Origin of the sequence: Thermocrispum agreste DSM 44070 (assembly GCF_000427905.1) — a bacterium.
GTDB classification, from domain to species: Bacteria; Actinomycetota; Actinomycetes; order Mycobacteriales; family Pseudonocardiaceae; genus Thermocrispum; species Thermocrispum agreste.
In genome coordinates, this window is the sequence record NZ_ATYX01000007.1 from 230,300 (window position 1) to 286,638 (window position 56,339).

Here is a 56,339-nt window from a genome sequence, read left to right on the forward strand (position 1 = left end):
CTCGCCCCGCTCGCGCGGCGGGTACTTGGCCCACGACGGCTGCGCGGCGACCGCGGCATCCAGCGCCGCCATGCCGTCCTCCGGAGCAGCATCCGCGACTTCGCACAAGACCTTGCCGGTGGACGGGTCGTGCACCGGCATCGTCCTGCCACCGGTGGCCTTGCGCCACTGTCCACCGATGAACAGGTCCTTCGCGACGTTGTCGACGACAGCGGACTCGGTGGGTGCTGCGGTCATGACTACTCCTGCCAGGACGGCCGGGTTCACCGGCTGGTGTTCCACTGCCCCGTGCCTCCGATCGGGCCACTTGCTTCCGGGGCGCGCGACAGTCATGCTAGGGACATTGTCGACAATCGACAAGAGCCGGAAGACCTGTCGACGGGCGATCCCCACAACGAACCAGGAGCACCTCCGTGTCCGAGCTTTCACCGCTGCTCAAGCAGGCAACACCGGTCGTCGTGGACCACGGCGAAGGTGTGTACCTGTACGACACCGACGGCACTCGTCATCTGGACTTCACGTCCGGCATCGGCGTCACCAGCACGGGCCACTGCCACCCGAAAGTCGTGGCCGCGGCCCAGGAACAGATCGGCAAGATCATCCACGCGCAGTACACCACCGTGATGCACCGGCCGTTGATGGAACTCGCCGAGCGCCTCGGGGAGGTGCTGCCCAGCGGCCTGGACACGCTGTTCTTCGTCAACTCGGGATCCGAGGCGGTGGAAGCCGCGCTGCGCCTGGCCCGCCAGGCGACCGGCCGGCCGAACGTGATCGCCTTCCACGGCGGCTTCCACGGCCGCACCGTCGCCGCGGCCTCGATGACGACCAGCGGCACGAAGTTCCGCTCCGGCTTCGCCCCGCTGATGGCGGGCGTGCACTTCGCACCGTTCCCCTACGCCTTCCACTACGGCTGGGACGAGGCCACCGCCACCAGGTTCGCCCTGCGCGAGCTGGACTACGTGCTGCAGAGCATGTCCTCCCCCGCCGACACAGCGGCGATGATCGTCGAGCCGGTTCTCGGCGAGGGCGGCTACGTCCCGGCCAACGCCGAGTTCATGGCCGGCCTGCGGCAGCGCTGCGACGACCACGGCATCCTGCTGATCGTCGACGAGGTACAGACCGGCTTCGGCCGGACCGGGAAGTTCTGGGGACACGAGCACTTCGGCGTCCGCCCGGACATCGTCATCACCGCCAAGGGCCTGGCGAGCGGCTTCCCGCTGTCGGCCATCGCCGCGTCCCGCGAGCTGATGAGCAAGGCATGGCCCGGCTCCCAGGGCGGCACTTACGGCGGCAACGCCGTCGCCTGCGCCGCCGCGCTCGCCACGCTGGATGTCATCCACGAGGAAGACCTCGTCGCCAACGCGGCCGAGCAGGGCAGGCGCTTGCTGGACGGCGCCCGCGCCGTTGCCGACAAGACGCCCGCGATCGGCGACGTGCGCGGCCTCGGCCTGATGGTCGGCTCGGAATTCGTCACGCCCGACGGCGAGCCGGACGGCAAGACCTCAGCCGCCGCGCAGCAGCTCGCCGCCAAGAAGGGCCTGCTGCTGCTCACCTGCGGGGCATGGGGCCAGGTGGTCCGGATGATCCCCGCACTGGTGGTGAACGGCGAGCAGATCGACGAGGCGCTGAGCATCTGGCAGGACGTCGTCGCCGAGGTGACGGCGTGACCAGGTACATCACCATCAGCCTGGACAAACGCGGCGTCAACTGCCGCGCGGCGTTGCTGGACCACGAAGCCCCGCGGACTTGCGAGGCGGTGTGGAACGCGCTGCCGCAAAGCGGGCAGGCCTACCACGCCAAGTACGCCCGCAACGAGGTCTACACGCTGGTCAAGCCGTTCGCCGATCCACCGCCCGGCCGGGAGAACCCGACCGTCACCCCCATCCCAGGGGACGTGGTGTATTTCGGGTTCGAGCCGTGGGAGATCGGCAACCCGGCCTACGGCTACGACGCCGGCAGTGCGGCGCACAACGCCGAAGGAGCCACCGACCTGGCGATCTTCTACGGCCGCAACAACCTGCTGCTCAACGGCGACGTCGGCTGGGTTCCCGGCAATGTTTTCGCCACCATCGTCGAAGGACTGGACGAGATGGCCGCGGCCGCCCAGGACCTCTGGCTGCGCGGCGTGGAAGGAGAAACCCTGTCGTTCCGGCGCGCCGAGTGATCACCAGGCGGGCCGTCTTGTACAAGTGAACAAGTTTCATCTTCCGCGGGATGCCCCCGGCCGCTAGGGTCGGGGGCATCCCGCGCTCACAGCCTGCGAGAAGGACGAGGTGGTTCGTGGTGTCCAGCACGATCGAGACCGACGCCAAGGCCCGGCTGGCGGAGGTCGTGGGGGCAGACAACTTGCTGACCGGCGACGACGTCGGCGAGGACTACGGGCACGACGAGACGCTGCAGGTCGAGCCGGCCAAGCCGGCCTACGTGGCCAAGCCCGGCACGGCGGAGGAAGTCGCCAAGCTGCTGGCCACGGCCACGGAACTGCGCATCCCCGTGACCGCACGTGGGTCGGCCACCGGGCTGAGTGCGGCCGCCCGGCCGGTGGACGGCGGTTTGGTGATCTCGTTCGAGCGCATGAACCGGGTGCTGGAGGTGGATCCGGTCAATCACGTGGCCGTGGTGCAGCCCGGGGTCACGCTGGACGAGCTGGACAAGGCCACCGCCGATCACGGCCTGGCCTACATGGTCTACCCCGGCGAGCAGTCCGCATCGGTCGGCGGCAACGTGGGCACCAACGCCGGCGGCATGCGCGCGGTGAAGTACGGCGTGGCCAGGCACAACATCCTCGGCCTGCAGGCGGCGCTGCCGACCGGCGAGCTGATCCGCACCGGCGGCCGGATCGCCAAGGTCTCCACCGGTTACGACCTGACGCAGCTCATCGTCGGCTCGGAAGGCAGCCTGGCGCTGGCCACCGAGGTGATCGTGAAGCTGGTGCCGCGCCTGCCGCACAGCGCGACCGTGCTGGCGCCGTTCACCGAGTTCACCGAGGTGGTCGCTGCCGTGCCGAAGGTGATCGGCAGTGGCTTGGCGCCGTACATCCTGGAGTACATCGACAACCTGACGATGGCGGCGATCACGCACACCTCGCAGCTGGAGCTCGGCATCCCGGACGACGTGCGGGACAAGGCCCAGGCCTATCTGGTGGTGGCGCTGGAGAACCGCGAGCAGGAGCGGCTGGACGGCGACGTGCAGGCGGTCGCCGAACTGCTGACCGGGCTCGGCGCGATGGATTGCTACGTGCTCGACGGATCCTCCGCGCGCAAGCTGATCCAGGCGCGCGAACACGCGTTCTGGACGGCCAAGGCCGCGGGCGCCCACGACGTGATCGATGTCGTGGTGCCGCGCTCGGCGATGCCGGAATTCCTCACCCGCGCCAGGGAGCTGGCCGCGCAGAACCAGTCCGGGGTGGTGGGCTGCGGTCACGCCGGGGACGGCAACGTGCACCTGGCGGTGTTCCAGGCCGACCCGATCAAGCGGGCCGAGCTGCTGTCGGCGATCTTCGCCGAGGGCGTGCGGCTCGGCGGGGCGATCTCCGGCGAGCACGGCATCGGCCGCGCCAAGCGTGGCTACTTCCAAGCGCTGGAGGACCCGGCCAAGATCGAGCTCATGCGGCGGATCAAGCAAGCGTTCGACCCGGCAGGGATCCTCAACCCCGGCGTGCTGTTCGACCCGATCGCACCGTCCGCCGACCAGTGAGCGACACCGACCAGCACCACCAGCACTGAGCACTGAAGGAGCAGCGAGTGAGCGAGCTCAATGGCGCGCAAGCCCTCATCCGCACCCTGGCCGGCGCGGGCGTGGAGGTGTGTTTCGGCAACCCGGGAACGTCGGAGATGCATTTCGTTGCGGCGCTGGACTCGGTGCCGGAGATGCGCGGCGTGCTCGGCCTGTTCGAAGGCGTGGTGACCGGCGCGGCCGACGGTTACGCACGGATCGCGGGCAAGCCGGCAGCGACGTTGCTGCACCTCGGCCCCGGCATGGTCAACGGCCTGGCGAACATGCACAACGCCCGGCGGGCGTTCACCCCGGTGGTCAACGTCATCGGTGATCACGCGACCTACCACAAGCAGTACGACGCACCGCTGGAGTCGGAGATCGAGCCGCTGGCCGAATGGCTGCACGGGTGGACCCGCAGGGTGAAGCACCCGTCGGACATCGGCGCGGACGCCGCCACCGCCGTCGCCGCGGCGCAGGATCCGCCTGGCAGGCACGCGAACCTCATCCTGCCCGCGGACGTCTCGTGGGGTGAGGGCGGCCAGGTCGCGGATCCCGTTCCGCCACGCAGTCGCAAACCGGTCGACGACGACGTCGTCGCGCAGATCGCCGGCGTTCTCGCCTCCGGGGAACCGGCCGCCCTGCTCATCGGTGGCCCGGCCTGCGACCCCGACGGCCTGCGGGCCACGAGCCGGATCGCGGCCGGCACCGGCGCGAAGGCGTTCGTGGAGACCTTCCCCGCGCGCCTGGAGCGCGGCGCGGGCCTGCCGACCATCGAACGGCTCGGCTACCTGGCCGAACAGGTGCAGTACCAGCTGACCGGGATCAAGCATCTGATCGTCGCGGGAACCCAGGCACCGGTGTCCTTCTTCGCCTACCCCGGCAAACCGAGCGACCTGGTGCCCGAGGACGCGACGGTGCACGTGCTGGCCACCCGCGAGCAGGACGTGGTCGGCGCGTTGGCGGCGCTGGCCGACCGGGCGGCGCCGGACGCCGAGCCGCAGCCGGCCGAGGCCAGGCGGCCCGAGCTGCCCAGCGGCGAGCTCACCCCGCAGAACTGGGTCGACGTCGTCGGCGCGCTGCTGCCGGAAGGCGCGATCATCTCCGACGAGGCGAACACCTCCGGCGTGCTGTTGCCGATGGCCACGGCAGGTGCACCGCAGCACACCGTGCTGACGCTGACCGGCGGCGCGATCGGCCAGGGCATGCCGGTGGCCACCGGTGCGGCCATCGCGGCGCCCGATCGGCCGGTGCTCAACCTGGAGGCCGACGGCAGCGCCATGTACACGATCTCCGCGCTGTGGACGCAGGCCCGCGAGAGCCTGAACGTCACCACCGTGGTGCTGAACAACGCCGCCTACGCGATCCTGCGCATGGAGATGCAGCGGACCGGGGCGGACTTGTCCGGCCCGGCGGCCAAGGCGCTGCTGGATCTGTCCCGGCCGACGATGGATTTCGCCAAGATCGCCGAAGGCATGGGGGTTCCGGCCACCCGCGCAACCACATGCGAGGAATTGGCCGACGCGCTGCGCCGGGCGTTCGACGAGCCCGGCCCGCACCTCATCGACGCGGTCGTCCCGCCGTTGCTGTGACGCGCCAGCTGCCCCCGATGGTGGCCGGACCGACGGCTCGGTTGGCGCCCGGGCTCCGGCCTGACTGACTTGCGGCTGCATTGCGGCCCGGCTTGAGCTGGAGCTTCACTGCGGCCCGGCTTGAGCCGGAACTTCACTGCGGCCCGGGACTGCGCCTGACCGGACTGCTGCTGTTCACCACGGCCCGGATCGGCCGCGGTCCTGACCGCGGCTCGGCCGTGCCCCGGGCGCACGGCTCGGCCGACGTCACCGCGGTCAGGAGAAGCGGAAGGGCGGCCGTGCCCGGGCACACGGCTCAGCTGACGCTGTCGCCGGACTCATGGCCCCGGCTACCACGAGAGCGGCCACGAGGGTGTGTCCATCCAAACCGTGCGCGTCCATCCGAAACGTCGCCCGTGTTCCGGCCATTGCCGGACGAGCGCGTTCGCTTGCCGGCGTGCCGCACCTGCGGGCACGCCGGCACCCCATGAGGTGGTTGGCGCGTGAGACGATCTCGTATCCAACCTGACCGACTGATCATTGAAACGCTCATGGTCTTGCCGCAGACGTCGCCCCGGAGGCCAATCGCTGCTCTCTCGGCTGGCCCCGACCATGGTCCGTCGACACCCGGTCTGACGGGCGGGCTGGACAAGCCACGGCACATGCGGGGCCACGGGCCGGCGTGCGGCACCGGGGCATTGGCCGCACGGCTTGACGACACCCGGCACCGCCGGTCGACCCGACCACACCGGCACAGTCAGCCGATCAGCCCCGACCACACCGGCAGGTCACCCGGCCCGGCTCCGACCACACCGCCAGGTCACCCGGCCCGGCTCCCGGCTACGCCGCCACCGGCAGCTCGGTCAGGCCGCGCAGGTTGATGCGGCCGTTCCACTTCACCTCGCCTGCCAGCTTCAGGCCGGGGAACCGCTGCACCAGCCGGGAGATGGCCACCTGGCCCTCCAGCCTGGCCAGTGCCGCACCGAGGCAGTGGTGCGACCCCGCCCCGAATCCCAGGTGCTGGTGCGCCCCCGGGCGATCGAGACGCAGCTCGTTGGCGTCCGGCCCCCACTTCGCCGGATCCCGGTTGGCCGCCATCAGTCCGGCCTGCACGAACGCCCCGGCCGGGATTTCGTGCTCGCCGATGCGATACGCCCGCAGCGTGATCCGCCTGCTCTGCTGCACCGGACCGTCGTAGCGCAGCAGCTCCTCGATCGCATTGGGCGTCAGATCCGGGTTCTCCCGCAGCAGGCGCAGCTGCTCGGGGTGACGCAGCAACGCCAGCGTCCCGTTGCCGATCAGGTTGACCGTGGTCTCGTGGCCGGCGACGTAGAGCAGGCCAACCTGCGCGACGAGCTCTTCGTCGGTCAGCACGTCACCGTCGTCTTCGGCCGCGATCAGTGCCGTCAGCAGGTCGTCGGCCGGGTTCCTGCGCTTCCACTCGACGGCTTCGGCGACCAGCTCGACCAGCTCCTGGCCCGCGGCACTGATCTGCTTCATCAGCTCGACGTCGGCGGGCGGCTCCAGTGACCGCACCACCATGCCGGTGAGCGATCGCAGCCGGCCGACGTCGATCCAGTCCGGCATGCCCATCATCTCGGTGATGACGGCAAAGGGCAGCGGGAAAGCCAACGCCTCGATGAGATTGCCTCCGCCGGCTTTCGCGACGTCGTCCAGCATCCCGTCGACCAGTCGCTCGATGTGCGGACGCCGCTCTTCGACGGCTTTCCGGGTGAACGCCTTCGACACCAGCCTGCGCAGCCTGGTGTGGTCCGGCGGGTCGCGATCCAGCATGGACATCGCATTGAAGACCGGCTTCCCGTCGCCGTAGACGGATTGCTGCAGGTCTCGCATGGGGCTCGGCGCCATGTTGCGCGGCTCCACGGAGTGTCCGCCCCGCAGCAACGCCGCCACGTCGTCGTACCGGGTGAGAATCCAGAAGCCGAGTGGATGCTGGTACACCGGCGCCTGCTCCCGAAGCCTGTCGTAATGCGGGTACGGATTCTCGGTGAATCCCGGGGCGAACGGGTTGAACAGCGGCTCGGTGGCGGTCATCCACTCCTCCTTCAGGCCGGTTGGGCGTATGCGAGCCGATCGTCGGCGAGCACCGGGTGCTCGGCGAAGGCGTCGAGCAGCGCACGCAGCTCCTTGTTCCGCCGGGCCGCCTCCGCCGCAGGTGCCGCGGAGTAGTCGCTGTAGGCCGCAACGGCAGTCAGCCATCGGCGCCGGGCATCCAGCAGGAAATCGCCGACTCCGCCGTACTCCGCATCGATGGCGCGGCGCCACTTCGTGAGCGCCGCGGCGCCGTGTCGCGCGACGTCCGAGGCCACGTCATAGACCAGCTGGTACCTGCGGTGTGTCCGCTGCCAACCCGACATGGCGCTCACCTACTTGCTGAATCTCACATACTCGGTGTATGTGACTATACTCGACGTATGGCACCGGTCAAGTCGCGTCGTGACATGTACGCGGAAGCGACGCGCGCCGCGCTCATCGAGGAGGCCACCAAGCAGTTCGTCGAGCGCGGCTACGCCAACACGTCACTGGATGACGTGGCCAAGGCGGCGAACGTCACGCGCGGCGCGGTGTATCACCACTTCGCGGGCAAGCAGGCTCTGTTCATCGCGGTGTTCAACGAGCAGGAACAGCAGGTCATCAAGCGCGTGGAAGCCGTGATGCAGCGCCACGACGACCTGTGGGAAGCTTCGCTGGCCGGCGTCGAGGAGTTCCTCGACGCGTGCCTGGAACCGGTGTACAGCGCGATCGTCTGGCGCGAAGCCATCGGCGCCATCGGCTATGCCACCTGGATGGCATATGCGGAGAAGTACTCGCTCGGCCTGATCCGGCGCGGTGTCGACGCCCTCGTCGCGGCCGGTTACTTCGATTCGAACAATCCCGAGATCACCGCACGCCTGGTCTTCCACATGCTCGGTGGCGCGGGGATGACCTTGGCCAACGCCGACGACCCTGCCGCGCTGCGCCCCGCGGTCGGCGCGACCGTCCGGCGCATGGTGTTCGGCCTGCGCGTCGGCGAGTGATCGAAGCCACCGGTCGACAGCGGCCGGTGCGGCGGGAAGGTCACCGGCACCGGCTCGCCGTGGACAGTCCGTCGGCCGTCGTCGCCGCATCGAGCGCTCCGGGCGGAATCCGGCTCCCGCCCGGCCACGGCTGATCGCGGCGGCCGGGGCACCGGACGAACTGATCGCCCTGCGCGACCTCAAGGGGATCTGGGTGCCGTTCACCGACCCGAGCTGATGCGCCTCGGCAGATCGGTGGCACGGACGAGGCGGAAGGCGGCCGAACAGGCAAAGGCCCGGGAGCCGTGCGGGCTCCCGGGCCGATGCGCGCAGGGGAACTACTCGAAGATCTCGCCCTTGGCCGCTTTGTCGACCAGCGACTGCGGCGGCTCGAAGTGCGGACCGTACTTGGCGGCCAGCTCACGCGCCCGGTCGACGAAGCCCTGCAGCCCGCCCGGGTACTGGTTCATGAACTGCACGACACCACCGGTCCACGCCGGGAAGCCGATGCCGAAGATCGAGCCGATGTTGGCGTCCGCGACGGTGTTGATCACACCCTCGTCGAAGCACCGCACGGTCTCCACGGCCTGGGAGAACAGGAACCGGTCCTTCAGGTCCTCGAACGGCACCTCGCCGGACCCGGAGTCGAACGCCTCCCGCAGCCCCGGCCACAGGCCGACGCGCTTGCCGTCCCGGTACTCGTAGAAGCCGGCACCACCAGCCCGGCCCGGCCGCTTCAGCTCGTCGACCATCTTGTCCACCACCGCGGCGGAGCCGTGCGGCGGCGGCAGCGTGCCGCCCTCGGCCTTGATGCCCTCCTCGGTCGCCTTGCGGATCTTCTGCATCAGCGTCAGCGACAGCTCGTCGGACAGCTGCAGCGGCGAAGCCGGGAACCCGGCCTGCGCACCGGCCTGCTCGATGGTGGCGGGCTCGACACCCTCGCCGACCGCAGCCAGCGCCTCGTTGATGAACATGCTGATCACCCGGCTGGTGAAGAACCCGCGGCTGTCGTTGACCACGATCGGCGTCTTGCGGATCGCCTGGACGTAGTCGAAGACCTTGGCCAGCACCGCGTCCGACGTCTTCTCGCCGCGGATGATCTCCACCAGCGGCATCTTGTCCACCGGCGAGAAGAAGTGGATGCCGATGAAGTCCTCCTGTCGCTGCACGGCCTTGGCCAGGCCGGTGATCGGCAGCGTCGAGGTGTTGGAACCGAGCACGGCGTCCGGGGTCACGATGTTCTCGATCTCCTGGAACACCTTGTGCTTGAGCGCCTGGTCCTCGAACACCGCCTCGATGACGAAGTCGACGCCCTCGAAGTCCGCCACGTCGGCGGTCGGCTTGATCCTGGCCAGCAGCTCGTCGGCCTTCTCCCGGGTGGTCTTGCCCCGCGAGACGGCCTTCTCCTCGAGCTTGACCGAGTAGCCCTTGCCCTTCTCGGCCGCTTCCAGCGTGACGTCCTTGAGCACCACCTCGAAACCGGCCTTGGCCGACACGTAGGCGATGCCCGCGCCCATCATGCCCGCGCCGAGCACACCGATCTTGCGCGGACGGTGGGTGTCGTAGCCCTCCGGCCGGGAGCCACCGTTCTTGATGGCCTGCAGGTCGAAGAAGAACGCCTTGGTCATGTTCTTCGCGATCTGCCCGGTGGCCAGGCTGACGAAGTAGCGGGTCTCGATGTCCATGGCGGACTCGAAGTCCACCTGGGCGCCCTCGACCGCAGCGGCCATGATCGCCCGCGGCGCCGGCATCGGCGCGCCCTTGAGCTGCTTGCGCAGGTTGGCCGGGAACGCAGGCAGGTTCGCCGCGAACTTCGGGTTCGACGGCGTGCCGCCCGGCATCTTGTAGCCGTCCCGGTCGTAGGGCTGGACGGCCGCCTCCGGGTTGTCCGCGTTGTCCTTGATCCACTTCTTGGCCGCCGGGATCAGCTCGTCGACGCTGTCCACCAGCTCGTGGATCAGGCCCAGCTCCTTGGCCTTCTCCGGCTTGTGCCGCTGGCCCTGCAGCAGCCAGTTGAGCAGCGCGGCCTGGATGCCGAGCAGCCGGGTGGTGCGGACGACACCACCGGCGCCGGGCAGCAGGCCGAGGGTGACCTCGGGGAAGCCGATCTGCACGCCCTTGACGTTGGCGGCGATACGGCGGTGCGCACACAGCGCGAGCTCGAGCCCGCCGCCGAGCGCGGCGCCGTTGATGGCGGCGACCACCGGCTTGCCGAACGTCTCCAGCTTGCGCATCGGCGCCTTGATGATCTCCTTCGACTCACGGGTGAGCCGTTCGGCGTCCTCCGGCTGGATCTTGATCAGGTCGTTCAGGTCGCCACCGGCGAAGAAGGTCTTCTTGGCCGAGGTGATGACCACACCGGTGATCTGGTCCTTCTCCGCCTCGAGGCGCTCGACGGTGGCCTTCAGCGACTGCAGGTAGTCGCTGTTCATGGTGTTCGCCGACTGGTTCGGGTCGTCCAGCGTCAGTACGACGATGCCGTCGGCGTCCGACTCCCAGCGGATCGTGTTGGTGTACGTCATGCTCAGACCCTCTCGATGATGGTGGCTTCACCCATGCCGCCGCCGATGCACAGCGTGATCAGCGCGTAGCGCGCGTTGCGCCGCTCCAGCTCGTCGACCATGGTTCCGGTGATCATCGCGCCGGTGGCACCGAGCGGGTGCCCCATCGCGATCGCGCCGCCGTTGACGTTGAGCTTCTCGTCCGGGATCTTCAGATCCTTCTGGTACTTCAGCACCACGGACGCGAACGCCTCGTTCAGCTCGAAAAGGTCGATGTCGTCCACCGTCAAGCCGGCCTTGGCCAGCACTTTCTCGGTGGCGGGCGTCGGACCGGTGAGCATGATCGTCGGGTCGGCGCCGGTCACCGCGGTGGCCACCACGCGGGCCCGCGGGGTGAGGCCGAGGTCCTTGCCCACCTGCTCGTTGCCGATCAGCACGATGGCCGCGCCGTCCACGATGCCCGAGCTGTTGCCCGGCGTGTGCACGTGGTCGATCTTCTCCACCCAGTGGTACTTCTGCAGCGCCACCGCGTCGAAACCGCCCATCTCGCCGATACCCGCGAACGACGGCTTGAGCTTGGCCAGCGTCTCCATCGTGGTGTCCGGGCGCCGGTGCTCGTCGTGGTCGAGCACGGTCACACCGTTGATGTCCTTGACCGGGACCACGGACTTGCTGAAGTAGCCGCTCGACCAGGCCTTCTCGGCCAGCTGCTGGGAGCGCAGCGCGTAGGCGTCGACGTCCTCCCGGGAGAAGCCCTCCATGGTGGCGATCAGGTCGGCGCTGATCCCCTGCGGGACGATGAACAGGTCGTAGGACGTTGCCGGGTCCATGAACATCGCGCCACCGTCGGACCCCATCGGCACCCGGGACATCGACTCGACGCCTCCGGCGATGATCAGGTTGTCCCAGCCCGCGCGTACCTTCTGGGCCGCGGTGTTGATCGCCTCCAGGCCGGACGCGCAGAAACGGTTGAGCTGGACACCGGCGACCGTCTCCGGCAGGCCGGCCGCCAGCGCGGCGGTCCGGGAGATCACCGCACCCTGGTCACCGATGGGCGTGACCACGCCGAGCACCACGTCGTCGATCACGGCCGGGTCGAGATTCGGATGCCGTGCCTTCAGCTCGTTGATCAGCCCGACCACCAGGTCGACCGGTTTGATCGAATGCAGCGAGCCGTTTTTCTTCTTGCCGCGAGGCGTGCGGATCGCCTCGTAGATGAACGCCTCAGTCACGCCGACGGTCCTTCCTAGACTGCACTGTCATGCACGGATGGCGCTAATGCTCACTAACATAGTGACGCCGAACTGCCTGTTGTCAACCGGTTGTCACACGCACGACTCCCGCTACAGTGGACTCACCTATGACGACGATCGCCGACCGTGGGGGCCGCCCGAGGCGCCCCAAGGACCGCAAGGAGCAGCTGGCCGCCGTCGCGGCCAAGCTGTTCTGCGAGCGCGGGTTCCACGAAGTGGGCATCACCGACATCGCGGCGGCCGCCGGGATCACCGGCCCGGCGTTGTACCGGCACTTCGCGGACAAGCAGGCGATCCTGGCGCACGTCGTGGCGTTGGCGATCGACCACCTGTCGGCGGCCACCACGGCCTTGCCGGACGACACCGCGGTGCCCGCGGTCGAGCAGGTCGAGGCCATCTTGACCAAGCTCGCGCGGGTGTCCGTGGAGCGGCCGGAGATCTCCGCGCTGTGGCGTCGCGAGCGGCGCAACCTCCGCCCGGAGGACCAGCAATCGCTGCGTCGCCGGTGGAGCGAGCTGATCGCCAGCTGGGCGCGCCCGCTGCGCGCGGCACGGCCCGAGGTGTCGGAAGAAGACGCCACGATGCTCTGCTGGGCGGCGTTGAGCGTGTTCGGCAGCGTGGCGGTGCACTCCACACGGCTGAGCCGTCGCCGGTACGTGGAGCTGCTCGTCGAGGCCGCGCGCGCTGTGTTGCATCACACACCGGCGACGGGTGAGACGGACGGCTTCGCCGGTGAGCCCGCCCCGGTCATGCCGGTGATGCAGCCGAGCAGGCGGGAGAAGCTGCTCATCGAAGCCACCAGGCTGTTCGGGGAACGTGGCTTCCACGAGGTCAGCATGGAGGACATCGGCGCCGCCGCGGGGATCAGCGGCCCCAGCGTGTATCGGCATTTCCCGAGCAAGACGGCGCTGTTCATGGCCGCGTCCGCGCGCATCCACGATCGCCTGGCACGGGGCAGGGACCAGGTCGCGGCGACCGCGAAGACCGAGCGGGAGGCACTGGAAGGCCTGGTCCGGTCGTACGTGCAGGTCATGCGCGACTGCGCGGACCTGCTGATGATCGGCAGGGAGATCGGTGCCCTGACCGCGGCGGAACGCAACGAGCTGCGGCGGGTGCAGCGGGAGTACGTGGCGGAGTGGGTGCGGCTGCTGATGGCCATCCGGCCGGATCTGGTCACCCCCGAGGCTCGGGTGGTCGTGCACATGGCGTTGACCATCGCCAACGACCTGGTTCGCACCGGATCGGTGCGGCGTAGGCCGGATCTGGAGTCCGAGCTGCCCGCGCTCATGCTCGCCGCGCTCGGCATCAGGCGCTGAACCGACTGCCTGGGGGCTCGCGAAGCTGATCGGCCGGCTGCGGGCGCGCGACCGGGCCGACCTGCGCATGCCGATCGCTGGTGCCGAGCCGGCCGCTCGAGAGACGGGCGCCACAGTCGGCACCGCTCCCCGGCCCTGACCTTGGCATCGCCGCGCCGCGGGACGGCCCGCGACCGGCGACTTGCCACCCCATGCTGGCGCGGTTCCACAACAAGCGTTATTTTACGCGTCAGTAGGTAAGCGATCCGCCAGCGAACGGCCGATGGCCGATAGGGAGTGGACTGTGGCGAGCACACGCGGTGGGCCAGCGGGTCCTCAGCCGAAGAAACGCGATGCGATGGGCCGGGCGATGGCCGTCCTGACGAAGGTCTCCAGCTCGCCGGTGATCGACCGGCTCGGGCTGCGCAAGCAGTTCGAGAAGGCGCTCACCAGCAGCGTCAAGAACGGGTTCACAGCGGTCGCCGCCGGTGAGCGGGTGTTCACCGCGACCAGGAAGCTCACCCAGCCGCAGCGGCTGGCCAAGCCGAAGGACCCCGAGCTGTTCGATCTGGAACCGACAGAAGAACAGCAGATGATCGTCGAGACGGTGCGGGAGTTCGCCGCCGAGCAGCTGCGCCCGGCCGCCCACGACGCGGACGCCAAGGCGCAGACCCCGGACGGCCTGCTCTCCCGGGCCGCGGAACTGGGCATCGGGGCGTTCGGCATCCCGGAAGAGCTCAGCGGCTTCGGCACCGAGCGGTCCGTGGTGACCAACGTCCTGGTCGCCGAGGCGCTGGCGCACGGGGACATGGGCCTGGCGGTGTCGGTGCTGGCTCCGTCGGCGGTCAGCACGGTGCTGGTGCAGTGGGGTGACGCCGAGCAGCAGTCCACCTACCTGCCCGCGTTCACCGGCGACCAGCCGCCGGTCGCGGCGCTGGCGTTGCACGAGCGCGGGGCCCTGTTCGACCCCCGCAAGCCGAGGACACGCGCCAAGCGGACCCCGTCGGGCTACCAGCTGGACGGTGTGAAGGCGCTCGTGCCCAGGGCGGCCGACGGCGAGCTGTTCGTGGTCTCGGCCGACTTGGAGGGCCGGGGCGGCGCACTGTTCCTCGTCGAGGCTTCCACCCCCGGGGTGACGGTGACGCCGGATCCGGCGATGGGGCTGCGCAGCGCCGAGACCGGGCTGCTGCAGCTGGACAAGGTGAAGTTGCCGCCGAGCGCGCTGCTGGCCGGGGGCGACCCGAAGGTGCTGCAGGAGGTCGTGCGGCTGTCCCGGCTGGGATGGTGCGCGCTGGCCGCGGGCACCGGACGGGCCGTCCTCGACTACGTCATCCCGTACGTCAACGAGCGGAAGGCGTTCGGCGAACCGATCAGCCACCGCCAGGGCGTTGCGTTCATGGTCTCGGACATCGCCATCGAGCTGGAGGGCCTGCGGCTGGTGACGCTGCGGGCGGCCTCTCGTGCCGAGCGCGGCCTGCCGTATGCCCGTGAAGTGGCGCTGGCCCGCAAGCTGGCCGCGGACAAGGGCATGTGGATCGGCAGCGCCGGGGTGCAGCTGCTCGGCGGTCACGGCTACGTGAAGGAGCATCCGGTCGAGCGGTGGTACCGCGACCTGCGGGCGGCCGGCGTGATGGAAGGGGCGGTGCTGGCATGACGATCAACCTCGAGGTGCCGAAGAAGATCGCGCCGCTGGTCAACCAGGCACACCAGGCCGCGGCCGAGGTCTTCCGGCCGATCTCCCGCAAGTACGACCGCGCCGAGCACTCCTACCCCAAGGAGCTGGACACGTTCGCCGCCGTGCTGGACGGGATGAACCAGTCCGGGTTCAGCGGCGGCGCGGGCGCCGCCGGGGTGCGGCGCAAGGACAAGGACGCCAAGAAGCCGGAAGGCAACGTCAACGGCGCGAACCTGCGCACCGTGCTCGGCACGATCGAGATGTGCTGGGGTGACGTGGCGTTGCTGCTGTCCATGCCGCGCCAGGGGCTGGGCAACGCCGCGATCGCGTCGGTCGCCAACGACGAGCAGCTCGAGCGCTTCGGCAACATGTGGGCGGCGATGGCCATCACCGAGCCGTCGTTCGGGTCGGACTCGGCCGCCGTGTCCACCACCGCCGTGCTGGACGGCGACGAGTACGTGCTCAACGGCGAGAAGATCTTCGTCACCGCGGGCGAACGGGCCGACGCCGTCGTGGTGTGGGCGACGCTGGACAAGTCCAAGGGCCGCGCGGCGATCAAGTCGTTCGTGGTGGAGAAGTTCCGGCCCGGCATCACCGTCGAGCGGCTGGAGCACAAGCTCGGTATCAAGGCGTCGGACACCGCGGTCATCCGGCTGGAGAACTGCCGCGTGCCGAAGGAGAACCTGCTCGGCAGCCCGGAGATCGACACCAAAAAGGGCTTCGCCGGGGTCATGGAGACCTTCGACAACACCCGGCCGCTGGTCGCCGCGATGGCCGTCGGGCTGGCCCGTGCCGCGTTGGAGGAAACCGCGCGGATCCTGCACGAGGCCGGGATCGAGATCGACTACGACGCCCCGCCGCACGCCCAGCACGCCGCGGCCGCCGAGTTCTTGCGGCTGGAGGCCGACTTCGAGGCGTCGTACCTGCTGACGTTGCAGGCGGCCTGGATGGCGGACAACCGCAAGCCGAACTCGGTGCAGGCGTCGATGTCCAAAGCGAAGGCCGGGCGCTCGGTCGTGGACATCACGCTCAAGTGCGTCGAGTTGTGCGGGGCCCTGGGATACAGCGAGGACTCGCTGCTGGAGAAATGGAGCCGCGACGCGAAGATCCTGGACATCTTCGAAGGCACCCAGCAAATCCAGCAATTGATCATCGCCCGGCGGCTGCTCGGCAAGAGTTCCGCCCAGCTGAAGTGACCTGACGACCATAGGACGCCAGGAAGGAGCTGACCACCTTGTGGTGCCCGCGCCTCTGCCGAACGACGCCGGCCAGAGCCCTCGACGGCTCGCCTGACTGAGAGGTCGAAGACCTCGCCTGACCGAAAGTCGAAGACCTCGCCTGACCGAGAAGGTGAAGACGTGGGCCGCCGATCTGGGAGCGCCAGATCCCGTGCGGCATGTCCTGTGACACCGGCAAATCCCCGCTGGCCTCGGCGGTCTTCGCCGCAGATTGCGGCTCCGGTTCCGCACGAACGGGCGCTTGGCGGGTCGCTCGGCCCCGGGCTCGGTAACCTGACCACCCGAGGTCGCGAAACCAGAGGACGTGATGTCACGCCACCAGGATCCTTCCGCCGCTGTCGCCGCGTTCGGCTACGAGATGGGCGTCCTGAAGCGGATCCGCCGATCCGGATGGTGGCAAGCCGGGGTCCGCGACCCCGAGTCGGTGGCCGAGCACAGCCTGCGCGTCGCCCAGCTGGCCGCGCTGCTGGCCGCCGAGGAGAACGGCGATCCGGAGCGGGCCGCCTACCTCGCCCTGTGGCACGACAGCCAGGAGACCCGCACCGGCGACCTCCCGCACTCGGCCAGGCCGTACCTGGCGAAGCCCGATCCGCGCGCCATCACCGCCGACCAGACCGCGGAGCTGCCCGAGGCCGCCAAGTCGTCTGTCCGTGCCGCGGTGGAGGAATACGAAGCGCGCGAGACTCTGGAGGCGCGGTGCGCCAAAGACGCCGACAAGCTGGAGATGCTGTTGCAGGCGGTGGAGTACCGCAGTGTCGGCGTACAGCACGTCGACCGGTGGATCGCATCCGCCCGCAAGGATTTGCACACCGCCACGGCCCGGCGGGTCGCCGAAGCCGCCCTGAGGATGTCACCGCTCAGCTGGCACGACCGGTGACCAGCCCCGGCCGGCTCGTGTCCGGCGCGCCCTACCTGGAGAACCCGTCTGGCAGGTTGATGCCGTACTCCGGCCAGGCCTTCATTGCCGCGAGCATCCCGGTCCAGCCCCGACAATTGCCGAATGCCGCCTCCACGCCGCCCGGGTGGCCCGCCACGCCCGTTCGGTGATCGCCACCAGAGTGCGCGCACCGTCGTCGATGGGTTCGAACGTCGTCCTGGTCGTCCCCGACTCCCCCGCCGTGTGCTCACCGTCCCACTCGATCACGATCCGGCACGGCGGCATGGCCTCCACCACCTTCACCGGGAACGCGCCGGGAAGTCGTGGAAGTCCCACGTGGCCTCCTCGCCCGGGGCCAGCCGCCCGCGAGCTCCGCCCGTGGTGAAGTACCTCGACAGCTGCTCCGGCTCGCCTGCCATCGACATCCGGTGCCGGGCTGGCAGGACCATGTGCCTCGGGTGCCGTTCCACGGCTTCCACGTGCTACCGAGTGCCCGCGTCTGGTTGTCAGGGCCACCGCGGTCTGCGGCGTGTCGGCAGCGACCGTCACCGCAACAACCATGAGACAGCCACTGACCGCCCGTAGTACGACGACTGGGCCCACCTGTATCGGAGACCTGATGCTCGCGATGGCCCGTGACCGGCGCATTGGCCGGCAGGTGCCGCGAAGGCCGCCTCCGCACGTCAGGTGGTGAAGAGCTCGTGAGCGCGCCGATCGATCTCCTCCGGGCTGACGTCTTCCACGTGCGACGCGACGTACCAGGCGTGGCCGAACGGATCCCTGATGGCGGCGCCACGATCGCCGTAGAACTCGGTCCGCAGCTCGGCCTCCTGCCGCGCGCCACGCTCCACCGCTCTCCGCACCGTCTCGTCGGCGTCCTCCACGTAGACCATCAGCCGCACCGGCGCGGCGGCGTCCTCTTGGGGAGCATGGCTGTCGAAGACCGGGCTCTCCTCACCGAGCATGATCATCGAGTCGCCGATCCGGATTTCGGCGTGAGCCACCGTGCCGTCCGGCGCCGTCATCGGATCGCTGTGCAGGCGGCCGCCGAAGATCTCGGTGTAGAAGTCGATCGCGTCGGCCGCGCCGCGCACGGTCAGGCTGGCGATGACCCGCGGGTAGTCGTCGGGAATGGGCTTGGGCATGACGCCTCCGATCGGTCGCTGACGACGGTGACCCCTCCCCTGCGGTCACCTGTCTGTCGTCCGCGACGGCGGAACGATTTCAGCCGGTGACCCGACGCAGGAACGGGCCGGCCCCATCGGCAGGCATCCGTGGCGGCCGTCAGCCCTTCAGCCCGAGGCTGCGCGCGATGATCATCTTCTGCACCTCGGACGTGCCCTCGCCGATCTCCAGGATCTTGGCGTCGCGGTAGAACCGGCCCACCGGGTACTCGTTCATGAACCCGTAGCCGCCGAAGATCTGCGTGGCGTCCCGCGCGTTGTCCATCGCCGCGTTCGACGAGACCAGCTTCGCGATCGCCGCCTCGGTCTTGAACGGCTCGCCGCGCAGCATCTTCGCCGCCGCCGCGTAGTAGGCCAGCCGCGCGGTGTGCGCCCGCGCCTGCATCTCGGCGATCTTGAACTGGATCGCCTGGTACGAGCCGATGGTCTTGCCGAACGCCACCCGCTCGCCGGCGTAGCGCACGCACTCGTCCACGCAGCCCTGAGCGAGCCCGGTGCCGATGGCGGCGATGGCCACCCGCCCTTCGTCCAGGATCGACAAGAACTGCGCATACCCTCGGCCGCGCTCGCCGAGCAGGTTCTCCGCGGGCACGCGCACGTCGGTGAACGACAGTCCGTGGGTGTCCGAGCAGGCCCAGCCGACCTTGGAGTACTTCTTCTCCACGGTGAAGCCCGGGGTCCCGGTCGGCACGATGATCGCCGAGATCTCCCGCCGCTTGCTGCCGGGCTCGAAGTCGGTCACCGCCGTCACGGTGACCAGGCGGGTGATGTCGGTGCCCGAGTTGGTGATGAACGCCTTCGAGCCGTTGATCACCCACTCGTCGCCGTCGAGCTTGGCCAGCGTGCGGGTCGCCCCGGCGTCGGACCCGCCGTCCGGTTCGGTGAGCCCGAACGCCCCCAGCGCCTCACCCGCGCACAGCGCGGGCAGCCACTCCTGCTTCTGCTTCTCCGTGCCGAACCGGTAGATCGGCATCGCGCCGAGCGAGACCCCGGCCTCCAGGGTGATCGCCACCGACGAGTCCACCCTGGCCAGCTCCTCCAGTGCCAGGCACAGCGCGAAGTAGTCGCCGCCCATCCCGCCGTACTCCTCCGGGAACGGCAGCCCGAACAAGCCCATCTCGCCCATCTGCGCGACCAGCTTGTACGGGAACTCCTCCCGCTCGTACAGCTCGCCGATCACCGGGGCGACCTCGCGCTGGGCGAAGTCCTCCACGGTCTGCCGCAATGCGGCGTGCTCTTCTTCCAACTGCAGGTCGATGGCCATGTCAGTCCTCCTGCTCGGCATGCGGGGTCACCACGGCAAGGACTTCGTCCAGCGCCACCTTCTGTCCCGGGGTCACCGGCAATTCGGTGACGAAGCCGGCCGTCGGCGCGGTGATCGTGTGCTCCATCTTCATTGCCTCGACGACCAGCAACGGCTGGCCGGCTGCCACCTTCTCGCCCTGCTCGACGCGGACGACCAGCACGGTTCCCGGCATCGGGCTGGTGATCGGCCCGCCGGACGAATCGGTCGTCTCCTCCTGCGCCAGCAGCGAATGCTCACCGACCGCCCACACCCGGCCGTTGGCCGCAAGCCACAGGGTCTCGCCCTGCTGCAGCCGGGCGTAGGTGGTGGCTTCGCCTGCGTAGCGCACGCGCAGGCGGCCGTCGACCCACTCGGCGGATGCGCGCTGCGGCGGCGCGTCGTCGATGCTGACTTCCGCGGCCGCCGGGGTGCCGGTCACGCGCACCGTCGCCGCCCGGTCGCCGCAGGTGAGACGGAAGGCGGTGCCGGTCGCACCGCCCAGCCGCCACCCCGTCGGCATCTCCCACGGGTCGACCACCGGCCCGGTGGGCTGCATGCCCAGCAACTCGTCCATGGCGGCCGCCACCAGGACCGCGTCCGGAACCGGCTCCGCTTCCGTCAGCTGCTCCAACTTGCGGTCGACCAGCGCGGTGTCCATGCGACCGGCGACCACGTCGTCGTCCGTGACCAGCGCGTGCAGGAAGCCCACGTTGGTCGTCAGGCCGAAGATGGCCGTGCCCGCCAGCGCGTCGGACATCCTGCGCAGGGCATGCCCGCGGTCGTCCCCGTGCACGACGATCTTGGCCAGCATCGGGTCGTAGTCGGTTCCGACGACGCTGCCTGCCCGGATGCCGCTGTCCACGCGCAGCCACTCCGCGTCGGGGTGGTGCACCGCCAGCACCCGGCCACCGGTCGGCAGGAACCCGTTGGCCGGGTCCTCGGCATACACCCGTGCCTCGACGGCGTGGCCGGTGAAACGGATGTCGGACTGCCGCAGCCCCAGCGGTTCACCGGCGGCGACGCGAACCTGCAAGGCCACCAGGTCCAGCCCGGTCGCCAGCTCGGTCACCGGGTGTTCGACCTGCAGCCGGGTGTTCATCTCCATGAAGAAGAACTCACCCGGGTCGTCCGCCGAGACGATGAACTCGACCGTGCCCGCTCCCCGGTACCCCACGGCCCGGGCGGCTTCCACCGCAGCTGCTCCCATCCGCTCCCGGGTTCGCTGGTCCAGCAGCGGCGACGGTGCTTCCTCGACGATCTTCTGGTGCCGTCGCTGCAGGCTGCATTCCCGCTCGCCGAGGTGCACCACGTTGCCGTGCTCGTCGGCCAGCACCTGGATCTCGATGTGGCGGGGCGCGCTGACGAACCGCTCGGCCAGCAGCCGGTCGTCGCCGAAGGCGCTCCTGGCCACACGCTGCGCGGACGCGATCGCCTCCGGCAGCTCGGCAGGCTCGTGCACGACCACCATGCCCTTGCCGCCGCCACCCGCCGAAGGCTTGAGCAGCAGCGGATAGCCGATCCGGCCTGCGGCTTCGCGCAACTCCTCCGGCGACCCGTCGGCACCGGGGACGACCGGGACTCCGGCGGCGGCGACCGTGGTCTTCGCGCGGATCTTGTCGCCCATCGCCTCGATGGCTTCGGCGGGCGGACCGATGAAGACCAGCCCCGCGGCCGCGCAGGCGCGGGCGAACTCGGCGTTCTCCGCCAGGAATCCGTAGCCGGGATGGACCGCCTGCGCACCGGTCTCCTTGGCAGCGGCCAGCACCGCCTCGATGTTGAGATAACTGTCGCGCGCGGCCGCCGGGCCGATGCGGACGGCGACGTCGGCCTCCGCCACGTGCAACGCATCCGCGTCCGCATCCGAGTACACGGCAACGCTGCGGATCCCCATCGCCCGCAGCGTGCGGATGACCCGCACCGCGATTTCCCCGCGGTTGGCAATCAGCACGGTGTCGAACATGCTCACATCCGGAAGACGCCGTAGGAGATCGGTTCCAGGGGGGCGTGCGAGGCCGCCGACAGGGCCAGGCCGAGCACCATGCGGGTGTCCATCGGGTCGATCACCCCGTCGTCCCACAGCCTGGCGGTCGAGTAGTACGGATTGCCCTGCCGCTCGTACTGGGCGCGGATCTCGTCCTGGTCGACGTTGCCGACCGTGCCGAGCACCTGGGCCGCCTGCTCCCCACCCATGACGGAGATACGCGCGTTCGGCCACATCCACAAAAACCGCGGCGAGTACGCCCGCCCGCACATCGAGTAGTTGCCCGCACCGAACGAGCCGCCGATGATCACGGTCAGCTTCGGCACCCTGGCGCACGCGACCGCGGTGACCATCTTCGCGCCGTGCTTGGCGATGCCACCGGCCTCGTAGGCCTTTCCGACCATGAACCCGCTGATGTTCTGCAGGAACACCAGCGGGATCCGGCGCTTGTCGCACAGCTGGACGAAGTGCGCGCCCTTCAGCGCCGACTCGCTGAACAGCACGCCGTTGTTGGCCACGATCCCGACCGGGTGGCCGTGGATGCGCGCGAACCCGGTGACCAGCGTCGTGCCGTACTCGGCCTTGAACTCGGCGAACCGGGAGCCGTCCACGATGCGGGCGATGACCTCCCGCACGTCGTACGGCACGCGCGGGTCGGTCGGGACCACCCCGTACAGCTCCGCCGGATCCACGGCGGGCTCCTCGGTGGGCAGCACCTCCCACGGGCACTCCGGCCGCGGCCCGAGCGTGGAGACGATCATGCGGACCTTGCGGAGCGCGTCGGCGTCGTCCGCGGCAAGATGATCCGTCACGCCGGACTGGCGGGCGTGCACGTCGCCGCCACCCAGCTCCTCGGCGGTCACCTCTTCGCCGGTCGCGGCCTTCACCAGCGGCGGCCCGCCGAGGAAGATCGTGCCCTGGTTGCGCACGATCACCGCTTCGTCGCTCATCGCGGGCACGTACGCGCCACCGGCCGTGCAACTGCCCAGCACCGCCGCGATCTGCGGGATTCCGCGCGCCGACATGGTCGCCTGGTTGTAGAAAATGCGACCGAAGTGTTCACGATCTGGGAAGACTTCGTCCTGCATCGGCAGGAACGCGCCACCGGAGTCGACCAGGTAGATGCACGGCAGATTGTTGTGCAGCGCGATCTCCTGCGCCCTCAGGTGCTTCTTCACCGTCATCGGGTAGTACGTGCCGCCCTTGACGGTGGCGTCGTTGGCCACGATCACACACTCCCGGCCGGAGACCCGCCCGATGCCGGTGATGATGCCCGCGGCGGGCGCCTGGTCCCCGTACATGCCGTTCGCTGCCAGCGCGGACAGCTCCAAGAACGGTGACCCCGGATCCAGCAGCTGGTCCACGCGGTCCCGCGGGAGCAGCTTGCCGCGCGCGACGTGCTTGGCCCGCGCCTTCTCCGGGCCGCCCTGCCGGACCTGCTTGAGCCGGTCGTTCAGCTCGGCGACCAGCTCCGCGTGGCCGGCGGCGTTGCGCCGGAACTGCTCGTCGCGCGGGTTCGCCGACGACCTCAAGGTGGGCGCGTCCACCGGTCAGCCTCCGCTCACAAGGGTTAGCCAACGTTAACGTCGTCGCCGATGTTAGCGACCGCTAACGACACTGTCCACACCGGTGACGCAAAAGAGGGGCGCCCGCCAGGCAGGCAGGCGCCCCGCAGAGCCGACCGGAGCAATCAGGCAGCGGCCGTTTGCGAAACCGCGGACGCGAACGCCGGGTAGTAGGCGTTGCCGTGCCCCTTGGCGTTCGGGTGGTACGACTCCACCAATCTGCTCCAGACGATGCCGTTGATCCACTCGTCGGACGTGCAGACCTCGTGACCGGCGAAATCGTCGCGCACGTCGACATAGGTGAATCCGGCGGCGGCCGCGCGCGCCGCGATGATGCCGGAGAGCTCGTCGGCGGCGCTGTTCACGGCATTTCGCTTGGTACCGCTGAACCACCAGCAGCTTCCCGAGGTGAGCACCCGCGGATAACCCATCACCACGACCCGCGCGTTCGGCGCCTTCGCGCGGATCTCGGCGTACAGGGCGTCGAGCCTGCCGGGCAGCTCGGCCCGGGCGAATTCCCTGGCTTGGTTCACCCGGTTGACGCACGCACTGTCCGTGCCGACCGTGCAGGTGATCATCACGTCGGCGAAGCCGGCGTCGTTGCCGCCGATGGAGATCGAGACCAGGGTCGTCGCCGCCGACAGCGCGCCGAGCTGCTGGCTGCGGACATCCGAGGTGGTGGCACCCGAACATGCCGCGAACGTGAACGACGCCGGAGCGTTGGCATTCGCCCAGCGCTGCGGGTACGCGTTGGCGCTGCGGTAGCAGTCCCCTCCGGAGTAGGAACCGGCGCCGGTGCCCGAAGCGTAGGAATCTCCCAGCGCGACGTAGTTCTCGCCGGCCGCATAGGCCGGAGACGCCACGATCGCGCCGGCAACCGAGAACAAGGCGGCCGCGGCCAGAGCGACGACTGGGCGGATGTACCGCATGTGTCCTCCTGGTGGCAGTGGGTAACTGGGGAGCGAGGCCACTGTGGCACCACAGGTGCGGCCGGGGTACCGCCGTTTCGCCAAACCTTTTCCCGGTTAGCGAGCGCTAACTTGATCGCGCTAGGATGTTCCGATGACTGCCACTCGACGTGACGAGATCCTTGCCGCGGCGGCCGAACTGTTCGCGCGGCACGGCTTCCACGGAGTCGGCATCGACGACATCGGCGCCGCCGTCGGCATCTCCGGCCCGGCGCTGTACCGGCATTTCAGCAGCAAGGACGCCCTGCTCGGGGAAATGCTGACCAGCATATCCAAGGATCTGCTGGAGGGCGGGTCGGCACGGGCCGCGGCGGCCGCCACCCCGGCGGAGGCGCTGCGCGAGCTGGTGGCCTTTCACACCGATTTCGCGTTGAACAACCCGGCGCTGATCACGGTGCACGAGCGTGACCTGGGCAATCTGCGGGACGCCGACCGGCGCGAGGTCCGCACGCTGCAGCGTCGTTACGTCGAGGTGTGGGTGCAGACCATCCAGGCCGCCTACGAAGGCGTGGACGAGGAGCGCGCCAGGGCCTGCGCGCACGCGGTGTTCGGCCTGATCAACTCGACCCCGCACAACCGGTACCTGAGCAAGCCCGAGCTGGCCAGGCTGTTGTCCGATCTCGCCCTCGGTGCACTGGACGCGGTAGCGGTCGGCTGAGCGCAACCCGACCCTCGGGGACTACCAGCACGGTGGCCCCTCGTGTTTGATGGTGCCCGTGAACGCGGAGTTGACCGAACAGGCCAGCCTGGCGTTGGCCGCCGCCCGCCGGGGCGACGACGACGGCGCGATGCTGCACGCGTCGACCAACCTCGGCGAAGTCGTCATGCTGCTGTTCTCGCAATGCAGCGCGATGGTGTCGGCACTGGGCAACGGCGGGACGACCCCGGTCAGGGTGCAGGTCTTCGACTCCGACGGCGCCGAGGTCTCCATCGACCAGGCGGACCCGCCGGTGCGCACGGCGGTGCGCACGCTGCTGGCCCAGGTGCACGGCAACGCCGACGACGCCCGGGAGCAGGTGGAGATCGCGCTGCAGCAGGCTGCCCCGGAAGAGGTGGCCAGCCTGGTCCTGCAGGCGCTGCGCTGGACGATCCGGCTGGCGAGCGAATGCATCGAGCGCGGCTTGCCGCTGCCGCAGTGGGTCACCGACGCCATGGGCGTGTAGCTGCCGAGGGCCCGCAAGACGGGTGTCCCGGCGGACGGACCGGCCCCGATCACCGTGCCGGCGACACGAGGGGCTGGAGACGCGCTTCGCTGCACGTCCCCGGACACCGGGCAGATCAGTGATCGCGCATTGTCAGCAAGGGCCCGGCAGACGAAACCGTGCGCGGTCACCGCAGTGCCGATTTCGGATCGAAGCTGCCCCGGCCAAGTTCCTTCTTGTGATTGCCCTTGAACGCGGTGACGATAATCGGTTCCATCCCACGGTCGCCGAGCGGACGGAAGTTCAGCCCTTTCGTGACGACGCACTGGCTGACGGCTCTCGTGACGACGCACTGGCTGACGGGGCGATCCGCACCACTACGGCAGCAGAACACACATGCAGTGGGCGGAAATCCCGAAACACGCGGCGAACGCAGAAAAAGGACGGTCGAGAAATCCGGTGATTCCACGCTGCCGAGCCACCACACCCCGTGCCGAGGAGCTGTCCAGCACCGGGTCTACAGCAAGTCGTCGGCGACCCACCGCCGGGGCGGGGAGGTCAGAGCCGAACCGTTCCGCGCACACAGGTCACGGTGCCTCCGGCGACCCAGATCTGCCCGTCCTCCTGCGTGATGGTCACGCGACCACGCCTGCCCAGGGCAGTCCCTTGCGATGCCACGTACGGCGCGGTCAACCGGCCGGACTCCAGCAGCCAGCTGGCCAGCGACGCGTTGAGACTGCCGGTCACCGGGTCTTCCACGGCCACGCCGTTCGCCGGGAAGAACGCCCGCACCTCGATCGCGGCCGGCGCGCCTTCCGGATAGGGACCGACGACGCCGATGTCGTACTCCCCGATCAGCCCAGGCTGCAGCGCCAGCACACGCTCGGCATCAGCAAGCAGCACGGCCACCCAACCCGGCCCGTTGTCCACCCACTGCGCGTCGACGATCTCCGCACGGTCGATGCGCAGAATGTCCGCCAGCTCGGCGATCGTCTCCTCGTCGACGGGCCCCGACCGCACCAGCGGCGGTGCGGCGAACGCCAGCCCGGCCTCCGTGCGCCGAATGCGGACCAGGCCCGCCGCACATTCCTGCGTGATCACCTCGGCCGAGTTCCCGGTGTGTTCCAGCCATGCGTGGCAGGTCCCCAGGGTGGGGTGACCGGCGAACGGCAGCTCGACGGACGGCGTGAAGATCCGCACCCGATAGTCCGCGTCCGGGCTGCTCGGTGGGAGCAGGAACGTCGTCTCCGACAGGTTGGTCCAGCCGGCGAACCGTTGCATCTGCTCGGTGGTCAGGCCTTCTCCATCGAGCACCACGGCAACCGGATTGCCGCGGAACGGCTCGTCGGCGAAGACGTCGACCTGCATGAAGGGGCGCGTCATGCGCTCGAGCATGCCAGACGACGGTGCTGAGGCCGGCTATTGCGTCGGCACCTTCACGGCAAAGCGCTTCAGCCTGCTGTAACCGCGGACGGAGACCGGCCGCAACGGGCGCACCTGATACGGAGCGTGCTCGCCAAGCGCCTCGGCCAGCCCCTCGTCCACCACGATGGTGCCCGGCCGGGCGGTGGAGGTGAGCCTGGCCGCGATGTTGACGGTCTTGCCGAAGACGTCGCCGAGCCTGCTGAGCACCGGCCCGAAGGCCACACCCACACGCACGTCGGGAATGTCGTCGTCCTCGGCGGCACGACGGGCGAACTCGGCCGCGATCTCGACGGCGTCAGCGGGAGTGTCGGCGACGAACATCACCTCGTCGCCGATCGTCTTGACGATCCGGCCGTGTCGCTCGGCGACCACCGCCGACGCCAGGGCTTCGAACTTGTCCAGCACTTCCGACAGCTGTTCCTCGTCGATCCGCCTGGTCAGCCGGGTGTAACCGACCATGTCGGCGAAACCGACGGCCAGCGCGCCCGTGTCGTCTTCCCCGGCGTCGAAGGCGCGCGCCGCGTATGCCGCCAGATGCCGTCGCCAGACGAACGTCTGCAGCTGCTCCAGCAACGGCATGACCGTGTCGAGGAACATGACCAGCCGGTCCTCGTCGGCCAGCAGTTCGGGGTTCTTGTCCAGCAGTTCGCGTACCAGCTCGATCTGCCACTCCGCCAGCCGCGACAAGTGGTGTCCGACGGCGCGGGTCACGGCGACATCCATGCCCGCGGGCACGACCCCGGTGGCCAGCAATTTCTCTGCCAGCGCGGCCGCGGCCACGTCGTTGTCGGTGAACAGCACCTCCTCGTCGCCTGCGGTGGCGAAGCCCAGCGACCGCCAGCGGCGCTGGGTGACGTCCGCAGGCACGCCGGACAGCTCGGCGACCTGCAGCCGGTTGTACTTGCGCGGGCCACCGAGCAGCAGTTCGTCGATGCGCCGCCTGGTCCGTGCGCTCAACGGTGCGGTTCCCGCTCCGGGATCGTCCACGCTGCCTCCGCTCGGGTGTCGGAGCGTTGTCGCGCCGACCATAACGCTTGATCCGCTGGTCCCCTCCGGTTCATCACCCAGCAGGCGGACCGGTTCGTCGCTGTGCGTTTTGGACATGTGTCCAACGGCACCCGGCGGATGCCCGGTTCCGCGGGCGCGGCGGCAGCATACTGTTGACCATCTGACGACGAGCTCGAGGAGCGCGCGACGATGAGCCACCGGGTGCACACCGAGGTCAAGGACCGGATCGCCTACGTGACCATGACCAGGGGCGAGAAGTACAACGGCCTCGATCTCGACATGTTCCACGCGCTGATCGACGCCGCCCGGGGGCTGCGCCGGGACCGGGACGTGCGCGCAGTGATCCTGCGCGGGGACGGCCCCGCCTTCTCCGCGGGGCTGGACTTCAAGTCGGTGGGCAAGCAGCCGACGAAGTTCCTGCTCAACCTGTTCCGCTGGCCGTGGCAGGAGGCCAATCTGTTCCAGCGCGCGTGCTGGGAGTGGCGCACCCTGCCGGTTCCGGTGATCGCGGTGCTGCACGGCAAGTGCTACGGCGGCGGCCTGCAGCTGGCGCTGGCCGCCGACTTCCGGTTCGCCACCCCGGACTGCGAACTGTCCATCATGGAGGCCAAGTGGGGCCTGATCCCGGACATGACCGGATCGGTGACCCTGCGCGAGCTGGTCGGCATCGACGTGGCGAAGCGGCTGACCATGACCGGGGAGTTGTTCGACGGGCGCACGGCCGCCGGACTCGGGCTGGTCACCGGGGTCAGCGAGGACCCGCTGAAGGACGCCGAGGAGCTGGCCGGGCAGATCGCCACCCGCTCCCCGGACGCCGTCGCCTACACCAAGAAGCTGTTCCATCGCACCCGGCACCTGTCACCGCGCGCCGCGCTGCGCCTGGAGAGCAGGCTCCAGCTGCGGCTGCTGCGCGGGGTGAACCACAAGATCGCCCGCACCGCCGGGATGGCCAAGCAGGTTCCGCAGTACGTCCGCCGGACGCTGAGCTAGGAGACGGCATGAGCCGTAAGCCGCTCGACCAGCGGGTGAAAGGCGGCCTGCCCGCAGGCATCGCCGCGCTGAGCGAGGAGCACCAGCAACTGCTGTCCGACGCCATCGGGGCGGCCCGCCGAGAGCAGGCGGAAGCGCTCGCCGCCGCGGCCGAGGACAGCCTGCGCCACATCCCACGGCTGCTGCGCGGCCCGGTCCGTAAGGCGGTGGGACTGTGACGGGTGCTGCCGCCGTGCACGAGCGGGCGGAGATCTTGCGGCTGGCCCGGCTGCTGCGGAAGCAGCCGGAGGAGCTGGCCTTCCTGCTCGAGGTCGACGACGCGGACCTGCGGGCATTCCGCGCCCAGGTCACCGAGTCGTTGTTCGATGCGTACGGTGACGCGCTGCGCCGGCTCGGCGCGGCCGCCAAGCTGATCCCCAGCCCGATCATCGCTTTGGTCGGCCAGAAGGCGTTCGGCCCGCTGCTGTGTGCGCGCATCGCCGGGGAACTCGACCCCGGCAAAGCGGTGGACATCGCCAAGCGCTTGTCGGTGACGTTCTTGGCCGACGTGGCCGTCGAGCTGGACCCGCGGCGGGCACAGCGGATCATCGAGGCACTGCCGACCCAGACGATCGTGTCCACCAGCGTGGAACTGGCCGACCGCGGTGACTGGATCACCCTGGGCGCCTTCGTCGGCTACCTGCCCGTGGACAAGCTCCGCCACTGTCTTCGCGCCCTGTCCGACGAGCACATCCTCCGCACGGCGTTCGCCGTCGACGACGAAGGCGCGATCCCGACGGTGATCGACGCGCTGGCCGCCGACCGGCTGAAGTCCCTGCTGCACACGGCATCCGAGGCCGGATTGTGGCCCACCTTGCTGCGGGACATCGCCGGGCAGCTGCGCGAGGACCAAACCGCGGAGGTCGCGGCCCACCTTGCCGACCTCGGCGACGACGTCCTGGCCGAAGTCCTGGAGGTGGCCGCCGAGCACGGGCTGTGGGAGCCGTTCCTGCCGATCGCCGCGGAACTGCCGCAACAGTCGCAGCAGGCACTGGCTGACGCCGCCGGCCAGCTGAGTTCCCATGCTCGATCCGAGTGCGCTGAGCTCGCCGGCCGCCTCGGGATCCTCGACCGGCTCGGGCCGCTGGCCGAGACACTGCGGGAATCCGTGAGCTAGTTCTGGTCATACCGGAGCACGCAGGCTCACCGCGATCAGTGAGTGCACGGTCACAGCGCCACTTCAACCGACGGGACCGTGCGTATCGTCACGACGGGTCGACATCGACACCACGGAGCGCGGCGGGCTCACACCACGCGCTGACCACGGCGCCAGACGGCCCAGGTCAGCGGCACCCCAGGCCGGTAGGCGAGGTGGGTCGCCGAGGGGGCGTCCAGAACGTGCAGGTCAGCACGAGCGCCAGGCCGGATGACGCCGACGGCGCCGTCACCGGCGTCCGCACGCAGGGCCCGCGCGCCGCCACGCGTAGCGGCCCACACGGCTTCTTCCACGGACATGCCCATCTGCAGAACGGCCGTCGCCACGCAGTAGGCCATCGACGTGGTGTACGAGCTGCCGGGGTTGGCGTTGCTGGCGATGGCCACGGTTACGCCCGCGTCCAGCAGGCGCCGCGCCGGAGCCAGCGGCTGCCGGGTCGACAAGTCGCACGCGGGAAGCACGGTCGCGACGGTGTCGCTGGCAGCCAGTGCCGCCACGTCCTCGTCGCTGAGGTGCGTGCAGTGGTCGACGCTTGCCGCGCCGAGCCGCACCGCAAGCTGCACGCCGGGCCCCTCCCCCAGCTGATTCCCGTGCACGCGCAGGCCGAGCCCTCGCCGTTTCGCCGCCTGAAGCACTCGCTCGGACTGGTCGGCGTCGAATGCGCCGGTTTCGCAGAACACGTCGGCCCACCGCACATACGGTGCGACGGCGTCCAGCATCGGGCCGCACACGACGTCCACGTAGGACTCTGCGGACTCTCCGGCGGGCACGATGTGCGCGCCGAGGAAGGTCACCTCGTCGGCGACGTCGGCCGCGATCCGCGCGGACCGGGCTTCCTGTTCGACGGTGAGCCCGTACCCGGTCTTGGTCTCCACATAGGTCGTGCCCTGGCGGACAGCCTCGTTCACCAGCCGCCGGAGATTCCCAGCGAGTTCTTCGTCGGACGCCGCTCGCGTGGCCTCGACGGTGACGTTGATCCCGCCCGCCGAATACGCCTGGCCAGCCATGCGTGCCTCGAACTCTGCGGTGCGGTCACCGGCGAAGACCAGGTGCGTGTGCGAGTCCACCCACCCGGGCAGCATCGCCCGCCCACCGACGTCCACCCGCTCGTCGGCCACCGGTTCGTCGGCGCTGCGGCCGACCCACACCACGCGTTCGCCATCGACGACCACCGCGGCCTCGGTCAGCCGGCCCAGCTCGGGCTCGTTGGTCGTCAGTTCCGAGATTCCCGTGATCACGGTCGCGGTCACAGCAACTCCCCGATCGCAGCGGCCAGCTCCGCGGCGGGCCGTTCCACCCGTTGATGTCTGCCTTCGTGCACCGTCCACTCCCCCGCGATCATCACGTGCCGCACCTCCGCACCGGTCGCGCACAACGGAACGCCAACGGGCTCACTGCCCGCCGTGCGCACGGACTCGGTGTCGATCACGACCAGATCCGCTTGCCATCCCGCGGCGATCTTGCCGACCTCGGGCCAGCCGATCGCCTCGTGCCGAGCCGCCGCCGCGACCAGCTCACCGGGAGTGAAATGACCTCGCGACTCCGTGGCGAGCCGCTCGTCCGCCTCCAGCGCCAGGATCTCGGCGAACGGGTCGACCACGGCGTGCGAATCCGATCCCAGGCTCAGCGTCGCCCCGGCGTCGGCCAGACGGCGGGCCGGGCCGATGCCGTCACCCAAGTCCCGTTCCGTCGTCGGGCAGAAGCAGACACCGGAACCGCTCAACAACGCGACGTCCTTGTCGGTCAGGTGGGTGGCATGGACGGCGACGAAATCGTCGCGCAGCACGCCCAGATCAGCCAGCAACTCCGACGGGCTGCGTCCGTGAACACGCCGGCATGCCTCGTTCTCCGCACGCTGCTCGGACAAGTGAGCGTGCAGCGGACGACCCGAGGCCCACGAGGCCACGACGGGAATCTGTTCGGCGGGTACCGCCCGCACCGAATGCACCGCGGCGCCGACACGGACCAAACCCGAGGGACGGAATTCGTCGACGCGAGCCGCCCAACGCTCGGCATCACCGTCGGAGAAGCGGCGCTGAGCGGGTGAGAGCTCGCCGCCTTCCAGCCCCGGCGTCAAGTAGCAGGTGTCGAGCAGCGTGAGCCGGATTCCCGCCTCGGCAGCCGCCTGCGCCAGCGCGTGCCCCATCTCGTTCGGGTCCGCGTAGGGACGGCCGCCTGGTGCGTGGTGGAGGTAATGGAACTCCCCGACGCTGGTGAAGCCCGCGAGCACCATCTCGGCGAACACCGCCCGGGCCAACCGGCGGTAGGTCTCCGGTTCCAGTCGCTCCGCAACCGCATACATGCGCTCGCGCCACGTCCAGAACGTGCCGCCGTCGGCGTGCGTGCGGCCACGAAGCGCGCGATGGAACGCGTGCGAGTGCGCGTTGGCGAAGCCGGGCAGGGTCAGCCCGGTCAGGACGGTGCCCTCGCGTGGGGCACCCGGCTCGACGGAGGTGATGCGGGAGCCGTCCACGGTGATCGCGACACCGGGTACCGGCCCGTCCGGCAGCCAGGCGAACTCGCACCACAACCGTTCGTTCATCCAGCCAGCTCCTCCAGCACGGCGGCCAGCGACTCGACACCAGCGGCACAGTCCTCGTCGGTCGCGAACTCTTCCGGCGCGTGCGACACCCCCGTCGGATTGCGCACGTAGAGCATTCCGGCAGGCACGTGCGCGGCGAGCACTCCGGCATCGTGCCCGGCCCCCGTGGGCAGTACCGGCACTTCGCCCAGCACGCGCTGGATCCGCTCCCGCAGCTCGGCGTCGAAGGTGACCTCGCCGCTGAACGATTCCTCGCGCACTTCCACCTCGCACCCTTCCTCGGCGGCCGCCAGCCGGGCCGCCGAGATCACCTCGTCGACGGCCTCCCGGGTGCTTGGCTCGCTCGCCGAGCGGGTGTCGAGCCAGAGGTCCACACGCCGCGCGATCACGTTGGTGCCACCGGGCACGGGCACCAGGCGGCCGACCGTCGCGCGGGTCCCGGCCCGCGCCGCCGACCGGGCCGCCAGCACGGTCCGGGCGGCGGGCACCATCGGGTCACGCCGATCGCCCATCAACGCGGTCCCCGCGTGATCACCCCGCCCGACGAAGCTGAGCCGCCAGCGCCCGTGCGGGTCGATGGTGGAGCCGATCGCGACCGGCTGCCCCAGCGGTTCGAGCGCCCTGCCCTGCTCGACATGCAGCTCGACGAAGGCCCCGATCATCCCCAGCCGGTCCGGGTCGGGCCCGACACGCGCCGGGTCGATCCCTGCCCGACGGGCCGCCTCCGCGAACGTCACACCATCGGCGTCGGTCAGTGTCAGCGCCCGTTCGGGCGCGATGGCACCGGTCAGCAGTCGTGAGCCGAGGCAGGCCACGCCGAACCGCCCGCCTTCCTCTTCGGCGAAGACGACCACAGCGAGGGGCCGGCGAGGGCGGAATCCCTGTGCCCGCAGCCGGTCCACCGCCGCCAGAGCGGATGCGACGCCCAGCGGTCCGTCGAACGCGCCGCCGCCGGGGACCGAGTCCAGATGGCTGCCGGTGACGACGGCGTCCGGCCCGGGCCGACCCCACCAGGCCCAGAGGTTGCCGTTCCGGTCCTGCTCCACGTCGAGGCCGCGCCGCTGCGCCTGTTCGGTGAACCAGGCGCGCAGCTCCAGCTCGGGGGCGGTGAACACGTGCCGGGAATAGCCGCCCCGGAAGCGGTCGGCGCCGACACCTTCGAGATCCCGCAGCAGCGTCATGCCATCGGCACCCGGACACCACGCTCGGCCGCCACCTGCTTGGCCTCGGGATACCCGGCGTCGACGTGCCGGACGACCCCCATGCCGGGATCGTTGGTCAGCACGCGTTCCAGCTTCTGCGCCGCCAGTTCCGTGCCGTCGGCCACCGTCACCTGCCCGGCGTGGATCGACCGGCCGATGCCGACCCCGCCACCGTGGTGAATGGACACCCACGTGGCGCCCGACGCGGTGTTGACCAGCGCGTTCAGCAGCGGCCAATCCGCGATGGCGTCCGACCCGTCGGCCATCGCCTCGGTTTCCCGGTACGGCGAGGCGACCGAACCGCAGTCCAGGTGATCACGGCCGATGACGATCGGCGCCGCCAGCTCGCCGGAGGCGACCATCTCGTTGAACCGCAGCCCCGCCAGGTGGCGCTCGCCGTAGCCGAGCCAGCAGATGCGGGCGGGCAGCCCCTGGAAGGCCACCCGCTCACCGGCCAGCCGGATCCACCTGGTCAACGCCTCGTTCTCGCCGAACAGCTCGAGGATGGCGCGGTCGGTGGCGGCGATGTCGGCCGGGTCACCGGACAGCGCCGCCCAGCGGAACGGGCCCTTGCCCTGGCAGAACAGCGGCCGGATGTAGGCAGGCACGAAGCCCGGGTAGTCGAAGGCCCGCTCGGCGCCACCGAGTTCGGCTTCGCTGCGCAGCGAATTGCCGTAGTCGAACACCTCGGCGCCGCGGTCCAGGAAGCCGACCATCGCATCGACGTGCTCGGCCATGGACTCGCGCGCTCGATCGGTGAACTCGTCCGGCTTCGCGGCCGCGTAGTCGTCCCAGTCCTCCAGCGCCACCCCCTTCGGCAAGTACGACAGCGGGTCGTGCGCCGAAGTCTGGTCGGTGACGACGTCGACCTCGACGTTGCGGCGCAGCAGTTCGGGCAGCACCTCGGCGGCATTGCCGATCACGCCGACCGACAGCGGCTTGCGCTCGCGCTTGGCCGCCTCGGCCCGCGCGATGGCGTCGTCCAGGTCGTCTGCGATGACGTCGAGGTAGCGTGTCTCGACACGACGCTGAGCACGCGCCGGGTTGACCTCGACGACCAGCGCCACCCCGCCGTTCATCGTGATGGCCAGCGGCTGCGCACCGCCCATGCCGCCCAGGCCGGCGGTCACCGTCAACGTCCCGGCCAGCGAGCCGCCGAACCGCTTGGCGGCCACCGCGGCGAACGTCTCGTACGTGCCCTGCAGGATGCCCTGCGTGCCGATGTAGATCCACGAGCCCGCGGTCATCTGCCCGTACATGGTGAGGCCGAGAGCGTCGAGCCGCCGAAACTCCGGCCAGGTCGCCCACTCCGGCACCAGGTTCGAGTTCGCGATCAGCACCCGCGGCGCCCACTCGTGGGTCCGCATGACTCCCACCGGCTTGCCGGACTGCACCAGCAGCGTCTCGTCACCGGCCAAGGTGGTCAGCTCGCGGGTGATGGCGTGAAACGACGGCCAGTCCCGCGCCGCCTTGCCGGTGCCGCCGTAGACCACCAGGTCCTCCGGCCGCTCGGCGACCTCCGGGTCCAGGTTGTTGTGCAGCATGCGCAGCGCGGCTTCGGTCTGCCAGCTGCGCGCGGTCAGCGTGGAGCCCCGCGCGGCCGTGATCTTCCCCGTCATGCGTTCCCTCCCAGGTGTGGTGACACCGCGTCGAGCACGGCACCCGACGCGATCAGCTCTTCGGCCGCGGCGATCTCCGGGGCGAGGTGCCGGTCGGGGCCAGCCCCGGGCACCCGCTCGCGCAGCAGCGCCACGGCGGCGCCGGTCGCAGCGGCTGGCTCGAGCGGTTGGCGCAGGTCCAGCGCTCGTGCCGCGGTCAGGTACTCGACGGCAAGCACCGTGGTCAGCCCACGCACGGCCCGGCGCAACTTGCGTGCGGCCGACCACCCCATCGACACGTGGTCTTCCTGCATCGCCGACGAGGGGATGGAGTCCACCGATGCCGGGACGGCCAGCCGCTTCAACTCGGACACCACGGCGGCCTGGGTGTACTGCGCGATCATGTAGCCGGAGTCGACGCCGGGGTCGTCGGCCAGGAACGGCGGCAGGCCGTGCGAGCGGGCCACGTCCAGCATCCGGTCGGTCCGCCGCTCAGCCATGCTCGCCACGTCGGCGATCGGGATGGCCAGGAAGTCCAGCACGTACGCGACGGGCGCGCCGTGGAAATTGCCGTTGGACTCGATCCGGCCGTCGTCGAGGACCACCGGGTTGTCGATCGCCGAGGCCAGCTCGCGTTCCGCGACCGTGCGGGCGTGCGCGACCGTGTCGCGGGCGGCACCGTGCACCTGGGGAGCGCAGCGCAGCGAGTACGCATCCTGCACCCGTGGGTCCTCGGGTCCGCGGTGGCTGGCCACGATCGGTGAGCCGGCCAGCAACGCGGTCATCCGCGCCGCGGAGTGAGCCTGGCCGGGGTGCGGGCGCAGTGCGTGCAAATCGGCGGCGAACACCCGGTCGGTGCCCAACAGTGCCTCGACGCTCATCGCAGCCGTGAGATCGGCGACGTCGAGCAGCCGCGACAGGTCGGTCAACGCCAGGGCCAGCATGCCGAGCATGCCGTCGGTGCCGTTGGTTAGCGCCAGGCCTTCCTTCTCGGCCAGCCGGACCGGCTCGATCCCGGCCTCGGCCAGTGCATCGGCGGCGGGCCGGCGATGGCCTTCTGGGTCGAACACTTCCCCCTCGCCCATCAGGGCCAGCGCCACGGCGGCCAGCGGTGCGAGGTCGCCGGAGCAACCGAGCGAGCCGAACTCGTGCACGACCGGGATCAGGCCGGCATTCAGCAGTGCAGCCAGCGCTTGTGCGGTTTCCGGCCGGACGCCGCTGTGCCCGGCGGCGAGCGTGCGCAGGCGAAGCAGCATCATTGCGCGCACGACTTCGGGTTCCACCGGGTCCCCTGCCCCGGCGGCGTGCGAGCGGATCAGCGAGCGTTGCAGGTCGGCGCGCCGTTCGACCGGGATGTGCTTGGTGGCCAGCGCGCCGAAGCCGGTCGACACGCCATAGGCGGGACGGCTGGCCGCGGCGTGGGCGTCGACGTGGACTCGGGCCGCTTCGATGCGCTTGACGGCCTCGTCGGTCAGCTCGACCTTCGCTCCCCCGCGCGCGACCGCGACGACCTGCTCGACGGTCAGCGGCTCCGGCCCGACCGGGATCACCGTGCCGGACGACGCTGCGGGCGACGCGACCGGGATCTGCCCGGTCGGCTCTGACGCGGGCGACTGTGCGGACGACATGCCCCCATTGCACTCCCTGCCGCCGCTTCTCTCACCCACGGAACGACGTCATGTGTCTGAGATACCAGACGTTCCCCGGCAGAGGGCAGGAAACCGTGATGGCGCCGGGACACGTCAGGGACCGTGGCAGGCCCATGAAGGCGTCGGCGCTCGCCGCGCTCCGCCACGAACCAACCGGAGGCAGCGCGCCAAACCCGCCGCGCACACCCAACCAGTCAGCCGGACGCCACCCGCAATCCCGCCACACACCGTCCACGAACCAGCCCGACACAGCCGGCGATCCCGCCGCACACCACCAACGAGCCAGCCGGACGCTGCCCGGAAACCCCGCCGCACCTCACCAGGAAGATTGCTTCGTGCGTGACGCCAGCACCGGCAGGCGCCCGCCGCTGCGCGCCTCAGCCCGGTTTCCTGCTGCGCTGTTGCAGGCACGCTCGCAGTGCAGCCGGGACTCTTCACGAAAGGCCGGACGCTGAGCTCGGCGCCCGAGCCACCGGCACCGGGGTGCGGCCGGGCTCCAGGCGTACGGTCAGGATTCGGTCGCTATCCCCAGCCGCTGCTTGATCGAGGCGGCCGCCTTGCCGAGCGCGGCGAGCTCCGCCTCGTCCAGCCGGTCCTCGATGATCTCGACCACGCCGGTCCGGCCGAGCCGGGCCCGGACACCCAGGAACACACCCTCCAGGCCGTACTCGCCGTGCACCATCGCCGAGACCGGAACGGGATCGGCGATGGCGCCGCGCATCGCCTCGAGCACTTCGATCACCGCATGCGCCGGAGCGATGAACGCCGACCCGGTCTTGCGCAGGGCGACGACCTGCGCACCGCCGTCGATGGCGTCCCGGACGCAGGCCTGGATCTTGTCCTCCGGCAGCACCTCGCGGACCGGCCGTCCCTTGATCGTGGCCGTGGAGACCACCGGAACCATCTCGGCGCCGTGGCTGCCCAGCGCGACCGCGGACACATCGGCCGGGGAAACCTTGGCGGCTTCCGCGAGCGCGTTGCGGAACCGGCTGGAGTCCAGCGTGCCCGCCATCCCGAGCACCTGCTCGTCCGGCAGACCACTGGCCCGCCACAACTGGTAGGTCATCTCGTCGACCGGGTTGGTCACCACGATCACCACGGCGTTCGGCGCGTGCGCGGCGATCGCTTCGCCGACGTCACGCACCACACGTCCGTTGATCTCCAGCAGGCCTGCCCTCGTCATGCCGGGCGACCGCGGCCGGCCTGCCGTGACCACCACCGCCTCGGCGCCCGCCACCAGCTTCAGCGACGTGCCGCCTTTCGCCCTGGTCCGCGAGCCGGTGATGCCCGAGGCGTGCTCGATGTCCAGCGCCACCGACGCGGCCAGGCCCGGCACGACGTCGATCAGCGTCAGTTCGGCGGCCATCCCGGACATCGCGGCCAGATGCGCCGCCGTCGTGCCGACCATGCCCGCTCCGACGAAAGCGATCCGGGTGAACCGGGTCGGAGCCAGCCCGGGCCGCCGCGGCGGAGCCACCCACCGCGGGGATCGCCGCACCAGCGTGCGGGCGACCGCCCTGGCCGGGTCGATGCCGGGAGCCACCGGGTGCGGTGGTTCCCCGTAGCGCACCGGCAGCCCGAACCGGTCGGCGATCTCCAGCGCCTGCGGTGTCACGATCGCGTCGGCCGGCACCTGGAGTTTCCGCTCCCCGCGCTTGAGCGCGGCACGCACGTCGTGCTCGGAGACGATGGGCATCAGCTGCCCTCCATGCCCTCGAGACAGTTCACCGCGGCACCGACCGCGGTGCGCACTTCCTCCTCCGACCCGGACAGGAACAGCCGCCCGAACTTGCCGACGGCGCGCACCTCGACCAGGTTGATCGAGGCGTACTTCTCGGCCTCGTTGGCCGCGGCGGCGATGTAGGCGGCGGGCGAGCACTCCACGATGCCCAGCGTCTCCCCGGGCACCAGCATCGTGCCTTTCCGCCACTTGTTCAGCAGCTGCGCCTGGTACGGCTCGACGGACGTGATGATCTGGCTGCTCTCCACCACGGGAGCCTTCCGGTCGGACACCTTCAGCCCGGTGTGCGCCAGGATCGCCTCGCGGGCGGTGATGATCTCCGAGTTGTGCGGCGAGCGCAGGATGAAGAACCCGTACTCGCGCTCCACGATCTGCGTGCTCGCCTCCACCTGGGCGGCCTTGAGCGCGACGTCGACGATCCGGAACACCTCGTTGCCCGGTCCCAGCTCGCCGACCAGGACGGTGTCCCCGGCCAGTGGGATCGAGCCCTGCACCGTGGCGCCGTTGTAGGCGGCGAACTGTGGCTGCAGCCGGTCGATCTGGACCAGGGCGCGCAACTGGAAATTGGTCTGAGCCATCAGGGCGTCCTCTCGAACATCTCGGCAAGCGAGCGCCACGGCCGGGACTCATAGGCGATCCGCTTGATGTTGATCAGATGCATCGCGGTGACGTTGTCGGAGGTGATCGAGCCGGACAACGTGCCGGTGCCGAGCATGAAGCTGGGTTCGACGTCGGCGGAGAACCCGATGCCCGCGTGCATGCACGGGACGTTCACGAACACCCGCCCGGCGGGCAGCGAGGAGAACTTCGCCACCACCTCGGAGTCGGCCGCGTGCAGCGCCGCGGAGTGGCCCTCGCCGCCGAAGCGAAGCACCTCGTTGGCCAGCCGGTAACCGGCGTCGGCGTCGTCGACCTCGTAGAAGGCCAGCACTGGGCTGAGCTTCTCGGCGGACAACGGATGGCTGCGCCCCACCTTGTCCTGGTCGGCGACCAGCACCCGGGTGCGCGGCGGCACGGAGAAGCCGGCCCGTTCGGCGAGCGTGGCCGCGGACTGACCGACGTTCTCCGGGACGATGCCCAGGTCCTTGGTGAACAGCACACCGGCCAGCGCCTCGGCCTCCCGGCTGGTGCAGAAGTAGGCACCGTGACGGCGCATCTCCTCCCGCAGCCTGCCCGCGATCCGGCGGTCGGCGATGATCGCCTGCTCGCACACGCAACCGGTGCCGTGGTCGAAGTCCTTCGAGGTCAGGATCGCGTCGGCGACCTCGGCCAGCTCGTCGGCCTTGGAGCGGTCGACGTAGCACGGCACGTTGCCCGGGCCGACCGCGATCGTGGGTTTCCCCGACGAGTACGCCGCGCGGACCATCCCGGCGCCGCCGGTGGCCAGCACCACCGACGTCCGGTAGTGCTTCATGAGCTCGGTCGTGCCGTCGATGCCGGCCTTGGACATGCACTGCACCAAGTGCTGCGGCGCACCGGCCTGAACCGCCGCATCAGCCATCACGGTGGCGGTTTCCAGCGACGACCGGGCGCCACGCGGATGGGGCGCGCAGACGATCGCGTTGCCCGCCTTCACCGCGGACAGCACCTTGAAGATGACCAAGGCGGTCGGGTGGGTCACCGGGATCAACCCGGCGACCACGCCCATCGGCTCACCGACGGCCACCACCTTGGTGGCCTCGTCCCGCCACAACACCCCCAGCGTGGTGACGTTGTCCAGCCACTTGCTGACCACGCGCGAGTTGTAGAGGTTCTTCAGCCGCTTGTCCGCCACCTTGCCGTAGCCGGTTTCGGCGTGCGCCATCTCGGCGAGCCTGCCTGCTTCGCGCTCGGCCGCCCGGGCCATCGCCCGGACGATCGCGTCCACCTGATCGGGCGTGAAGGAGCGGAACTTCAGCCATGCCTCGTACGCCCGCTCGGCACACCGGCGTGCCTCCGCGATGCTCTCCAAGTCCTCGTACACCGTCACACCTTCCGCCAGGTCGTCGCATGCGGTCGCCGTCCGGAGGCGGTCGCCAGGCGGCGCCGGAGTTCTTCGGGGCGCTGACCGGCCAGGCCCAGGCCGCCGAGCGTGCGGCCTTGCCGGGCGAAGTCGGCGCCCGCCAAGCTCGAGGCCAAGGCGATCATCGTGTCGGTCACCGGGGTCGGAACGCCGGCGAGGCGGCCCGCGTCGGCCAGCGGCACCAGCGTGAACGGCACGTCGTCGATCACCCGCGGGCCGGAGCCGGTCACCGCCGCGAAGTCGTCGAAGACCTCCAGGTCACGGATGGCGCGGCAGACGTCCTCGTCCGGGTCGTCGCGGACCTGAGGGCTGTCGCCGTAGGCGGTGCGCAGCCAGGTCGCGGCCGGTGGCAGGTCGTGCACGCCGAAATGGAACGCCACCGCACGACGTTCGCGGTCGAGATCGGCGATCACCGTCTCGGACAGCCCCGGCACGATCAGGTCGCGCAACAGCACTTTCTGGCGCCGGTCGCCTTCCAACGCCGCCGTGTTGGTGAGCAGCGGGGCGACGGTGACGACCCCGGTCACCGAGCTGAACGCGGTGACCAACGGGCTGTCGACCGCACGCAGCATCGGCAGCAGCTCACGCAACCTCGCCGTGGTCGGCTCTGCCGCCTCGACCGGCAAGGTGGCCAGCGCGACCTGCCGGGCGAGCGCGTGCACGTGGATCTGGGCACCGTCCTGGGTGGCCAGGTACGGCGCCACGTCGAGGTCGGCGACGGTCACCTCGGCCGAGCACAAGTGCATGTGCAGGGCACGGGCGAAATCGACCGCTCCCAGGAAACGCCCTGGCACGAGCACGACGAGCTGGCCGTCCTGCAGGCTGGAGGCCAGCAGCCCGGCGTAGGTGGCATGCGCCGCCGCCGGCGTGGCCACGAAGATCACGTCGGCGTCGCGGATCGCGGCATCCGCGCTGGCGGCCAGCCGGATCCGCGGTGTCGTCGCGGGTCCGTCACCGACCGCGTAACTGCCGATCAATCCGGCGCCACGCACGGTGATCCCGCCCGCGGCCGCCAGCGCGGACAGCTCGTCGCCGTAGACCGAGTGCAGGCTCACCTCGGCTCCTTCGGCCAGCGCCTGGCAGGCCAGCAGCTGGCCGACCGGGCCGGCCCCGAGCACGGCCACCCGGGACGGCTTCGGCGGCGTGGTCTCCGGTGGCGCCGCGTCGCGCCCGAGCGCGTCGAGCATCGCCCGGAACTGAGCGTCGGACATGGGGGAACCTCACTGAGCGGACGGGTGCTTACGCGGCAGGCAGGATCGACGCGATGCCCTCGTGCGGCCGGGCGATCACGTGCACCGACAGCACCTCGCCGACCTTGTTGGCCGCCACGGCCCCGGCGTCGGTGGCCGCCTTCACCGCGCCGACGTCGCCGCGCACGATGACCGCGACCAGCCCGCCGCCGACCGCCTCCTTGGCGACCAGCTGGACGTTCGCCGCCTTCACCATGGCGTCCGCCGCTTCGATCGCGGGCACCACGCCGCGGGTCTCGATCATGCCGATCGCCACCTGGGGAACTTCAGCCATTGTCATTACCTCTTCCGGTCGGTGTTGGATGTGCTTGCGAAGGGGGTCTGAAGGCGGTTCACGAGGCTCGTCCGGCAGCGCGCGCACGGGAGCGGCGGGGGGCCGAGCCGGTGTTCGCGCGCGGCGGGTAGCCGACGGCGAGCTCGTCGACGATGGCCACGATGGACAGGTCCGCGGCCAGTTGCCTGGTCTGCGACGGCTGGCGCGCGGCCGAACCGCGAACCATCAGCACCAGCTCGCCGGGGCCGGAACCGGTCACGTCCAGCGCGACCTCGACCGGCCCGATCAGCTCGCCGTGCTCGTCGGCCCGGCGGACGAGCGCGAACTTCTGCCCGGCCAGCGACGGCTCCTTGACCGTGGCGGTGCACTGGCCGACGACACGAGCGAGCTCCATCAGAACACCTCCAGGTACCGGTCGCGCTCGATGTCGGAGACCCGGAGCGTGCAGTACTCGTGCTCGTGCATCGCGATCCCGGCGGTGACCGCGACCAGCAGGTCGCCGAAGACCTTCCTGGCCAGGTCCGACTTGCGCAGCGCCTCGACGGCCTCCGGTACGTTGCGGGGCAGCAGCGGGGCGTCGGTGACGGCGTAGGCGTCGGTGTCGGTGGCCGGGCCCGGCTCCATGCGGTGCTCGATGCCGTGCAGGCCTGCGGCGATCTGCGCTGCCATGATCAGGTACGGGTTGGCATCGGCGGAGCCGTCGCGCTGTTCGATCCGCACCGCGTTGTCGCCGCCCTCGATCACCCGGAGGGCCACGGTCCGGTTGTCGTGGCCCCATGTCGCGTTCTGCGGGCAGAACGAGTACGGCACGCGGCGCTTGTAGCCGTTGGGGGTCGGCGTGCCGAACAGCGTGAGCTCGGCCATGTGGTGCTGCAGGCCGCCGAGGTACCACCGTCCGACGTCGGAGAGCTTGCCGCCGTCGGAGAAGACGTTCTTGCCGTCCCGCCACAGCGAATGGTGCAGGTGAACGCCGCTGCCGGACTGGTCGTAGTCGATCTTGGGCATGAACGTGGCGAGGTAGCCGCGCTGCTGCGCGATCTCCTTGACCGCGTTGCGGAACAGCACCGCGTTGTCCGCGGTGCGCATCGCCTCGTCGTAGCGGATGTTGACCTCGATCTGCCCGGGCGCGTACTCGGTGTTGCACGCTTCCACCGGGATGCCGAAGTCGACGAGGTGCTTGCGCATCGGACCCAGCACGTCCTCGTATTCGGCGCCCCTGGCCAGCCCGTAGCACTGGATGTCGTGGTGCTTCGGCCGCTTGGTCACCGGATCGAGCAGGTAGAACTCCAGTTCGAAACCGATCCGGACTTCGAAGCCCATCGCGGCGGCCTTGCCGAGGACCTTGGCCAGCACGTCGCGAGGTGAGACAGGCAGCTGCTGGCCGTCCTCGTCCTTGGTTTCGCACAACACCATGACGGCTCCCGGCCGCCACGGCACCGGACGAAGGTCGCCCGTCGGCACCGCCTGCATGTCCGGCCAGCCCTTGCTCGGGTCCAGCCATTCGTCGTCGTCGCGGATCTCGCAGCGGGGCGTCCAGGTGTAGATGACGCTCGCCATGTGGATGCCGTTCTCGGCGACGTGAGGCCAGGCGGAGGCGGGAACGCGCTTTCCGCGCAGGATGCCGAAGGCGTCGGGGACGGCCAGCTCGACGGTGTCTGTTCCTTCTGGAAGTTGCATGCCCTGCACCTCTGGAGGGTCGCCTGCTGACAGGATCGGCATTAACGTATACGGTATTCGAAACCGAGGCAAGGGTCATCGTCCAGCCCGATGCCGGATCCGAGGGAGCGACCGAACATGGCACGTCGAACCACAGCCGTGGTGGTGGGCGCCGGGGTCGCCGGCACCACCACAGCACTGAGCCTGCGCCGCGAAGGCCTCGATGTGACGCTGGTGGACGCCTGGGAACCGGGCCATCCCGGCGCGGCGTCCGGCGGCGAGCACCGCATCCTGCGGTCGAGTCACGGCACCGACGAGTTCTACGCGCAGCTGAGCAGGGAAGGCAGGCTCGGCTGGCTGGAACTCGGCGAGCAGACCAGCGAGGAGCTGTTCGTGCAGTGCGGAGCGGTGATGCTGGCCAAGGAGGGCAACACCGCGTGGGAGGACGCGAGCAAGAAGACGCTCGAGCGGCTGGGCATCCCGCACTTCGTCGCCCCGGCTCACGAGCTGCCGGTGCGGCTTCCGGTCATGAAGGCCGACGACATCGCCTACGGACTGTGGGAGCCCGAGGCCGGATTCGTCTACGCGCAGCGCGCGGTGCAGGCCGCCGTCCGCCAGTTCCTCCGTGAGGGCGGCAAGCTGCGCCGCGCTCGGGTGGTGACCGACGAAGCCGAGCGCCCGCTGCTCGACGGCAAGCCGATCGCCGCCGACGTGGTGGTCATGGCGTGCGGCGCCTGGATGAGCGGGTTGTTCCCGCGCACGCTGCGCCGCCACCTGGACGTCGTCCGGCAGAACGTCATCATGATCGCCACCCCGCCCGGCGAGACCGGCTACGACCACACCGAGTTCCCGTGCTGGATCGATCATGGCAACGGCGCGTACGGCATCCCCGCCGCCGGTGGCTTCGGATTCAAAGCGGTCCTGGTCTGGCGGCAGCTGCACATCGACCTGGACCGGGAGGACCGGATCGTCGACGAGACGTCCATCGCACGGACCCGTCGCTATCTGGCCGCCAGGTTCCCCGGGCTGGCCGATCAGCCGATCAGCCAGATGGCGGTCAGCCAGATCGCCAACACCGCGGACACCCATTTCATGATCGACCGCCACCCGGAGCACCGTGGGATGGTGCTGGTGGCCGGGGACTCCGGGCACCTGCTCAAGCACGGCATGGCCATCGGCCGCTTCGTGGCCGGGCTGGCGCTCGAGCGGCACGAGACGGACGAGCGGTTCCGCATCCGCGACCGCAGCTCCGTGGACTTGGCCAGCCGCCCGCAGTAGCGCTGGGGAGAACGGGCGCCGGCTCGCACCGGCTCCGGGTCCCTCCGTTCACGGACCTGAGGGCCGCTCGGCAGGCCTGCCGCTCCCGGTCAACCACCCACAAGAAGCCAGGGCAAGGCACCCACCCAGCCCCGCAACCAACACGACAGCCCGGCACCCCCGGCCCCACCAACTCGCCCGCTCCCGGTCAGCGACCCGCAAGAGCGCAGAGCACACCCTCGAACCGGCCCGGTCACAGACCCGGCAGGCCCCATCGAACCTCCCACATCCGGCCAGGCGTCCGCGGGAGACCAGCGCTTCGACCCTGTCCCCTGCCCACGGACCCGGCAGGCCGGTTCACCGTACCCAGGACCGGCTTTCTCTGCTTCCGGTCGGCCACCGGAAGAGAGCACGAGGCCGCTCGCCGACCACGGGGCTGCGCCAGTCGGCTCACCGGTCCGACGTTGCCTGCTTCCCGCCAGCAGTCCGCGCAAAAACGAACCGAGGCAGGGACCGGCTCAGCAACCGGCCCACTCCCGTCCACCGGGCGAAGGGGAGCGAGGCGCACCCATTACCGACAAGAGCGCCCAGCCCTTCCCCGCACAGATGCCCGGCCCTTCCCTATATAGGTAAGGAAAGGGCCTGCCCCTACATAGATCCTGCCCCTATATAGATAAGGAAAGGGCTTGCCGCTCCCGTTCCACTGCGTCAGCGCATGGGTCACGGGGCAGGGCAACGCCTCGGCGCGCCGCCCCACCCCGTGGGTCTGCCACTACCAGCTGAACGGCTTGTCGGCCCCGATCAGCGGGATACCGGTGAAGGCGCTCGCCTCCAGCGTGAGGGCGCGCAGGTCCTCCGGCTCCAGGTTGTGCACGCTGGATTTGCCGCACGCCTTGGCCAGCAGCGTGGCCTCCATGGTCAATGCGGTGAGGAACCGGTAGATGCGCTCGGACGCCGCCTCCACGTCGACCCGCTCGGACAGCACCGGATCCTGGGTGGCCACGCCGACCGGGCAGAGTCCGGTGTGGCAGTGGTGACACGCGCCCGGCTCGGTGCCCAACTTGCGGTAGTCCTCGATGTAGCGCGGGGAGTTGCACCCCAGCGCCATGAGCGCCGCGGTGCCGATCATCACGCAGTCGGCACCCAGCGCGAGCGCCTTCGCGACGTCCGCACCGGACCGGATGCCACCCGCCGCGACGAGCTTCACCTTGCCGCTCATCCCGGTGTCGTCCAGCGCCCTCCTGGCCGCGGGGATGGCTGCCAGCGTCGGCACTCCGGTGTGGTCCAGCAGCAGTTCGGGCGACGCACCGGTACCGCCTTCCATGCCGTCCAGGACGATGACGTCCACGCCGGTCTTGGCCGCGACCGCGGTGTCGTAGTACGGCCGGGTGGCGCCCATCTTCACGAAGATCGGCACCCGGTAGTCCGTCGCCTCGCGCAGTTCCTCGATCTTGATCGCCATGTCGTCGGCGCCCAGGAAATCGGGGTGCCTGCAGGTCGAGCGCTGATCCACGCCCTGCGGCAGCGACCGCATGCGGGCCACCCGCTCGGAGACTTTCATGCCGAGCAGCAAACCGCCGGTGCCCGGCTTGGCGCCCTGGCCGACCACCAGCTCGATGGCGTCGGCTCGGCGCACGTGCTCCAGATCGACCATGTAGCGGGCCGGGGTCAGCTGGTAGACCAGCGTCCGGTTCTCCTCGCGCTCTTCCTCCAGCATCCCGCCCTCGCCGGTGCAGGTCATGGTGCCCGCCTTCCTGGCACCACGCCCCAGTGCCGCCTTGGCCGTGGCGGACAGCGCGCCGAAACTCATCGCCGCGATGTAGATCGGGATGTCCAGGGTGATCGGCTTCTCCGCCTTGCCGAGGCCGTCGCCGAGCACCGTGGTGGTGTCGCACTGCTCCCGGTAGCCCTCCAGCGGCAATCGCGTCATGGTGGCCGGCTGGAACACCAGGTCGTCGAACGTCGGCAGGTTGCGCTGGAACGTGGAGAAGCCGCGCAGCTGATACCGTCCCAGCTGCGCTTTCGCGTGGATGTCGGCGATGACCTCCCGCTGCCACCGCGAGGAACGCCCTTCCGCATACGACGAGGTGATCCCCGCCGGGCGCGCAGCGTCCGCTCCGTCACCGAAGGCGATCAGCTCCTCCGCGGCCTGCTGCCCGTTGCGCACGCTCAGATCATCAGCCATTTCTTCGCATCCCTTGCCTCGAAGTACCAGAGCTTCTGACCGGACACGACCTGCTTCCAGTCGCACCCGGCGGCGTCCACGCCCAGCCCGGACAGCAGCGACTCCACCTCGGCGACTTCTTCGGCGCTCGGGGTGATCACCTTGGCGTCGACGCCGAGGGTCCGGATCTCACCGGCAACCCAGACGCTGCCTTCCCACAGCGAGTCGCCGACCGACCCGATCGCATCGCCCAGGCAGATGACCCGGCCGCCGTGGCCCATGAACCCGGTCGAGTACCCGACGTTGCCCTCGACCACGATGTTTCCGGCCTTCTGCGCGACACCGCACCGGGGACCGGCGTTGCCCTTGACGTGGATGGTGCCGCCGCGCATGGCCGCGCCGAGGCTCATGCCCGCGTTGCCGTGCACGGTGATGTGCCCGTCGGCCAGCCCCTCGCCGGTGCCCCAGCCGGAGTTGCCCTCGACGACGATCCGGCCGCCGTTGCTCAGGCCGCCGCAGTAATAGCCGACGCTGCCGCGGAAGGTCACCGAACCGGCACCGCTGAGCGCGACCGCGAGGTTGTGCCGCGACATCGGCCGCTCGACGACCACGTCCCGCCCGGCGGCGACGGCCGCGCGGATCTCCTGGTTGACTTCCCGGATCGGCCGGTCGCCGGCCACGATCTCGAGCACTCCGGCGTGCTCGACGGTCTCGGCGGTCATGCCGCTAGCCCTCCCTCGTCTTCGTCGGGGCGCAGACCCCACACATGCGTCATCAGGGGTTCGTCGAAGTTGCGCACGTCCACCTCGTCGACGTACAAGCTGCGCAACGCCTGCTCCTCGGTCGCGATGGCGATCCCGTCGTCGGCGGCGACGACGGCCAGCGGTTTGATCGCCCACCTGTCCTTGGCCATGCCGATGCCGTCCGGCGTTCCGAGCAGATAGGTGAACACCCCGTCGAGCGCCGACTGGCTGCGCACCAGCGATTCCCGGAGGCTGGCGCCGTTCTTCATCTGCACCGAGTTCCACACCGCGATCAGCTCGGAGTCGTTCTCGCTGACGAACCGATAGCCCTCGCGCTCCAGGCGGCGCCTCCACCGGTAGTAGTTCGTGAGCTGGCCGTTGTGCACGATGCAGACGTCCGGGAACGGCCGCGCCCAGAACGGATGGCTGGCGATCGGGGACACCAGCGACTCGGTGGCCAGGCGCATGTTGGACAGCGCGTGCGTGCCGCGCAGCTCGGAGACCCGGTGCTTGTCGTCCACCGCGCGCGCGTCGCCGACGTCCTTGATCACCTCGAGCGCCCGGCCGACCGACAGCAGCTCGACACCCGGGCGGGCCTCCACCTGTTCCACCCAGCGCGCCAGGTCGGCGATCTCGTCCACCTCGGCCCGCCAAAGAACGTGCCGCTGACCGCTCTCGTCCCACGTCGGATCGGCGAGCAGGTCACTGCCGAACTCCCGGGTGGTGTCGGTGAATGCCTGCAGCGTGGCATCCAGGTCGGCGCGGTCGTCCAGGAAGCCGCGGACCACGTAACCGCGTTCGCGGGGAACCCCGTACACCGCGAAACCGGTGGAATCGGGACCGCGATGGCGCATGCACGCGGCCAGCTCGACGATGTCGGCGCCGACGGCCCCGGCGTCGTAGCGCACTCTGCCGGAGATACCGCACATGTGAACAACCTCCCGGGCTGACAGGATTCTCAATTTCGTATACCGTATTTGGTGCAATGTCACAAGGCAAGCCGGGGGTCACGGCATGAGGATCGAGCCGGTGCCCGCCGCCTCAGGCGCGGTGGACCTGCAGCCCTTCGGCGATGTGCTTGCGCATGCCGGCGAACGCCGCGTCGGACCCGGCGCGCAGCGCCTCGACCAGCGGCAGGTGCGACTCGGTGACCGACGTGCGGCGCTTGTCGTGGGCCAGGTAGTCGGCGAACGCCACCTGCCCGCGGGCGCGCAGCCAGATCTGGTCGAACAGCTCAAGCAGCGTCGGGTTGCCGGTGACCTCGACGATCGTGCGGTGGATCTCCATGTTCGCGGTGTAGACCGCGCGCGGATCGGTCATGTCGATCCCTTCCATGGAGCGCACCGTCTTCTCGACCTTGTCGATGGCTTCCCCGCCGATCTCCGCGACCCTGCGTGCCGCGTACCCTTCCACGGCCTCACGCGCCTGATAGAGGTGCACGACGTCCTGCTCGGAGACCTTGCTCACCACGAATCCGCGCCGGCCGGCCGGAGACACCAGGCCCTCGCGCTGCAGCCGCAACAGGGCGTCGCGTACCGGCGTTCGCGAGATGTCCAGCTGCTCGGCAAGCGTGTCCATCACCAAACGCTCCCCCGGCTCGATCTCGCCCGACAGCAGCGCTTCGGAAATGCGCTGGTAGGCGATGTCGGCCAGGGTTTCGTTCGGCCTGCCGATCGGCTTCATCGCAGCGGACATCACGATCACGCTTCCTCGGACCCCAACGGAGAGATCGTCCTTTTGTACATCGTATGCGAAAGACCGTGGGCATGGCACAGAGGAGGTTCCCGGCATGATCGACCTCACCCTTTCCGGCGGAGGCCGTTTCGAAGCGGCAGGCAACTACGCCCGGCTGCGCCGCGTCGGTGATCACGTGTTCGTCGCTGGTACCACGGCCGTCGAGCCGTCCGGACGCCTGCACGCACCGGGAGACACCTACGCCCAGACGCGATTCGTGTTCGACCGGATCGCCCGGCTGCTGGACGAAGCCGGCGCCACCATGGCCGACGTGGTGCGGACCCGCGCCTACCTTTCCGATCTGAGCCAGGCCGGCGAGTACGTCCGGGCCCACGGCGAGGTGTTCGCCGGCATCCAGCCGGTGGCGACCGCGGTCCAGACCGGCCTCACCATGCCGGGGATGATGGTGGAGATCGAGGTCGACGCCATCGTGCGTCCGCGCGAGAAGAACTGAAGCAAGACCTCGTCCAGGGGTCGCGTGGCGGACGGACCCCTGGACGAGCCGGTGAAACTATTCCTCGTCGAAGATCGCGCCCATGTTCTGCCACGTTCGTGGCCGTGCGCGCTTCAGCCAGGCACCGACAGCCACCGCCGCGATCACCAGCGCCAGGCACGCCCACGGCACGATCTGCATCACGAACGGGATCGGCACACCCGGCTCGGCCTCGACGAAGGAGTAGTAGAGGCCACCGAAGACGGCGATGCCGCCCGCGGCGGTCGCCGGCACGCCGAAGATGACGAATCCCTTCTGCCGGGTCCGCACGCCGTAGACGATTCCGGCGACGCCGACCAGCAGATACACGAACATGACCAAAGGCGTGCCGAGGGTGGCAAGCCACGAGAAGGCGTAGACACCGCCCGTCGTCGGGTCGTCGACACCGGACACCCCCACCTGGGTCTGCCTGCTGGTCGACCAGACCGATCCCATCACCATGCCGAACCAGACCACGAGCGTGAACAGGATCGAGTGCCACGGCGTCCGGAAGCGCGGGTGCAGCTGGCCGAACCACCCGGGCAGCACCCGCTCCCGCCCCATCGCGAACAGGACGCGGGACACCGCGGTGTGCACACCGAGCGCACAGAAGAAGCTGGCAGCTGCGGCGGCCGCAAGCACCACGTTGCCCAATGCGGTGGACGGGGCGACCGCGGCCAGCCCGGCAACGCTGGCCGGCCAGTCCTGCGTGGCTTGCCGCACCCCGAAGCCGATCGAGGTCGCGTAGGTGATCACCAGGTAGATCGCGCCGCCCAGCAGAATGGATCCGATGACGGCACGCGGAATGTTGCGGCGTGGATCCCGGGTCTCCTCGGCGAGCACCGCGCACGCCTCGGCACCGGTGTAGCTGAGCATCGCGAACGACAATCCGAAGAAGATGCCGGTCCACGACACACCGGCAGCGCTCGGCGAGAACGCCCCCGCATCCCACGACGTCCCCGGGTTGTCGATCTTGGTCACGCCGTCCAGGACACTGGTCTCCGGCGACCCGATGCTGATCACGACGAACGAAACGACCAGCATCCCGCCGATGGTCAGCACGGCGAACAGCAGCTGGCTGCGGGTGGACAGATTGACGTCGAACATCGACAACAGCGCGCACACCACCAGGCCGAACGCGAAGAACCAGAACCAGCTGACCGGCTCGGCAAGCCCCAGCACGGAGGCCACCAGCGAGGACGTGAAGAACCCGAAACCGGCCATCACCGCTCCGCCCAGGATCAAGAACGCAGCGGCGTAGCACCAGCCGGCGACGAAGCCCGCTCCCCTGCTCAGACCCTGCGTGATGTAGGTGTAGAGCGACCCGGCCGACGAGACCCGGGTGGCGAACTGCGCCACCACCATCCCCACACACAGCATGGCCAACGTGCCGAGCAGGTAGGCCAACGGCGTGGCGCCACCTGCCTTGGTCGACGCCAGGTAGGTCAGGAACGCGCCGGACATGGCGGGCGCGATGACCGAGATGCTCTGGGCGATCACGTCGAGCAGTCCCAGTGTCTTGCGCAGGCCCGTCCGCCCGCCGGCGGCAGACCCCGGCTGCGCAGCGTCGAGCGCAGGCTTCACAGCGTCTAAGGACATCCGGACACCTCGTGTGCTGAGTTTCGTATTTGGTATCCGGAAGGTAAGTGGTTGCAGTCACACCGTCAAGAGATCCGGCGACGCCGAAGCCGGACGTGGCACCCGCACCGCAACCCACGGCCCGGTTCCTGACCAGGTCATACGATGGCGCTCGACACGGCGGCGAAAGACGCGAAGCGACGGGAATCAATGGGAAGCAGCAGCGACGTGCCGGCCCTGCGCCGAGGCCTGGCGATCTTGCGCCTGCTCGCCACCCACGCGGGACCGCAGTCGGCGGCCACGATCGCCCGCCAGCTCGGGCTGCCGCGGTCGACCACCTACCACCTGCTGTCGGAGCTGGCCGCCGCCGGATTCGTCGTGCACCTCCCGGAGCAGCGCCGCTACGGCCTGGGGATCGCCGCCTTCGAACTCGGCTCGGCCTACCTGCGTCACGAACCGCTGGAGCGGCTCGCCGGGCCCATCCTGCGCGAGCTGGTGGACGCGCAGGGGCACACCGCGCACCTGGGCGTGCTGCACGGCAACGAGTCGCTGTATCTGATCAAGGAACGCCCGGCCAGGCCGGAAGGCCTGGTCACCGACGTCGGCGTGCGGCTCCCGGCACAGCTGACCGCGTCCGGCCGCTGCATGCTCGCCCGCCTCCCCCGCGCGCAGGTGCGCGCGCTGTTCCCGAGCAGCCGCGATTTCGTCATGCGCACCTCGCGCGGGCCGCGCCACCTGGCCGACCTGCGCAGGCTGCTCGATCACGAGCGGCGACTGGGCTGGTCGGTGGAAGACGGATTCGTCACGCCCGGGTTCGCGTCGGTGGCCTACCCGGTGTTGGACCACTCGGCCCACCCGATCGCCGCGATCAGCATGACCTTTCGCCACGTCTGCGACGGCGACCGGCCGTGCGGGCGGCAATGGCCGGAGCTCGCCGAGCCGGTGCGTGCCGCCGCACGCCGGCTGTCCGCCTTGATCGGCGGGCGCTCCGGCGAATGACGGCGTGACCCGTCAGCCTTGTCAGGCCCGATCCGGCGTGGGGGCGACTCCGCGCCGTCGATCCGGCGCTCTGGTGGTGACCTGCGAGTGCGACTCCGTCAGCGGGAACGCGCCAGGCTCGGCTCCAGGCCGAGCATCTCGAGGAGTTCCCGGCACTCGTTGGCGTCGGTGCTGTGACTGGCGACCGTGAGGACCGCTCTGCCCGCTTCCGCTTCCCGCCGGAGCTGCTCGGCCTGCCGCGCCTGGGCCGACCAGCCGTGCTCGGTGGTGTGCGAACGCTTGGCCTGCGTCATGTCAGCACTCCTCAACGCACGATGACCGTCCGGATGTGACCTGCATCGTGGCACCGGTCACGGGCACCACGAAGCTCCTCCACGCCACTGGCATGATTGCGCCAGCAGTCTTCACAACGCGGAAACATTCCGTTACACAGCGCGTCCGAAGAGTGGAATTCTTTCGCCGAGCCGATCCGGGCGCCCGGCCGTACGGTGGGAAGCGGGACAGCCGCACACCGAGAGGAGTCCGCAATGGCCACCGTTCGCACGGCCAGCACGCACTGGGAAGGCACGTTGTTCGAGGGCTCCGGCCGCACCACGCCCCGCTCCTCGGATCTGAGCCCGTTCGACGTGACCTGGGCAGCCCGTGCCGAGGAACCGGGCGGCCTGACCAGCCCCGAGGAGCTGATCGCCGCCGCGCACTCGGCCTGCTTCTCCATGTTCCTGTCCAACGTCCTGGCTCAGGCGGGCACGCCCGCGCAGGCACTGGACACCACCGCTGACGTCACCTTCCAGCCCGGCGAAGGCATCACCGGCATCAAGCTGACGGTCCGCGGCACGGTTCCGGGCATGAGCGAGGAGGATTTCCTGGCCGCCGCGGAGAACGCCAAAGCCAATTGCCCGGTGAGCCAGGCGCTGAGCGGCACCACCATCACCCTGGACGCCGCGCTCGCCTGACGTGCGCCGCGTGGCCGATGGCAGGCGTGAGGTCAGCCGGCCATCAGCCGGCTCGCCGCCTCCGCGGTGATCCGCGAGGCGCCGAAGGCCAGCACGTAGTTGTCACCCAGCACCTCCGGCGGTGAGCCGATGCCGTGGTCGACCACCACCAGGTCCGGCCGCACGGCTCGCGCCGCCTGCACCACGCGAACCTGCCAGGGCAGCCGCCGGGCTTCGCGCACGCAGATCACCACCCGGCGGTCCGGGTAGGCCGCAAGCACCTGCGTCACGTCGCAGTCCTCGGCGGTCAACCGCACCACCTCGGTGCCGGGCAACCTGGCCGCCAGCAACGCCCCGACCCCCCACGGGACGTTGCCGGCGGCCACCGACGGTCCTTCCCACAGCTCGAGCACCAACGGCGGGTCGGTGAGCGCCACGTCGCCGTGCGCACGAACGGCCTGCTTGGCGGCGATGCTGGCCGCGGGCAACGACTCGTCCGCCCGGTCCGCATTGCGGCACCACTGCGCCAGGGAGCGCACCCGCTCGGCCGCTTCGGCCAGCCGGTCACCGGACAGCCGCCCCGACTCGACGGCACCGACGATCGCCGCGGCCATCTCCTCGACCCGGCCGGGCTCCACGGTGTCTCCCCCGATGCACAGCGCGTCCACCCCGGCCTGCAGCGCCAGCACCGCCGCCTCGGCATGGCCGACCGTGCGGCTGATGGCGTGCATGTCGAGGCCGTCGGTGACCACCACGCCGTCGAAGCCCAGCTCCTCCCGCAGCAGACCGGTGACGATCTCACGGGACAACGTCGCCGGAGCGCCCGGGTCCACGGCTGGCATCAGGATGTGCGCGGTCATCACCAGCTTGACGTCGGCCTTGACCGCGGCCCGGAACGGCGGCAACGCCTGCCGCCGCACGTCCTCCAGCGAGTCGCGCAGCACCGGCGTGGTCAGGTGGCTGTCCTCCTCCGTGCCGCCGTGCCCGGGGAAATGCTTGGCTGCCGCGGCGACGCCTTGCGCCTGCTGCCCGAGAACCCACGCGCTCACGTGCCGCGACACCAGCTCCGGATCGGATCCGAACGCGCGCACCCCGATCACCGGGTTGCGTTCGTCGGCGTCCACGTCCGCCACGGGAGCGAAGTTCACGTCGATGCCGCACGTCCGCAGGCGTTCACCGAGTTCGGCGGCCACCCGCTGGGTCAGCGTCACGTCGTCGATGGCACCGAGCGCCGCATTGCCGGGCAACGACGAGCCCTCCGCGGCGTCCAGCCGTGTGACGTCACCCCCCTCTTCGTCGATGGCCACCAGCAGGTCCGAGCGCGCCGCGTGCAGCTGCCCGGTCAGCTCGGCGACCCCGGCATCACCCCGCCGCGGATCGACGTTGCGGCCGAACAGCACCACGCCACCCAGCCCTTCGCCGGCCAGCCGGAGCACCCACTCCGGCGGCTCGAAGGTCCCAATGAACCCGGGGAAAAGTGTCGCCAGCGCAAGTTCACGCAGATCCGATCGCATGTCAGCCCTTCACCGCCCCCGACACCAGGCCTGCGGTCATCCGCCTTTGCACGATGAGGAAGAAGACGATCACCGGAACGGCGATCAGCGCCGAGCCGGCCATGATGCCCGCCCAGTCGCTGGTCCGGTTGGCCTCGGTGAACGTGCGCAGCCACAACGGCAGCGTCATGTTCTCCGGCCGGGTCATCACGACCAGCGCGAGCGAGAACTCGTTCCACGCCTGCAGCACCCCGTACACCGCCGCGGCCGCCAGCCCGGGCGCCAGCAGCGGCAACGTCACCCGCAGGAACGCCTGGGTACGGGAGCAGCCGTCCACCATGGCCGCTTCCTCCAGCTCCAGCGGAACGCCCGCGACGAAGCCGCGCAGCAGCCAGATGGTGAACGGCAGCAGCGTGGCGACGTAGAGCAGCGACAACCCGCCGACGGTGTTCAGCATGTCCCACGCGTCCAGCTGCTTGAACTGGGAGATGAACAGTCCTTCGGCCGGGATCATCTGGATCACCAGCACGGCGACCAGGAAGCTACGTCTGCCGCGGAACCGGAACCGGGACAACGCCAGCGCCGCCAGGAACGCCAGCACCAGCGCGACTCCCACGGTGATCAGCGTGACGACGGCGCTCATCTTCAGCGCGCTGAAGAACCCGCTGTCGAACACCCGCTCGTAGGCGGCCACCGTGCCGTCCACCGGCACGAAGGTCGGCTCCTCGGCGCGGATCCTGTTCTGCGGCAGGAACGAGCTGTTGATCATCCAGTAGACCGGGAACGCCCACAGCGCCGCCAGCAGCACGGCGGCCGTGGACAGCACCCAGCGGCGGGACGAGCGGATCATGACGCGGCCTCTTCCTTCAGCAGCACCCGCACGTAGTACAAGCTCAGCCCGACGGTGACCAGCAGGATGAACCAGGACGCCGCGGCGGCCAGCCCGAACCGTCCTTCGCCGATGCCCAGCCGGTAGATGTAGGTGCCGATCAGGTTGGTCTCCCTGGTGATGCCCCCGGCGTCCTGCAGCACGAAGATCTGGGTGAACACCTTGAGATTCCAGATGATCTGCAGCAGGCCGACGATCAGCAGCACCGGCCGGATGATCGGCACGGTCACCATGCGGAACCGCTGCCAGCCGCCCGCCCCGTCCAGTTCGGCGGCCTCCA

The 56,339-nt window shown here is 69.9% G+C and carries 54 protein-coding genes (2 of these 54 running past the window's edge); 18 read left to right on the forward strand and 36 right to left on the reverse strand.

Features of this window, described 5'->3' with window-relative positions; translation table 11 throughout:
* Positions 1–237 carry the start of an NAD-dependent succinate-semialdehyde dehydrogenase gene (locus YWY_RS0105315; protein ID WP_038044535.1) on the reverse strand. The gene continues 1,233 nt to the left of window position 1, outside the view, so the window shows 237 of its 1,470 coding nt (coding positions 1–237); the start codon lies at positions 235–237; the stop codon falls past the left edge of the window.
* A 176-nt stretch (positions 238–413) separates the two neighbouring features.
* On the opposite strand from YWY_RS0105315, the gene YWY_RS0105320 reads away from it, so the two are divergent.
* From YWY_RS0105320 to YWY_RS0105335, 4 genes are all read left to right on the forward strand, one after another.
* The gene (locus tag YWY_RS0105320) at positions 414–1,667 is read left to right on the forward strand and encodes an aspartate aminotransferase family protein (protein ID WP_028846762.1); all 1,254 of its coding nucleotides are present in this window, start codon (positions 414–416) and stop codon (positions 1,665–1,667) included.
* Positions 1,664–2,164: a DUF3830 family protein gene (locus YWY_RS0105325; protein WP_028846763.1), complete on the forward strand. Its 501-nt coding sequence runs from the start codon at positions 1,664–1,666 to the stop codon at positions 2,162–2,164. Before YWY_RS0105320 ends, YWY_RS0105325 begins: the two co-directional genes overlap by 4 nt.
* Before the next feature lie 119 nt (positions 2,165–2,283).
* Positions 2,284–3,696: an FAD-binding oxidoreductase gene (locus YWY_RS0105330; RefSeq protein ID WP_245566562.1), complete on the forward strand. Its 1,413-nt coding sequence runs from the start codon at positions 2,284–2,286 to the stop codon at positions 3,694–3,696.
* A gap of 47 nt (positions 3,697–3,743) precedes the next feature.
* Positions 3,744–5,306, forward strand: coding sequence for an acetolactate synthase large subunit (locus tag YWY_RS0105335; RefSeq protein WP_028846765.1), 1,563 nt, complete (start codon positions 3,744–3,746; stop codon positions 5,304–5,306).
* Between the two features lie 819 nt (positions 5,307–6,125).
* On the opposite strand, the gene YWY_RS0105340 is transcribed toward YWY_RS0105335, so the two are convergent.
* Positions 6,126–7,340, reverse strand: coding sequence for a cytochrome P450 (locus YWY_RS0105340; RefSeq protein WP_028846766.1), 1,215 nt, complete (start codon positions 7,338–7,340; stop codon positions 6,126–6,128).
* 11 nt (positions 7,341–7,351) lie between these two features.
* Positions 7,352–7,663, reverse strand: a complete 312-nt coding sequence (locus tag YWY_RS0105345; RefSeq protein WP_028846767.1) for a hypothetical protein — start codon at positions 7,661–7,663, stop codon at positions 7,352–7,354.
* 57 nt (positions 7,664–7,720) lie between these two features.
* Here YWY_RS0105345 and YWY_RS0105350 point away from each other — a divergent pair, with 57 nt between their 5' ends.
* On the forward strand, positions 7,721–8,323 hold the full coding sequence (locus YWY_RS0105350; RefSeq protein ID WP_028846768.1) for a TetR/AcrR family transcriptional regulator: 603 nt from the start codon (positions 7,721–7,723) through the stop codon (positions 8,321–8,323).
* Between the two features lie 317 nt (positions 8,324–8,640).
* Here the strand turns inward: YWY_RS0105350 and YWY_RS0105355 are convergent, their stop codons facing one another.
* Complete coding sequence (locus YWY_RS0105355) at positions 8,641–10,824, reverse strand: 3-hydroxyacyl-CoA dehydrogenase NAD-binding domain-containing protein (protein ID WP_028846769.1); 2,184 nt, start codon at positions 10,822–10,824, stop codon at positions 8,641–8,643.
* A gap of 2 nt (positions 10,825–10,826) precedes the next feature.
* Positions 10,827–12,035, reverse strand: coding sequence for an acetyl-CoA C-acetyltransferase (locus YWY_RS0105360; RefSeq protein ID WP_028846770.1), 1,209 nt, complete (start codon positions 12,033–12,035; stop codon positions 10,827–10,829).
* A gap of 128 nt (positions 12,036–12,163) precedes the next feature.
* On the opposite strand from YWY_RS0105360, the gene YWY_RS0105365 reads away from it, so the two are divergent.
* The 4 genes from YWY_RS0105365 to YWY_RS0105380 all read left to right on the forward strand — a co-directional run bounded on the left by YWY_RS0105365 (position 12,164) and on the right by YWY_RS0105380 (position 17,141).
* Positions 12,164–13,372: a TetR/AcrR family transcriptional regulator gene (locus YWY_RS0105365; protein WP_028846771.1), complete on the forward strand. Its 1,209-nt coding sequence runs from the start codon at positions 12,164–12,166 to the stop codon at positions 13,370–13,372.
* Positions 13,373–13,721: 349 nt separating this feature from the next.
* On the forward strand, positions 13,722–15,005 hold the full coding sequence (locus YWY_RS0105370) for an acyl-CoA dehydrogenase family protein (protein WP_425426112.1): 1,284 nt from the start codon (positions 13,722–13,724) through the stop codon (positions 15,003–15,005).
* A complete protein-coding gene (locus tag YWY_RS0105375; RefSeq protein ID WP_028846773.1) occupies positions 15,002–16,222 on the forward strand; it encodes an acyl-CoA dehydrogenase family protein in 1,221 nt (406 codons plus the stop codon). The genes YWY_RS0105370 and YWY_RS0105375 overlap by 4 nt, the downstream gene beginning before the upstream one ends.
* 349 nt (positions 16,223–16,571) lie before the next feature.
* Positions 16,572–17,141 (forward strand): HD domain-containing protein, encoded by a 570-nt coding sequence (locus YWY_RS0105380; protein WP_038044537.1) that lies wholly within the window; start codon positions 16,572–16,574, stop codon positions 17,139–17,141.
* 81 nt (positions 17,142–17,222) lie between these two features.
* Here YWY_RS0105380 and YWY_RS24375 read toward each other — a convergent pair whose 3' ends face one another.
* The 7 genes from YWY_RS24375 to YWY_RS0105410 all read right to left on the reverse strand — a co-directional run bounded on the left by YWY_RS24375 (position 17,223) and on the right by YWY_RS0105410 (position 24,085).
* On the reverse strand, positions 17,223–17,477 hold the full coding sequence (locus YWY_RS24375) for an SRPBCC family protein (RefSeq protein WP_211227478.1): 255 nt from the start codon (positions 17,475–17,477) through the stop codon (positions 17,223–17,225).
* A complete protein-coding gene (locus YWY_RS24380) occupies positions 17,441–17,590 on the reverse strand; it encodes an SRPBCC family protein (RefSeq protein ID WP_211227479.1) in 150 nt (49 codons plus the stop codon). The genes YWY_RS24375 and YWY_RS24380 overlap by 37 nt, the downstream gene beginning before the upstream one ends.
* 234 nt (positions 17,591–17,824) lie before the next feature.
* The gene (locus tag YWY_RS0105390; RefSeq protein ID WP_028846775.1) at positions 17,825–18,286 is read right to left on the reverse strand and encodes a VOC family protein; all 462 of its coding nucleotides are present in this window, start codon (positions 18,284–18,286) and stop codon (positions 17,825–17,827) included.
* Between the two features lie 139 nt (positions 18,287–18,425).
* Positions 18,426–19,589: an acyl-CoA dehydrogenase family protein gene (locus YWY_RS0105395; RefSeq protein ID WP_038044539.1), complete on the reverse strand. Its 1,164-nt coding sequence runs from the start codon at positions 19,587–19,589 to the stop codon at positions 18,426–18,428.
* 1 nt (position 19,590) lies between these two features.
* The gene (locus YWY_RS0105400; protein WP_028846777.1) at positions 19,591–21,570 is read right to left on the reverse strand and encodes an acetyl/propionyl/methylcrotonyl-CoA carboxylase subunit alpha; all 1,980 of its coding nucleotides are present in this window, start codon (positions 21,568–21,570) and stop codon (positions 19,591–19,593) included.
* 2 nt (positions 21,571–21,572) lie between these two features.
* On the reverse strand, positions 21,573–23,138 hold the full coding sequence (locus YWY_RS0105405) for a carboxyl transferase domain-containing protein (RefSeq protein WP_028846778.1): 1,566 nt from the start codon (positions 23,136–23,138) through the stop codon (positions 21,573–21,575).
* A gap of 143 nt (positions 23,139–23,281) precedes the next feature.
* Positions 23,282–24,085 (reverse strand): SGNH/GDSL hydrolase family protein, encoded by an 804-nt coding sequence (locus YWY_RS0105410; protein WP_038044541.1) that lies wholly within the window; start codon positions 24,083–24,085, stop codon positions 23,282–23,284.
* A 133-nt stretch (positions 24,086–24,218) separates the two neighbouring features.
* On the opposite strand from YWY_RS0105410, the gene YWY_RS0105415 reads away from it, so the two are divergent.
* On the forward strand, positions 24,219–24,782 hold the full coding sequence (locus tag YWY_RS0105415) for an SACE_7040 family transcriptional regulator (protein ID WP_028846780.1): 564 nt from the start codon (positions 24,219–24,221) through the stop codon (positions 24,780–24,782).
* 49 nt (positions 24,783–24,831) lie between these two features.
* Positions 24,832–25,287 carry a hypothetical protein gene (locus tag YWY_RS0105420; RefSeq protein WP_028846781.1) on the forward strand — a complete coding sequence of 152 codons (456 nt, stop codon included), beginning with the start codon at positions 24,832–24,834 and terminating at the stop codon, positions 25,285–25,287.
* Between the two features lie 166 nt (positions 25,288–25,453).
* On the opposite strand, the gene YWY_RS23970 is transcribed toward YWY_RS0105420, so the two are convergent.
* The 3 genes from YWY_RS23970 to YWY_RS20425 form a co-directional block, all read right to left on the reverse strand.
* Positions 25,454–25,735 (reverse strand): hypothetical protein, encoded by a 282-nt coding sequence (locus tag YWY_RS23970; RefSeq protein WP_156899111.1) that lies wholly within the window; start codon positions 25,733–25,735, stop codon positions 25,454–25,456.
* A gap of 89 nt (positions 25,736–25,824) precedes the next feature.
* Positions 25,825–26,649 carry a PhzF family phenazine biosynthesis protein gene (locus YWY_RS0105430; protein ID WP_028846782.1) on the reverse strand — a complete coding sequence of 275 codons (825 nt, stop codon included), beginning with the start codon at positions 26,647–26,649 and terminating at the stop codon, positions 25,825–25,827.
* Between the two features lie 36 nt (positions 26,650–26,685).
* The gene (locus tag YWY_RS20425; protein WP_245566564.1) at positions 26,686–27,678 is read right to left on the reverse strand and encodes an adenylate/guanylate cyclase domain-containing protein; all 993 of its coding nucleotides are present in this window, start codon (positions 27,676–27,678) and stop codon (positions 26,686–26,688) included.
* Positions 27,679–27,888: 210 nt separating this feature from the next.
* On the opposite strand from YWY_RS20425, the gene YWY_RS0105440 reads away from it, so the two are divergent.
* Genes YWY_RS0105440 through YWY_RS20430 form a run of 3 tightly spaced genes read left to right on the forward strand, consistent with a single transcriptional unit; the run spans position 27,889 to position 29,845 of the window.
* A complete protein-coding gene (locus YWY_RS0105440; protein ID WP_028846783.1) occupies positions 27,889–28,689 on the forward strand; it encodes a crotonase/enoyl-CoA hydratase family protein in 801 nt (266 codons plus the stop codon).
* 8 nt (positions 28,690–28,697) lie between these two features.
* Positions 28,698–28,907, forward strand: a complete 210-nt coding sequence (locus tag YWY_RS0105445) for a hypothetical protein (protein ID WP_028846784.1) — start codon at positions 28,698–28,700, stop codon at positions 28,905–28,907.
* Entirely contained in the window at positions 28,904–29,845 is a 942-nt protein-coding gene (locus YWY_RS20430; RefSeq protein ID WP_051309791.1) for a hypothetical protein, read from the forward strand. Before YWY_RS0105445 ends, YWY_RS20430 begins: the two co-directional genes overlap by 4 nt.
* A 128-nt stretch (positions 29,846–29,973) precedes the next feature.
* Here the strand turns inward: YWY_RS20430 and hutI are convergent, their stop codons facing one another.
* The 12 genes from hutI to YWY_RS20445 form a co-directional block, all read right to left on the reverse strand.
* Positions 29,974–31,134, reverse strand: coding sequence for an imidazolonepropionase (hutI, locus tag YWY_RS0105455; RefSeq protein ID WP_028846785.1), 1,161 nt, complete (start codon positions 31,132–31,134; stop codon positions 29,974–29,976).
* Positions 31,131–32,426: a formimidoylglutamate deiminase gene (locus tag YWY_RS0105460; protein ID WP_038044545.1), complete on the reverse strand. Its 1,296-nt coding sequence runs from the start codon at positions 32,424–32,426 to the stop codon at positions 31,131–31,133. The genes hutI and YWY_RS0105460 overlap by 4 nt, the downstream gene beginning before the upstream one ends.
* A complete protein-coding gene (locus YWY_RS0105465; RefSeq protein ID WP_028846787.1) occupies positions 32,423–33,607 on the reverse strand; it encodes an allantoate amidohydrolase in 1,185 nt (394 codons plus the stop codon). Before YWY_RS0105465 ends, YWY_RS0105460 begins: the two co-directional genes overlap by 4 nt.
* Entirely contained in the window at positions 33,604–35,247 is a 1,644-nt protein-coding gene (gene hutU, locus YWY_RS0105470) for a urocanate hydratase (RefSeq protein WP_028846788.1), read from the reverse strand. Before hutU ends, YWY_RS0105465 begins: the two co-directional genes overlap by 4 nt.
* The gene (hutH, locus tag YWY_RS0105475) at positions 35,244–36,854 is read right to left on the reverse strand and encodes a histidine ammonia-lyase (protein ID WP_084608988.1); all 1,611 of its coding nucleotides are present in this window, start codon (positions 36,852–36,854) and stop codon (positions 35,244–35,246) included. Before hutH ends, hutU begins: the two co-directional genes overlap by 4 nt.
* A 529-nt stretch (positions 36,855–37,383) precedes the next feature.
* Positions 37,384–38,571 carry a malate dehydrogenase gene (locus YWY_RS0105480; RefSeq protein ID WP_051309794.1) on the reverse strand — a complete coding sequence of 396 codons (1,188 nt, stop codon included), beginning with the start codon at positions 38,569–38,571 and terminating at the stop codon, positions 37,384–37,386.
* Positions 38,571–39,194 carry a BMC domain-containing protein gene (locus YWY_RS0105485; protein ID WP_028846791.1) on the reverse strand — a complete coding sequence of 208 codons (624 nt, stop codon included), beginning with the start codon at positions 39,192–39,194 and terminating at the stop codon, positions 38,571–38,573. Before YWY_RS0105485 ends, YWY_RS0105480 begins: the two co-directional genes overlap by 1 nt.
* Positions 39,194–40,579, reverse strand: coding sequence for an aldehyde dehydrogenase family protein (locus YWY_RS20435; protein WP_211227480.1), 1,386 nt, complete (start codon positions 40,577–40,579; stop codon positions 39,194–39,196). Before YWY_RS20435 ends, YWY_RS0105485 begins: the two co-directional genes overlap by 1 nt.
* 2 nt (positions 40,580–40,581) lie before the next feature.
* Complete coding sequence (locus YWY_RS0105495; RefSeq protein WP_028846792.1) at positions 40,582–41,829, reverse strand: NAD/NADP octopine/nopaline dehydrogenase family protein; 1,248 nt, start codon at positions 41,827–41,829, stop codon at positions 40,582–40,584.
* Between the two features lie 28 nt (positions 41,830–41,857).
* Positions 41,858–42,142, reverse strand: a complete 285-nt coding sequence (locus tag YWY_RS0105500) for a BMC domain-containing protein (protein ID WP_028846793.1) — start codon at positions 42,140–42,142, stop codon at positions 41,858–41,860.
* Positions 42,143–42,200: 58 nt separating this feature from the next.
* The gene (locus YWY_RS20440; RefSeq protein ID WP_051309796.1) at positions 42,201–42,536 is read right to left on the reverse strand and encodes a EutN/CcmL family microcompartment protein; all 336 of its coding nucleotides are present in this window, start codon (positions 42,534–42,536) and stop codon (positions 42,201–42,203) included.
* Positions 42,536–43,819 carry a glutamine synthetase family protein gene (locus tag YWY_RS20445; protein ID WP_169725214.1) on the reverse strand — a complete coding sequence of 428 codons (1,284 nt, stop codon included), beginning with the start codon at positions 43,817–43,819 and terminating at the stop codon, positions 42,536–42,538. The genes YWY_RS20440 and YWY_RS20445 overlap by 1 nt, the downstream gene beginning before the upstream one ends.
* A gap of 117 nt (positions 43,820–43,936) precedes the next feature.
* On the opposite strand from YWY_RS20445, the gene YWY_RS0105515 reads away from it, so the two are divergent.
* Positions 43,937–45,076: an NAD(P)/FAD-dependent oxidoreductase gene (locus tag YWY_RS0105515; protein ID WP_169725215.1), complete on the forward strand. Its 1,140-nt coding sequence runs from the start codon at positions 43,937–43,939 to the stop codon at positions 45,074–45,076.
* 751 nt (positions 45,077–45,827) lie between these two features.
* Here YWY_RS0105515 and YWY_RS0105520 read toward each other — a convergent pair.
* From YWY_RS0105520 to YWY_RS0105535, 4 genes are all read right to left on the reverse strand, one after another.
* Positions 45,828–47,240 (reverse strand): FMN-binding glutamate synthase family protein, encoded by a 1,413-nt coding sequence (locus tag YWY_RS0105520; RefSeq protein WP_084608993.1) that lies wholly within the window; start codon positions 47,238–47,240, stop codon positions 45,828–45,830.
* Positions 47,225–47,941, reverse strand: a complete 717-nt coding sequence (locus tag YWY_RS0105525; RefSeq protein WP_051309798.1) for a GltB/FmdC/FwdC-like GXGXG domain-containing protein — start codon at positions 47,939–47,941, stop codon at positions 47,225–47,227. Before YWY_RS0105525 ends, YWY_RS0105520 begins: the two co-directional genes overlap by 16 nt.
* Complete coding sequence (locus YWY_RS20450) at positions 47,938–48,891, reverse strand: class II glutamine amidotransferase domain-containing protein (RefSeq protein ID WP_084608995.1); 954 nt, start codon at positions 48,889–48,891, stop codon at positions 47,938–47,940. Before YWY_RS20450 ends, YWY_RS0105525 begins: the two co-directional genes overlap by 4 nt.
* Before the next feature lie 112 nt (positions 48,892–49,003).
* Positions 49,004–49,657: a GntR family transcriptional regulator gene (locus YWY_RS0105535; RefSeq protein WP_169725216.1), complete on the reverse strand. Its 654-nt coding sequence runs from the start codon at positions 49,655–49,657 to the stop codon at positions 49,004–49,006.
* Positions 49,658–49,751: 94 nt separating this feature from the next.
* On the opposite strand from YWY_RS0105535, the gene YWY_RS0105540 reads away from it, so the two are divergent.
* Positions 49,752–50,150 carry a Rid family hydrolase gene (locus YWY_RS0105540; RefSeq protein ID WP_028846798.1) on the forward strand — a complete coding sequence of 133 codons (399 nt, stop codon included), beginning with the start codon at positions 49,752–49,754 and terminating at the stop codon, positions 50,148–50,150.
* Positions 50,151–50,207: 57 nt separating this feature from the next.
* On the opposite strand, the gene YWY_RS0105545 is transcribed toward YWY_RS0105540, so the two are convergent.
* Complete coding sequence (locus YWY_RS0105545) at positions 50,208–51,767, reverse strand: APC family permease (protein WP_084608998.1); 1,560 nt, start codon at positions 51,765–51,767, stop codon at positions 50,208–50,210.
* 189 nt (positions 51,768–51,956) lie between these two features.
* Here YWY_RS0105545 and YWY_RS0105550 point away from each other — a divergent pair, with 189 nt between their 5' ends.
* Complete coding sequence (locus YWY_RS0105550) at positions 51,957–52,745, forward strand: IclR family transcriptional regulator (protein WP_028846800.1); 789 nt, start codon at positions 51,957–51,959, stop codon at positions 52,743–52,745.
* 98 nt (positions 52,746–52,843) lie between these two features.
* Here the strand turns inward: YWY_RS0105550 and YWY_RS0105555 are convergent, their stop codons facing one another.
* Positions 52,844–53,038, reverse strand: coding sequence for a hypothetical protein (locus YWY_RS0105555; RefSeq protein WP_028846801.1), 195 nt, complete (start codon positions 53,036–53,038; stop codon positions 52,844–52,846).
* A 234-nt stretch (positions 53,039–53,272) separates the two neighbouring features.
* On the opposite strand from YWY_RS0105555, the gene YWY_RS0105560 reads away from it, so the two are divergent.
* On the forward strand, positions 53,273–53,698 hold the full coding sequence (locus YWY_RS0105560) for an OsmC family protein (RefSeq protein ID WP_028846802.1): 426 nt from the start codon (positions 53,273–53,275) through the stop codon (positions 53,696–53,698).
* Positions 53,699–53,730: 32 nt separating this feature from the next.
* Here the strand turns inward: YWY_RS0105560 and YWY_RS0105565 are convergent, their stop codons facing one another.
* The 3 genes in view from YWY_RS0105565 to YWY_RS20455 are tightly spaced (at most 1 nt apart) and all read right to left on the reverse strand, a layout consistent with a single transcriptional unit that may run on beyond the window.
* Positions 53,731–55,191 carry a glycoside hydrolase family 3 protein gene (locus YWY_RS0105565; protein WP_028846803.1) on the reverse strand — a complete coding sequence of 487 codons (1,461 nt, stop codon included), beginning with the start codon at positions 55,189–55,191 and terminating at the stop codon, positions 53,731–53,733.
* Position 55,192: 1 nt separating this feature from the next.
* Positions 55,193–56,020 (reverse strand): carbohydrate ABC transporter permease, encoded by an 828-nt coding sequence (locus YWY_RS0105570; RefSeq protein WP_028846804.1) that lies wholly within the window; start codon positions 56,018–56,020, stop codon positions 55,193–55,195.
* On the reverse strand, positions 56,017–56,339 hold the 3' end of the coding sequence (locus YWY_RS20455) for a carbohydrate ABC transporter permease (protein WP_038044630.1). The gene runs 664 nt beyond the window's last position; only the last 323 of its 987 coding nucleotides appear in the window; its start codon lies beyond the right edge, outside the window — the gene reads right to left on this strand; its stop codon occupies positions 56,017–56,019. The genes YWY_RS0105570 and YWY_RS20455 overlap by 4 nt, the downstream gene beginning before the upstream one ends.

Coding starts and splice junctions, on each gene's coding strand:
- YWY_RS0105365 (WP_028846771.1), top strand. CDS start 12,164: ATGACGACGATCGCCGACCGTGGGGGCCGCCCGAGGCGCCCCAAGGAC.
- YWY_RS0105465 (WP_028846787.1), bottom strand. CDS start 33,607: ATGACGCTGCTGCGGGATCTCGAAGGTGTCGGCGCCGACCGCTTCCGG.
- YWY_RS0105540 (WP_028846798.1), top strand. CDS start 49,752: ATGATCGACCTCACCCTTTCCGGCGGAGGCCGTTTCGAAGCGGCAGGC.
- YWY_RS0105420 (WP_028846781.1), top strand. CDS start 24,832: ATGGTGCCCGTGAACGCGGAGTTGACCGAACAGGCCAGCCTGGCGTTG.
- YWY_RS0105525 (WP_051309798.1), bottom strand. CDS start 47,941: ATGACCGCCGAGACCGTCGAGCACGCCGGAGTGCTCGAGATCGTGGCC.
- YWY_RS0105495 (WP_028846792.1), bottom strand. CDS start 41,829: ATGTCCGACGCTCAGTTCCGGGCGATGCTCGACGCGCTCGGGCGCGAC.
- YWY_RS0105565 (WP_028846803.1), bottom strand. CDS start 55,191: ATGCGATCGGATCTGCGTGAACTTGCGCTGGCGACACTTTTCCCCGGG.
- YWY_RS0105555 (WP_028846801.1), bottom strand. CDS start 53,038: ATGACGCAGGCCAAGCGTTCGCACACCACCGAGCACGGCTGGTCGGCC.
- YWY_RS0105390 (WP_028846775.1), bottom strand. CDS start 18,286: ATGCCCAAGCCCATTCCCGACGACTACCCGCGGGTCATCGCCAGCCTG.
- YWY_RS0105375 (WP_028846773.1), top strand. CDS start 15,002: ATGACGATCAACCTCGAGGTGCCGAAGAAGATCGCGCCGCTGGTCAAC.
- YWY_RS0105355 (WP_028846769.1), bottom strand. CDS start 10,824: ATGACGTACACCAACACGATCCGCTGGGAGTCGGACGCCGACGGCATC.
- YWY_RS0105445 (WP_028846784.1), top strand. CDS start 28,698: ATGAGCCGTAAGCCGCTCGACCAGCGGGTGAAAGGCGGCCTGCCCGCA.
- YWY_RS0105440 (WP_028846783.1), top strand. CDS start 27,889: ATGAGCCACCGGGTGCACACCGAGGTCAAGGACCGGATCGCCTACGTG.
- YWY_RS0105415 (WP_028846780.1), top strand. CDS start 24,219: ATGACTGCCACTCGACGTGACGAGATCCTTGCCGCGGCGGCCGAACTG.
- YWY_RS0105520 (WP_084608993.1), bottom strand. CDS start 47,240: ATGGCTGATGATCTGAGCGTGCGCAACGGGCAGCAGGCCGCGGAGGAG.
- YWY_RS20440 (WP_051309796.1), bottom strand. CDS start 42,536: ATGGAGCTCGCTCGTGTCGTCGGCCAGTGCACCGCCACGGTCAAGGAG.
- YWY_RS0105410 (WP_038044541.1), bottom strand. CDS start 24,085: ATGCGGTACATCCGCCCAGTCGTCGCTCTGGCCGCGGCCGCCTTGTTC.
- YWY_RS0105370 (WP_425426112.1), top strand. CDS start 13,722: ATGGCCGTCCTGACGAAGGTCTCCAGCTCGCCGGTGATCGACCGGCTC.
- YWY_RS0105345 (WP_028846767.1), bottom strand. CDS start 7,663: ATGTCGGGTTGGCAGCGGACACACCGCAGGTACCAGCTGGTCTATGAC.
- YWY_RS0105395 (WP_038044539.1), bottom strand. CDS start 19,589: ATGGCCATCGACCTGCAGTTGGAAGAAGAGCACGCCGCATTGCGGCAG.
- YWY_RS0105560 (WP_028846802.1), top strand. CDS start 53,273: ATGGCCACCGTTCGCACGGCCAGCACGCACTGGGAAGGCACGTTGTTC.
- YWY_RS0105500 (WP_028846793.1), bottom strand. CDS start 42,142: ATGGCTGAAGTTCCCCAGGTGGCGATCGGCATGATCGAGACCCGCGGC.
- YWY_RS0105550 (WP_028846800.1), top strand. CDS start 51,957: ATGGGAAGCAGCAGCGACGTGCCGGCCCTGCGCCGAGGCCTGGCGATC.
- YWY_RS24380 (WP_211227479.1), bottom strand. CDS start 17,590: ATGGTCCTGCCAGCCCGGCACCGGATGTCGATGGCAGGCGAGCCGGAG.
- YWY_RS0105460 (WP_038044545.1), bottom strand. CDS start 32,426: ATGAACGAACGGTTGTGGTGCGAGTTCGCCTGGCTGCCGGACGGGCCG.
- YWY_RS0105350 (WP_028846768.1), top strand. CDS start 7,721: ATGGCACCGGTCAAGTCGCGTCGTGACATGTACGCGGAAGCGACGCGC.
- YWY_RS0105480 (WP_051309794.1), bottom strand. CDS start 38,571: ATGCCCATCGTCTCCGAGCACGACGTGCGTGCCGCGCTCAAGCGCGGG.
- YWY_RS0105430 (WP_028846782.1), bottom strand. CDS start 26,649: ATGACGCGCCCCTTCATGCAGGTCGACGTCTTCGCCGACGAGCCGTTC.
- hutU (WP_028846788.1), bottom strand. CDS start 35,247: ATGACGGGGAAGATCACGGCCGCGCGGGGCTCCACGCTGACCGCGCGC.
- YWY_RS0105340 (WP_028846766.1), bottom strand. CDS start 7,340: ATGACCGCCACCGAGCCGCTGTTCAACCCGTTCGCCCCGGGATTCACC.
- YWY_RS20450 (WP_084608995.1), bottom strand. CDS start 48,891: ATGTGCGGTATCTCCGGCAGAGTGCGCTACGACGCCGGGGCCGTCGGC.
- YWY_RS0105570 (WP_028846804.1), bottom strand. CDS start 56,020: ATGATCCGCTCGTCCCGCCGCTGGGTGCTGTCCACGGCCGCCGTGCTG.
- hutH (WP_084608988.1), bottom strand. CDS start 36,854: ATGTCGTCCGCACAGTCGCCCGCGTCAGAGCCGACCGGGCAGATCCCG.
- YWY_RS0105485 (WP_028846791.1), bottom strand. CDS start 39,194: ATGGCTCAGACCAATTTCCAGTTGCGCGCCCTGGTCCAGATCGACCGG.
- YWY_RS0105545 (WP_084608998.1), bottom strand. CDS start 51,767: ATGTCCTTAGACGCTGTGAAGCCTGCGCTCGACGCTGCGCAGCCGGGG.
- YWY_RS0105400 (WP_028846777.1), bottom strand. CDS start 21,570: ATGTTCGACACCGTGCTGATTGCCAACCGCGGGGAAATCGCGGTGCGG.
- YWY_RS0105535 (WP_169725216.1), bottom strand. CDS start 49,657: ATGTCCGCTGCGATGAAGCCGATCGGCAGGCCGAACGAAACCCTGGCC.
- YWY_RS0105515 (WP_169725215.1), top strand. CDS start 43,937: ATGGCACGTCGAACCACAGCCGTGGTGGTGGGCGCCGGGGTCGCCGGC.
- YWY_RS0105380 (WP_038044537.1), top strand. CDS start 16,572: ATGTCACGCCACCAGGATCCTTCCGCCGCTGTCGCCGCGTTCGGCTAC.
- YWY_RS20445 (WP_169725214.1), bottom strand. CDS start 43,819: ATGCAACTTCCAGAAGGAACAGACACCGTCGAGCTGGCCGTCCCCGAC.